At 73.5% G+C, this 56,848-nt stretch carries 48 protein-coding genes, 1 tRNA gene and 1 pseudogene; 24 read left to right on the top strand and 26 right to left on the bottom strand.

The window, feature by feature from the left end; all coding sequences use genetic code 11:
* Nucleotides 1-180: 180 nt before the first annotated feature.
* Nucleotides 181-672, top strand: a complete 492-nt coding sequence (gene soxR / locus AC02VZ_RS20535; RefSeq protein WP_432056660.1) for a redox-sensitive transcriptional activator SoxR — start codon at nucleotides 181-183, stop codon at nucleotides 670-672.
* Between the two features lie 626 nt (nucleotides 673-1,298).
* Here soxR and AC02VZ_RS20530 read toward each other — a convergent pair.
* Together AC02VZ_RS20530 and AC02VZ_RS20525 are read right to left on the bottom strand one after the other, a co-directional pair.
* On the bottom strand, nucleotides 1,299-1,901 hold the full coding sequence (locus tag AC02VZ_RS20530) for a hypothetical protein (protein WP_432056659.1): 603 nt from the start codon (nucleotides 1,899-1,901) through the stop codon (nucleotides 1,299-1,301).
* A 540-nt stretch (nucleotides 1,902-2,441) separates the two neighbouring features.
* The gene (locus AC02VZ_RS20525) at nucleotides 2,442-3,695 is read right to left on the bottom strand and encodes an exo-beta-N-acetylmuramidase NamZ family protein (RefSeq protein WP_476476069.1); all 1,254 of its coding nucleotides are present in this window, start codon (nucleotides 3,693-3,695) and stop codon (nucleotides 2,442-2,444) included.
* A gap of 431 nt (nucleotides 3,696-4,126) precedes the next feature.
* On the opposite strand from AC02VZ_RS20525, the gene AC02VZ_RS20520 reads away from it, so the two are divergent.
* The gene (locus AC02VZ_RS20520; protein WP_432056657.1) at nucleotides 4,127-4,912 is read left to right on the top strand and encodes an SDR family oxidoreductase; all 786 of its coding nucleotides are present in this window, start codon (nucleotides 4,127-4,129) and stop codon (nucleotides 4,910-4,912) included.
* A 243-nt stretch (nucleotides 4,913-5,155) separates the two neighbouring features.
* Nucleotides 5,156-5,749: a TetR/AcrR family transcriptional regulator gene (locus tag AC02VZ_RS20515; protein ID WP_432056656.1), complete on the top strand. Its 594-nt coding sequence runs from the start codon at nucleotides 5,156-5,158 to the stop codon at nucleotides 5,747-5,749.
* Nucleotides 5,750-5,895: 146 nt separating this feature from the next.
* On the opposite strand, the gene AC02VZ_RS20510 is transcribed toward AC02VZ_RS20515, so the two are convergent.
* Both AC02VZ_RS20510 and AC02VZ_RS20505 read right to left on the bottom strand, forming a co-directional pair.
* Nucleotides 5,896-7,110, bottom strand: coding sequence for an acyl-CoA dehydrogenase family protein (locus tag AC02VZ_RS20510; protein ID WP_476476068.1), 1,215 nt, complete (start codon nucleotides 7,108-7,110; stop codon nucleotides 5,896-5,898).
* Nucleotides 7,111-7,115: 5 nt separating this feature from the next.
* Nucleotides 7,116-8,147, bottom strand: coding sequence for a phosphotransferase family protein (locus AC02VZ_RS20505; RefSeq protein WP_432058785.1), 1,032 nt, complete (start codon nucleotides 8,145-8,147; stop codon nucleotides 7,116-7,118).
* 333 nt (nucleotides 8,148-8,480) lie between these two features.
* Here AC02VZ_RS20505 and AC02VZ_RS20500 point away from each other — a divergent pair, with 333 nt between their 5' ends.
* Nucleotides 8,481-9,428 carry an NADP-dependent oxidoreductase gene (locus tag AC02VZ_RS20500; protein ID WP_432058786.1) on the top strand — a complete coding sequence of 316 codons (948 nt, stop codon included), beginning with the start codon at nucleotides 8,481-8,483 and terminating at the stop codon, nucleotides 9,426-9,428.
* Nucleotides 9,429-9,729: 301 nt separating this feature from the next.
* On the opposite strand, the gene AC02VZ_RS20495 is transcribed toward AC02VZ_RS20500, so the two are convergent.
* The 4 genes from AC02VZ_RS20495 to AC02VZ_RS20480 all read right to left on the bottom strand — a co-directional run bounded on the left by AC02VZ_RS20495 (nucleotide 9,730) and on the right by AC02VZ_RS20480 (nucleotide 12,415).
* A complete protein-coding gene (locus AC02VZ_RS20495; protein ID WP_432058787.1) occupies nucleotides 9,730-10,059 on the bottom strand; it encodes a DUF202 domain-containing protein in 330 nt (109 codons plus the stop codon).
* Entirely contained in the window at nucleotides 10,056-10,448 is a 393-nt protein-coding gene (locus AC02VZ_RS20490; protein WP_362092857.1) for a YidH family protein, read from the bottom strand. Before AC02VZ_RS20490 ends, AC02VZ_RS20495 begins: the two co-directional genes overlap by 4 nt.
* A gap of 183 nt (nucleotides 10,449-10,631) precedes the next feature.
* A complete protein-coding gene (locus tag AC02VZ_RS20485) occupies nucleotides 10,632-11,129 on the bottom strand; it encodes an NUDIX hydrolase (protein ID WP_476476093.1) in 498 nt (165 codons plus the stop codon).
* 389 nt (nucleotides 11,130-11,518) lie between these two features.
* Nucleotides 11,519-12,415, bottom strand: a complete 897-nt coding sequence (locus tag AC02VZ_RS20480; RefSeq protein WP_432058788.1) for a DMT family transporter — start codon at nucleotides 12,413-12,415, stop codon at nucleotides 11,519-11,521.
* A 318-nt stretch (nucleotides 12,416-12,733) separates the two neighbouring features.
* Here AC02VZ_RS20480 and AC02VZ_RS20475 point away from each other — a divergent pair, with 318 nt between their 5' ends.
* Both AC02VZ_RS20475 and AC02VZ_RS20470 read left to right on the top strand, forming a co-directional pair.
* The gene (locus AC02VZ_RS20475; RefSeq protein ID WP_432058789.1) at nucleotides 12,734-13,684 is read left to right on the top strand and encodes a hypothetical protein; all 951 of its coding nucleotides are present in this window, start codon (nucleotides 12,734-12,736) and stop codon (nucleotides 13,682-13,684) included.
* Between the two features lie 284 nt (nucleotides 13,685-13,968).
* Nucleotides 13,969-15,567, top strand: coding sequence for an APC family permease (locus AC02VZ_RS20470; protein WP_476476067.1), 1,599 nt, complete (start codon nucleotides 13,969-13,971; stop codon nucleotides 15,565-15,567).
* A 165-nt stretch (nucleotides 15,568-15,732) separates the two neighbouring features.
* Here AC02VZ_RS20470 and AC02VZ_RS20465 read toward each other — a convergent pair whose 3' ends face one another.
* Entirely contained in the window at nucleotides 15,733-16,827 is a 1,095-nt protein-coding gene (locus AC02VZ_RS20465; RefSeq protein WP_476476066.1) for a winged helix DNA-binding domain-containing protein, read from the bottom strand.
* 261 nt (nucleotides 16,828-17,088) lie between these two features.
* Nucleotides 17,089-17,511 (bottom strand): VOC family protein, encoded by a 423-nt coding sequence (locus tag AC02VZ_RS20460; protein WP_432058792.1) that lies wholly within the window; start codon nucleotides 17,509-17,511, stop codon nucleotides 17,089-17,091.
* Between the two features lie 157 nt (nucleotides 17,512-17,668).
* On the opposite strand from AC02VZ_RS20460, the gene AC02VZ_RS20455 reads away from it, so the two are divergent.
* Nucleotides 17,669-18,823, top strand: a complete 1,155-nt coding sequence (locus AC02VZ_RS20455) for a helix-turn-helix transcriptional regulator (RefSeq protein ID WP_476476092.1) — start codon at nucleotides 17,669-17,671, stop codon at nucleotides 18,821-18,823.
* A 69-nt stretch (nucleotides 18,824-18,892) separates the two neighbouring features.
* On the opposite strand, the gene AC02VZ_RS20450 is transcribed toward AC02VZ_RS20455, so the two are convergent.
* A complete protein-coding gene (locus AC02VZ_RS20450; RefSeq protein WP_476476065.1) occupies nucleotides 18,893-20,044 on the bottom strand; it encodes a hypothetical protein in 1,152 nt (383 codons plus the stop codon).
* Between the two features lie 45 nt (nucleotides 20,045-20,089).
* On the opposite strand from AC02VZ_RS20450, the gene AC02VZ_RS20445 reads away from it, so the two are divergent.
* Nucleotides 20,090-20,275, top strand: a complete 186-nt coding sequence (locus tag AC02VZ_RS20445; RefSeq protein WP_476476064.1) for a hypothetical protein — start codon at nucleotides 20,090-20,092, stop codon at nucleotides 20,273-20,275.
* A gap of 155 nt (nucleotides 20,276-20,430) precedes the next feature.
* Here the strand turns inward: AC02VZ_RS20445 and AC02VZ_RS20440 are convergent, their stop codons facing one another.
* Nucleotides 20,431-21,828, bottom strand: a complete 1,398-nt coding sequence (locus AC02VZ_RS20440; RefSeq protein WP_432058363.1) for a GntT/GntP/DsdX family permease — start codon at nucleotides 21,826-21,828, stop codon at nucleotides 20,431-20,433.
* 256 nt (nucleotides 21,829-22,084) lie between these two features.
* Complete coding sequence (locus tag AC02VZ_RS20435) at nucleotides 22,085-22,603, bottom strand: gluconokinase (RefSeq protein ID WP_432058364.1); 519 nt, start codon at nucleotides 22,601-22,603, stop codon at nucleotides 22,085-22,087.
* Nucleotides 22,604-22,743: 140 nt separating this feature from the next.
* Here AC02VZ_RS20435 and AC02VZ_RS20430 point away from each other — a divergent pair, with 140 nt between their 5' ends.
* Complete coding sequence (locus tag AC02VZ_RS20430) at nucleotides 22,744-23,445, top strand: FadR/GntR family transcriptional regulator (RefSeq protein ID WP_476476063.1); 702 nt, start codon at nucleotides 22,744-22,746, stop codon at nucleotides 23,443-23,445.
* Between the two features lie 284 nt (nucleotides 23,446-23,729).
* Here the strand turns inward: AC02VZ_RS20430 and AC02VZ_RS20425 are convergent, their stop codons facing one another.
* Both AC02VZ_RS20425 and AC02VZ_RS20420 read right to left on the bottom strand, forming a co-directional pair.
* Entirely contained in the window at nucleotides 23,730-24,110 is a 381-nt protein-coding gene (locus AC02VZ_RS20425; protein ID WP_432058366.1) for a YchJ family protein, read from the bottom strand.
* Nucleotides 24,111-24,186: 76 nt separating this feature from the next.
* A tRNA-Leu gene (locus tag AC02VZ_RS20420) sits at nucleotides 24,187-24,271 on the bottom strand.
* Nucleotides 24,272-24,575: 304 nt separating this feature from the next.
* On the opposite strand from AC02VZ_RS20420, the gene AC02VZ_RS20415 reads away from it, so the two are divergent.
* The 3 genes from AC02VZ_RS20415 (at nucleotide 24,576) to AC02VZ_RS20405 (ending at nucleotide 27,272) form a co-directional block, all read left to right on the top strand.
* Nucleotides 24,576-25,901: a M20/M25/M40 family metallo-hydrolase gene (locus AC02VZ_RS20415; protein WP_432058367.1), complete on the top strand. Its 1,326-nt coding sequence runs from the start codon at nucleotides 24,576-24,578 to the stop codon at nucleotides 25,899-25,901.
* Between the two features lie 184 nt (nucleotides 25,902-26,085).
* The gene (chpH, locus tag AC02VZ_RS20410) at nucleotides 26,086-26,319 is read left to right on the top strand and encodes a chaplin ChpH (RefSeq protein WP_432058368.1); all 234 of its coding nucleotides are present in this window, start codon (nucleotides 26,086-26,088) and stop codon (nucleotides 26,317-26,319) included.
* Between the two features lie 167 nt (nucleotides 26,320-26,486).
* Complete coding sequence (locus AC02VZ_RS20405) at nucleotides 26,487-27,272, top strand: chaplin (protein WP_432058369.1); 786 nt, start codon at nucleotides 26,487-26,489, stop codon at nucleotides 27,270-27,272.
* Nucleotides 27,273-27,383: 111 nt separating this feature from the next.
* On the opposite strand, the gene AC02VZ_RS20400 is transcribed toward AC02VZ_RS20405, so the two are convergent.
* On the bottom strand, nucleotides 27,384-27,572 hold the full coding sequence (locus AC02VZ_RS20400) for a DUF5703 family protein (RefSeq protein ID WP_362092895.1): 189 nt from the start codon (nucleotides 27,570-27,572) through the stop codon (nucleotides 27,384-27,386).
* Between the two features lie 47 nt (nucleotides 27,573-27,619).
* Here AC02VZ_RS20400 and AC02VZ_RS20395 point away from each other — a divergent pair, with 47 nt between their 5' ends.
* Entirely contained in the window at nucleotides 27,620-28,324 is a 705-nt protein-coding gene (locus AC02VZ_RS20395; protein ID WP_432058370.1) for a hypothetical protein, read from the top strand.
* 538 nt (nucleotides 28,325-28,862) lie between these two features.
* Here AC02VZ_RS20395 and AC02VZ_RS20390 read toward each other — a convergent pair.
* On the bottom strand, nucleotides 28,863-31,226 hold the full coding sequence (locus AC02VZ_RS20390) for a helix-hairpin-helix domain-containing protein (protein WP_476476062.1): 2,364 nt from the start codon (nucleotides 31,224-31,226) through the stop codon (nucleotides 28,863-28,865).
* On the bottom strand, nucleotides 31,223-32,209 hold the full coding sequence (locus AC02VZ_RS20385; RefSeq protein ID WP_476476061.1) for an aldo/keto reductase: 987 nt from the start codon (nucleotides 32,207-32,209) through the stop codon (nucleotides 31,223-31,225). The genes AC02VZ_RS20390 and AC02VZ_RS20385 overlap by 4 nt, the downstream gene beginning before the upstream one ends.
* Nucleotides 32,210-32,399: 190 nt before the next feature.
* Here AC02VZ_RS20385 and AC02VZ_RS20380 point away from each other — a divergent pair, with 190 nt between their 5' ends.
* Complete coding sequence (locus AC02VZ_RS20380; RefSeq protein WP_432058373.1) at nucleotides 32,400-33,455, top strand: LLM class F420-dependent oxidoreductase; 1,056 nt, start codon at nucleotides 32,400-32,402, stop codon at nucleotides 33,453-33,455.
* Between the two features lie 248 nt (nucleotides 33,456-33,703).
* Nucleotides 33,704-34,492 carry a ferritin family protein gene (locus tag AC02VZ_RS20375; RefSeq protein ID WP_432058374.1) on the top strand — a complete coding sequence of 263 codons (789 nt, stop codon included), beginning with the start codon at nucleotides 33,704-33,706 and terminating at the stop codon, nucleotides 34,490-34,492.
* 82 nt (nucleotides 34,493-34,574) lie between these two features.
* Here the strand turns inward: AC02VZ_RS20375 and corA are convergent, their stop codons facing one another.
* Nucleotides 34,575-35,570, bottom strand: coding sequence for a magnesium/cobalt transporter CorA (corA, locus tag AC02VZ_RS20370; protein ID WP_476476060.1), 996 nt, complete (start codon nucleotides 35,568-35,570; stop codon nucleotides 34,575-34,577).
* 62 nt (nucleotides 35,571-35,632) lie between these two features.
* On the opposite strand from corA, the gene AC02VZ_RS20365 reads away from it, so the two are divergent.
* From AC02VZ_RS20365 to mshC, 4 genes are all read left to right on the top strand, one after another.
* Nucleotides 35,633-36,319, top strand: coding sequence for a histidine phosphatase family protein (locus AC02VZ_RS20365; protein WP_476476059.1), 687 nt, complete (start codon nucleotides 35,633-35,635; stop codon nucleotides 36,317-36,319).
* Nucleotides 36,320-36,405: 86 nt separating this feature from the next.
* Nucleotides 36,406-36,996, top strand: coding sequence for a DUF3090 domain-containing protein (locus AC02VZ_RS20360; protein ID WP_362092918.1), 591 nt, complete (start codon nucleotides 36,406-36,408; stop codon nucleotides 36,994-36,996).
* Nucleotides 36,960-37,793, top strand: a complete 834-nt coding sequence (locus AC02VZ_RS20355) for an SCO1664 family protein (protein ID WP_476476058.1) — start codon at nucleotides 36,960-36,962, stop codon at nucleotides 37,791-37,793. The genes AC02VZ_RS20360 and AC02VZ_RS20355 overlap by 37 nt, the downstream gene beginning before the upstream one ends.
* 107 nt (nucleotides 37,794-37,900) lie before the next feature.
* The gene (mshC, locus tag AC02VZ_RS20350) at nucleotides 37,901-39,130 is read left to right on the top strand and encodes a cysteine--1-D-myo-inosityl 2-amino-2-deoxy-alpha-D-glucopyranoside ligase (protein ID WP_476476057.1); all 1,230 of its coding nucleotides are present in this window, start codon (nucleotides 37,901-37,903) and stop codon (nucleotides 39,128-39,130) included.
* 72 nt (nucleotides 39,131-39,202) lie between these two features.
* On the opposite strand, the gene AC02VZ_RS20345 is transcribed toward mshC, so the two are convergent.
* The 5 genes from AC02VZ_RS20345 to AC02VZ_RS20325 form a co-directional block, all read right to left on the bottom strand.
* A complete protein-coding gene (locus AC02VZ_RS20345) occupies nucleotides 39,203-40,219 on the bottom strand; it encodes a PAC2 family protein (protein ID WP_476476056.1) in 1,017 nt (338 codons plus the stop codon).
* A gap of 361 nt (nucleotides 40,220-40,580) precedes the next feature.
* Nucleotides 40,581-42,197 carry a glycerol-3-phosphate dehydrogenase/oxidase gene (locus AC02VZ_RS20340; protein WP_432058380.1) on the bottom strand — a complete coding sequence of 539 codons (1,617 nt, stop codon included), beginning with the start codon at nucleotides 42,195-42,197 and terminating at the stop codon, nucleotides 40,581-40,583.
* Nucleotides 42,198-42,216: 19 nt separating this feature from the next.
* Nucleotides 42,217-43,755 (bottom strand): glycerol kinase GlpK, encoded by a 1,539-nt coding sequence (gene glpK / locus AC02VZ_RS20335; protein ID WP_432058381.1) that lies wholly within the window; start codon nucleotides 43,753-43,755, stop codon nucleotides 42,217-42,219.
* Between the two features lie 86 nt (nucleotides 43,756-43,841).
* Nucleotides 43,842-44,636 (bottom strand): MIP/aquaporin family protein, encoded by a 795-nt coding sequence (locus AC02VZ_RS20330; protein WP_432058382.1) that lies wholly within the window; start codon nucleotides 44,634-44,636, stop codon nucleotides 43,842-43,844.
* Nucleotides 44,637-45,081: 445 nt separating this feature from the next.
* On the bottom strand, nucleotides 45,082-45,846 hold the full coding sequence (locus AC02VZ_RS20325) for an IclR family transcriptional regulator (protein ID WP_432058383.1): 765 nt from the start codon (nucleotides 45,844-45,846) through the stop codon (nucleotides 45,082-45,084).
* A gap of 296 nt (nucleotides 45,847-46,142) precedes the next feature.
* Between AC02VZ_RS20325 and metH the strand changes: the two genes are divergently transcribed.
* From metH to AC02VZ_RS20305, 4 genes are all read left to right on the top strand, one after another.
* A complete protein-coding gene (metH, locus tag AC02VZ_RS20320) occupies nucleotides 46,143-49,655 on the top strand; it encodes a methionine synthase (protein WP_476476055.1) in 3,513 nt (1,170 codons plus the stop codon).
* A gap of 237 nt (nucleotides 49,656-49,892) precedes the next feature.
* Nucleotides 49,893-50,648 (top strand): HAD family hydrolase, encoded by a 756-nt coding sequence (locus AC02VZ_RS20315; protein ID WP_476476054.1) that lies wholly within the window; start codon nucleotides 49,893-49,895, stop codon nucleotides 50,646-50,648.
* A 481-nt stretch (nucleotides 50,649-51,129) separates the two neighbouring features.
* Nucleotides 51,130-52,734: an ABC transporter substrate-binding protein gene (locus AC02VZ_RS20310; protein ID WP_432058386.1), complete on the top strand. Its 1,605-nt coding sequence runs from the start codon at nucleotides 51,130-51,132 to the stop codon at nucleotides 52,732-52,734.
* A gap of 61 nt (nucleotides 52,735-52,795) precedes the next feature.
* Nucleotides 52,796-54,379 carry an ABC transporter substrate-binding protein gene (locus AC02VZ_RS20305; RefSeq protein ID WP_432058387.1) on the top strand — a complete coding sequence of 528 codons (1,584 nt, stop codon included), beginning with the start codon at nucleotides 52,796-52,798 and terminating at the stop codon, nucleotides 54,377-54,379.
* A gap of 104 nt (nucleotides 54,380-54,483) precedes the next feature.
* On the opposite strand, the gene AC02VZ_RS20300 is transcribed toward AC02VZ_RS20305, so the two are convergent.
* Nucleotides 54,484-55,155: a response regulator transcription factor gene (locus tag AC02VZ_RS20300; protein WP_362092950.1), complete on the bottom strand. Its 672-nt coding sequence runs from the start codon at nucleotides 55,153-55,155 to the stop codon at nucleotides 54,484-54,486.
* Between the two features lie 88 nt (nucleotides 55,156-55,243).
* Nucleotides 55,244-56,215: a RecB family exonuclease gene (locus tag AC02VZ_RS20295; protein WP_476476053.1), complete on the bottom strand. Its 972-nt coding sequence runs from the start codon at nucleotides 56,213-56,215 to the stop codon at nucleotides 55,244-55,246.
* Nucleotides 56,216-56,480: 265 nt separating this feature from the next.
* Here AC02VZ_RS20295 and AC02VZ_RS20290 point away from each other — a divergent pair.
* Nucleotides 56,481-56,848 (top strand): annotated as a pseudogene (locus tag AC02VZ_RS20290) (site-2 protease family protein); the annotation flags it as partial.

Below are 56,848 nucleotides of genomic sequence, written 5' to 3'. Positions count from 1 at the left end.
GGGTGGGCGGCCGGGAGATCGCGGAAGCTGCGGCGCGGTCGACGGGTGGGGGTGGGGGTTGGGGGTGGGGCGGCGGCGGCCCGCCGGTTCTCTTCCGCTCCCCGTCCGGTCCGGCTCCGGTTGGTGGTCCGGTCCTCGAAGGGAATCCCTGCCCGTCCGGCGCTGGGTAGGGTTCGAGGGGTGCCCCAGATCCCAGAGAAGATCCACGAGCTCTCGGTCGGCCAGCTCGCCGCCCGCAGTGGCGCGGCCGTCTCCGCTCTGCACTTCTACGAGTCCAAGGGCCTGATCAGCAGCCGCCGCACCCCGGGCAACCAGCGCCGCTTCAGCCGGGACACGCTGCGCCGGGTGGCGTTCATACGGGCCGCGCAGCGCGTCGGCATCCCGCTCGCGACGATCCGTGAGGCACTCGCCCGGCTGCCCGAGGAGCGCACGCCGACCCGGGACGACTGGGCCCGGCTCTCCGAAGCGTGGCGCGCGGAACTGGACGAGCGCATCCAGCAGCTCAACCGGCTGCGCGACCACCTCACCGACTGCATCGGCTGCGGCTGTCTGTCCCTGGACACCTGCGTCCTGTCCAACCCGGACGACGTCTTCGGCGACCGGCTAACCGGCTCCCGTCTGATGGCCGAGAAACCCCGCCCGACCCGAGGTCCTGCCCGTCCGCGATCGTGAACGCCGGGTTCGCCGCCGCGACTGGCGGGCAACCGTCGGCGGCGGTGATCTCGGCGACGCCGGCGCCGTGTGAGGGGCGGATCCGACGGGCCGGCCCGGCCGCCACCCGGTGACCGGCCTCCCGTGGGGCTCGCCCGCCGGGGCCCGGGCGGTACGGGCAGGTGCCGGGAGGGGCGGGTGCCCTCCCGCTGGTCCTTCGTGGAGCCCGCCCGTGGGGAAGGGGGCGGGGTCGCTGCCCTCGGGACTTTACGTCGACCGTCGTTCCGGCCGGGCAGCGGCAGCAGGGGAGTGCGGCATCCCCGGCATCCCCGGCGCACCCCCTGCCCGTCGTGCTCCCGGGGCCCGGCTCGGCCCGGCTCGGCGTTCCGTCGTCCGGGGTCCTGTTTCGTCCGGTGACCGGTGACCGGTGACCGGTGACTGGTGTCCGGTGTCCGAGGCCCTGCTCTGCCGGTTGCCCGGCTGCCCGGTTGCCGGCCCGGGTGTCCGGGCCGTCCGGGTGTCCGGGCAACCGGGCGTCGGGTTGTCCGTGGCCGCCCCGCCGCCACCCTTCCGTCCCCGTCGGCGGGGCTCGCTCCTGTCCCTCGTCCGTCGCGTACGGCGCCGCCGCACGCGGTGGGCGGTGTCGGTCAGGCCGACACCAGCAGCCTGGCCCGGCGGGCGTCCGCCAGGGCGCCCGGGGTGAGTACCGGGCGCGGCACCAGGATCCCGCAGTCCGTGCAGACCGGTCCGGCCGACGGCTCGTGATCCAGGTCGTACCGCCAGGTCAGACGCTCGCCCCGGCAGACCGGGCAGGCCGTGCCCGGCTCCCGCTCCAGCGCGGCGATCAGCCGCCGCAGCACCTCCGCCAACGGTTCCGTCGGATGCACCCGGGGGTCGTCGCACCAGGCCACACCGAATCCGCCCCAGGTCAGCCGGTGCCAGTCGTCCACACTGCCCGGCCTGCGCAGCCCGTCCTGCTTCTCCTTCCTGCGCCGTGCGGCGAACTCGACCTCGTAGGCCAGCCAGACCGCCCGGGCCTCCTCCAGTTCCTCCAGTGCGGCCACGAGCCGCGCTGGGTCGACGGAGCGGTCCTCGGGGTCGAACCCGGCCCGTGAGCACAAGTGGTCCCACGTCGCCCTGTGCCCGTACGGAGCGAACCGCTCCAGGCACTTGCGCAGCGAGTAGCGCCGCAGCGCCAGGTCGCACCGCGGATCACGCACCTGTCTCGCCAGACTTCGGAAACCGGCCATCCTCCTGCACCTCCGTCACACCTGCACCTGTAATCCGGTCACTTCGGCGTCGTCGAACGGACGTCGTCGAGTAGACGTGTCGACACGCGAATCGGCTCCATCCTCTTTCCGGCGGCCGCCGGGCCGCCCGCGCCGGCGTGCCGGTCAACTCCCCCGATCCGTACTTCAGTTGTGGTCGACCACGGGGGTCCGTGCCGGGGTCCGCACGCCCCGGGAGGCGGAACCCCGCCGACCTGAGAACTCCCCGCAGGAGCCACGGGTTCCTGAAGACCCCGCGGATATGCGCGCCGATCGCCGTCCGAGCGCCACGGTGTCCGGGACGGACGGGGCCGCCGGACGCTGTCCGTGCTGGTGGCAGACGCAAAGGGGGTGGTGTCCGGCACGGGCCGGACACCACCCTTTTCGGCGCGAAACCGCTCAGCGGGCCGAACCGCTCGCGGAGGCCCACGGCGGAGCGCAGCCGTCAGCCGGACGAGCCGCTCGGCGGAGGCCGAGGGCGGACGCCCGGTGCGGGACGCCGCCCCCCAGGGGCGAGCGCGCTCAGCGGTAGAGCAGGTACTCCCGACGGGTCCGCCGGAACGCGGCCAGGTCCTGCTGCCAGCCCGCCACCACCTCGTCGGTGTCCGCACCGGCGTCGATCATGGTGCGCACCCGCGCGGAGCCGGTGAGCTTGTCGATCCAGTGGTCGGGGCGCCAGGCGAAGCCGCTCCACGCCTGCTTGGCGGTGATCAGCAGCCCGATGCCGGTGCGCACCGGGTCGAACGCCTCCCGGTCGTGGACGTGCAGCTGCACGCCGCCGACCGTCTTGCCCTGGAACTTGGAGAAGACCGGCGCGAAGTACGCCTCCCGGAACCGCACCCCCGGCAGGTCCAGCCCGTTGGCCGCCTCCGCCCAGCCGCCGTCGACGCCCTCGGCGCCCAGCAGCTCGAAGGGCCTGGTGGTGCCGCGGCCCTCGGAGAGGTTGGTGCCCTCGAACAGGCACGTCCCCGAGTAGACCAGGGCGGTCTCGGGGGTCGGCATGTTCGGGCTCGGCGGTACCCAGGGCAGCCCGGAGGCGTCGAAGAAGTCCGACCGCTTCCAGCCCTTCATCCGGACCGTCTCCAGCGGCACCGGGGCGGTCAGGAACTCGCCGTTGAACAGCAGCGCCAGCTCCGCCACCGTCATGCCGTGCGCCTGGGAGACCGGCTCCCGGCCCACGAACGTCGCGAACTCCTTGTGCAGCACGGGTCCCAGCGCCGCCCGGCCGGTGACCGGGTTCGGCCGGTCCAGGACCACGAACCGCTTGCCCGCGAGCCCGGCGGCCTCCATGCAGTCGTAGAGCGTCCAGATGTACGTGTAGAACCGCGCCCCGACGTCCTGGATGTCGAACACCACGGTGTCCACTCCGGAGGCGGTGAAGATGTCGGCCAGCGGCCGGCCGCTCTTGAGGTAGGTGTCGTACACCGGCAGGCCGGTGGCGGGGTCGTCGTACCGGCCCTCCGAACCGCCCGCCTGGGCCGTGCCCCGGAACCCGTGCTCGGGGCCGAAGACGGCGATCAGGTCCACCCGGTCGTCGGCGTGCATGACGTCGACGATGTGCCGCGCGTCGCGGGTGATGCCCGTGGGGTTGGTGACGACACCCACCCGCTGCCCGTCGAGCAGGGCGTAGCCGTCCGCCGCGAGGCGTTCGAAGCCGGTGGCCGTGCGTCGGCCGCGGCCCGCGGTGGACGGCGGGGCGGCGGCGTGGGCCGGGGCCGCGGACACCGCCATCGCGGCCGTGGTGGTGGCGAGCAGGGTCCGTCTGGACAACCTCATGGGGCGGCCTCCGTGATCGCTGCGGATGTCATGCACACGCACGCTAGCTGTCAGTGGCCCGCTACGAAACGAACCGCACCGCACGGGGTGGTCGCGACCCTTCCGTACGACATACCGACCGGTTAGTCTGACGCCCGTCGTGTCCCGCCGTCGCGGCGGCGGTCGCGGCCGGACGCCCGCACGCCGGGGCGTCCGCCGGATCGGTCCGGAGGCACCCGCACCCGGACCGCCCGACCGGACGCCCGCCCGGCAGACGGCGGTCCGGCAGGATGCCCGCCCGGCAGGCCACCGGCCTGTCGACCCGCACCCACGTCGACCCGACGGATCCGGCACCACGTCGATCCGACCGATCCGAAACCACGTCGACCCGACCGATCCGAAACCACGTCGACCCGACCGATCCGACACCACGTCAAGGAGACCAGGAGCCCATGCAGGAGCCCACGGTGGAAGCCGTACAAGGCGCGAAAGTGGTGGTCACGGGGGCCGCGGGCGGCATCGGGGCGGCCCTCGCCCGCCGCTTCGCCGCCCAGGGGGCCCAGGTCGCCGTCAACGACCTGGACGCCGACCGGGTGAAGGCCGTCGCCGACGAGATCGGCGGCATCGCCGTCCCCGGCGACGCTTCCTCGATCGTCGCCGAGGCGCGCGAAGCGCTCGGCGGCCGGGTGGACGTCTACTGCGCCAACGCCGGGGTCGGCCGCGACGGCGGGGAGCCCGGCGAGCCCCTGGACGAGCAGGGCTGGGCGCTGTCCTGGGACGTCAACGTGATGGCCCATGTCCGGGCCGCCCACGCCCTGCTCCCCGACTGGCTGGAACGGGGCGCCGGACGCTTCGTCTCCACCGTCTCCGCGGCCGGGCTGCTCACCATGCTCGGCACCGCCCCGTACAGCGTCACCAAGCACGGCGCCCACGCCTTCGCCGAGTGGCTGTCGCTCACCTACCGCCACCGCGGGGTGAAGGTCCACGCCATCTGCCCGCAGGGCGTGCGCACCGACATGCTGACCGCCAGCGGCAGCGCCGGCCGGCTGGTGCTGGAACCCACCGCGATCGAGCCGGACGACGTGGTCGACGCCCTGTTCCGGGGGATCGAGGAGGACCGCTTCCTGATCCTGCCGCACCCGGAGGTCGCCGCCTACTACAAGGCCCGCGCGGACGACCCCGAGCGCTGGCTGAGCGGCATGAACCGTCTCCAGCAGCAGTGGGAGGCCACCCGCTGACCCGCCCGGGCCGCCCGGCGGCCACCGCCCGGCAGGGCAGCCGGCCCGGACCCGGCTGTGCCCGCCGGGTGGCCCGGGGGCAGACTGTCCGCCGGTGCCCGCGCGCGGACGGCGGCCCGTACCGCGTGGCCGGACGGGCGGTGCGAAAATCCTCCGTCGGGGACGGCGTCCCCGACGGACGATGCGCACGACGCGCGCAACGGCGCACGACGACAAGAGCGACACGGAAAGCAGGTGGCGGCAGTGCCCAGGACGACGGACGGTGACGGGACTCCCGTACCCCAGCGGCTGCTGGCCGCCGCCACGCGCCTCTTCGCCGAGCAGGGCTACGACCGCACCTCGGTGCAGGAGATCGTCGAGGCGGCCGGCGTCACCAAGGGCGCGCTCTACCACTACTTCGGCTCCAAGGACGACCTGCTGCACGAGGTGTACGCCCGGGTGCTGCGGGTCCAGCAGGAACGCCTGGACGCCTTCGCCGACGCCGACGAGCCGATCGAGAAGCGGCTGCGCGGTGCGGCGGCCGACGTGGTCGTCACGACGATCGAGAACCTCGACGACGCGTCGATCTTCTTCCGCTCCATGCACCACCTGAGCCCCGAGAAGAACAAGCAGGTGCGCGCCGCGCGCCGCCGCTACCACGAACGCTTCCGCGCGCTGGTCGAGGAGGGCCAGGAGGCCGGCGTCTTCTCCCGGGCGACCCCGGCCGACCTGGTGGTCGACTACCACTTCGGCTCCGTGCACCACCTGTCGACCTGGTACCGCCCCGACGGCCCCCTCAGCCCCCAGCAGGTCGCCGACCACCTCGCCGACCTGCTCCTGCGCGCCCTGCGTCCCTGAGGTCCCGGCCCATTGATCACGGGCTCTGAGGGTCCGGCCCGTTGATCACGGGCCCTGAGGTCCCTCCGGCCCGTCGGCCCGTGGGGCGGTGGCCGGCCCGTCATGCGGACCGGCCACCGCCCCGCCCGGGATGCCGTCCACCGGCCTCAGCGGTACTGCTTCAGCTCGCGGCGGGCCAGCGACCGCTGGTGCACCTCGTCCGGGCCGTCGGCGATCATCAGGGTGCGCGCCGCGGCGTAGAGCTCGGCCAGCGGGAAGTCCTGGCTGACCCCGCCCGCGCCGTACAGCTGGATGGCGCGGTCCAGGATGCCGACGACCGTGCGCGGCGTGGCGATCTTGATGGCCTGGATCTCGGTGTGGGCGCCCCGGTTGCCGACCGTGTCCATCATCCAGGCCGTCTTCAGCACCAGCAGCCGCAGCTGCTCCACGGCGACCCGCGCGTCGGCGATCCAGTTCTGCACGACGCCCTGCTCGGCCAGCGGCTTGCCGAAGGCGTCGCGGGACACGGCGCGGCGGCACATCAGCTCGATCGCCCGCTCGGCCATGCCGATCAGCCGCATGCAGTGGTGGATCCGGCCGGGACCGAGCCGGGCCTGGGCGATGGCGAAACCGCCGCCCTCCTCGCCGATCAGGTTGGTCACCGGTACGCGGGCGTCGTCGAAGAACACCTCGGCGTGGCCGCCGTGGTACTCGTCCTCGTAGCCGAAGACCCGCATCGCGCGTTCCACCCGCACGCCCGGGGTGTCGCGCGGGACCAGCACCATGGACTGCTGGCGGCGGATGTCGGCGCCGTCCGGGTCGGTCTTGCCCATCACGATGAAGATCCGGCAGTCCGGGTGCATGGCCCCGGAGATGTACCACTTGCGGCCGGTGAGGACGTACTCGTCGCCCTCCCGACGGATGTGCGTGGTGATGTTGGTGGCGTCGGACGAGGCGACTTCCGGCTCGGTCATCGCGAACGCCGAGCGGATCTCGCCCGCCAGCAGCGGTTCCAGCCACTGCTTCTTCTGCTGCTCGTCGCCGAACTGGGCCAGCACCTCCATGTTCCCGGTGTCGGGCGCGGCGCAGTTGGTGGCCGTGGGCGCCAGCTGGGGCGAGCGGCCCATGATCTCCGCGAGTGGGGCGTACTGCAGGTTGGTCAGCCCGGCCCCGTAGGGCGACTCGGGCAGGAACAGGTTCCACAGGCCCTGCCTGCGGGCCTCCGCCTTCAGTTCCTCCATGACGGGGACGGTGTCCCAGGGCGAGGCCAGGGCGGCGCGCTGCTCGTGGGCCACCCGCTCGGTGGGGTACACGTGCTCGTCCATGAAGGCGAGCAGCCTGCCCCGCAGTTCCTCGGTGCGCGCGTCGAACGCGAAATCCATGACGATCAGCCCTCCTGAAGGCCCTGCAGAGTGGTGAGGCCGTGCTCGATGAAGACGGGGACCAGGCCGCCGATGAGGTCGAACCCGGGCCCGACCGTCCGGCCCAGCGTGTAGCGGTAGTGGATGCCCTCGAGGATCACGGCGAGCTTGAACCAGGCGAACGCCGTGTACCAGGAGACGGCCGCCACGTCGCGTCCCGAGCGGGCGGCGTAGCGCTCGATCAGTTCGGCGGGGGACGGGTGCCCCGGCGCCTCGGCGGTGGTGGAGACCGGCGAGTCCGGCAGCCCGAGCGGCGTGCTGTACATGACCAGCAGGCCGAGGTCGGTCAGCGGGTCGCCCAGCGTGGACATCTCCCAGTCGAGGATCGCCCGGATCGCGTCGTCCTCGCCGATCAGGACGTTGTCGAGCCGGTAGTCGCCGTGCACCACCGTCGGCGCCGGGGAGTCGGGCAGTTCCCGGCCGAGTGCGGCGTGCAACTCGTCGATCCCGGCGAGGTCGCGGTTGCGGGAGGCGTCCAGCTGCTTGCCCCAGCGCCGCAGCTGCCGGTCCAGGAACCCCTCGGGGCGGCCGAAGTCGGCCAAGCCCACCGCGGCAGGGTCCACCGCGTGCAGCTCCACCAGCGTGTCGACGAGGTCCAGGACGGCACCCCGGGTGCGCTCCGGGCCGAGCGGGGCGAGCTGCTCGGCGGTGCGGTACGGGGTGCCGTCGACGAACTCCATGACGTAGAACGGCGCTCCCAGCACGTCCTCGTCCTCGCACAGCAGCACGGTGCGGGGGACCGGGACGGAGGTCGGGTGCAGCGCCTCGATCACCCGGTGCTCACGCTTCATGTCGTGTGCGGTCGCCAGGACGTGGCCGAGCGGCGGGCGCCGCACGACCCAGCGCGAGACGCCGTCGGACACCCGGTAGGTCAGGTTCGACCGTCCGCCCTCGATCAGCCGGCCGGACAGCGGGCCGTTCACCAGGCCGGGCCGCTCCCGTTCGAGCAGGCCGCGCAGCCGGTCGAGATCGAGTCCGGGCGGGTGGTCGGGGCTCATCGTCGCTCCTGTGGGCAGGCGAACAGTACCCGCCCCATGATGCCGACCGGTCGGTATGCCGTCCAGGGGGCGAATCGGACGGGATCGGACCCACGGCCGGACGGATTCGGGTCCGCGAGCGGACGGGGCCGGGTCCGCGACCGGACGGGATCCGGTCCACGGCCCGGCGTCCACGACCTGTCGTCGGCCCGGCGTCCACAAGCTGTCGTCGGCCCGGCGCCCGGACCCCGTCGCCCGCCCCGGCCACGCCGGGCCGCCCCGGCCTCCGTCCGCAGTGCCCCTGATTCTGCCGTTCCGCTTGCGTCGCGCGCCGGGGCCCCGGAGGGTCGAGGCATGAAGGCGATCAGTTACGCAGAGTACGGCGGCCCCGAGGTGCTGACCTTCGGCGAGGTCGACGAACCGAAGGTGGGACCCGATTCGGTGCTCGTGCGGGTACGGGCGGCGGCCGTCAACCCGGTCGACTGGAAGTGCCGGGAGGGGTATCTCGACCCGGTGCTCCAAGCGGTGTTCCCGGTGATCCCCGGCTGGGACGTCGCGGGTGAGGTCGTCCGCACCGGCGGGGCCGTGCCCGAGTTCGAGCCCGGTGACGAGGTCATCGGCTACGTCCGCGAGGACTTCCTCTCCCGGGGCACCTTCGCCGAGTACGTGGCGGCGCCGGTGCGCGCCCTGGCGCGCAAGCCGCGCAACCTCTCCTTCGAGGAGGCGGCCGGCATCCCGCTGGCCGGGCTCACCGCCTACCAGGTGCTGCACCGCTTCCTCGCCGTGGGCCGCGGGGAGACCGTCCTGGTGCACGCCGCGGCCGGCGGGGTCGGCTCCCTCGCCGTCCAGATCGCCGCGCACCTCGGCGCCCGCGTGATCGGTACGGCGAGCGAGCGCAACCACGACTTCCTCCGCGAACTCGGGGCGGAGCCGGTGAGCTACGGCGAGGGTCTCGGCGAACGGGTGCGGGGGCTGGCCCCCGAGGGGGTGGACGCCGTGTTCGACACGGTCGGCGGCGACGCCCTGAAGGTGTCGGCCAACCTGCTCGCCCCGGAGGGCCGGCTCGCGTCGGTCGCCGACGGCGGGGTGGTGGACTACGGCGGCCACTACCACTTCGTCCGCCCCGACCCCGAGGACCTGACGCGCCTGTCCGAACTCGCCGAGCAGGGCGCGCTGCGCGTGCACGTCTCCGAGACCTTCCCCCTGGAACGCACGGCGGACGCGCACCGGCTCAGCCAGGAGGGCCGGACCCGCGGGAAGATCGTCGTCACGGTCGGCGGGGAAGCGCCGGAAGGGCAGTAGCCCGGCGGGCGGGGTGGTCGAGGGGTGGGGCCGGTGAACGGTCCGGCCGGTGACCGGACGGTCCCGGCCGGGAAGCCCGGCGCATCGCACCGCACCTGCCACCCCGCCGTCACCGCGTCACTGCCATCACTGCCGTCGCCATCGCCGTCGCCATGGCCGTCGCTGTCGACGGCCCCGTCGCGTCCCGTCCCTCTCTCCGTCCCCGCAGGCGCCGGGCGCGCTGAGGTGAGCGCGTCCCGTGTCCCGGTGCGGCGGCTGGGCGGCACGCGCGGCGCCCCTACCGCACTCACGCGCGGTGCCCCTACCGCACCAGGGTCGCCCCGCACACCGCCATCGCCACCGTGCACAGCACCGCCGCCGCGACGAACCGGGCGGCCGGGGCGGCGGGGAGCCCGGGGCCGGCGAGTCTGCGGATCCGGCGCTGGGCGACGCCGAGCAGGCCGACCCAGCACAGGCAGCACAGGGCGCCCGCCACGACGCGGGCCGCCGACGTCCCGTCGTGCACCACGCTCCGGACCGCCAGCACGGTCGCGACGGTGGCCGCCAGCGTGGTGCGCCGCCAGGCGAGCCGGGTCCGCTCCGGCTGCAGTCCGGGGTCGCGGGGGCCGTCCGCGGTGTACGGGCCGCTCACCCGTTCCTCCCCAGCAGCACCACGACGACCATGACGACGGCCACCGCCGCGATCACCAGACTCATGACCGCCGGGAACCGGGACAGCGGAAGGTCCTCGCCGCGCCGCATCGCGCGCTCGCAGCGCACCCAGTGGTTCACGGCGCGCAGCGCGCACAGCGCGCCCGACGCCAGCAGGACGAGCGCCAGCCCGGTCCGCCAGGGGCCGGGCAGGTCCGGCAGGAACTGGTCGACGGCGAAGCCGCCGCCGATCAGCGCGAGCGCGGTGCGCAGCCAGGCCAGGAAGGTGCGTTCGTTCGCCAGGGAGAACCGGTAGTCGGGTGTCTCGCCCTCCTGCCGCGCGTCCTCGGGGGCGAACCACAACCGGACGTTCCGTACGAACTCGATCACCCGGCGACCCTAACCCGGGCTCCGGAACCGCCCGGGCGGCCGCCCCGTCCCCAGCCCTCGGCTCCCGGTCCGGCCGGCGGCCCTCCCGGCCGTGACCCCGCCCCCGACCCCAGCCCTCGGCCCCTGGTCCGGCGGGGCGCCGTCCGGACCCCACCCCGGGCTCCTGGACCGGCCTGTCGTCGGTCAGCCCGTCGACCGGTGTGCCTCCAGCCGCCGCCAGGCTTCCAGGCCGTCCGGCACCCACTGCCGGCGGTCCAGGTCCAGCCGCAGCTCCGCCTCGGGCAGGAAGGTGTACCAGGCCACCTCCTCGGCCTGCGGCCGGACCGGCAGCTCGCAGCGCACCTCGTAGACCGCCGACCACCAGCTGTGGCCGCCGTCGTTGTCGTAGAGGAAGGAGAAGCGGAACGCGGGCCGGGGCAGACCGCTCACTCCCAGTTCCTCCTCGGCCTCCCGGAGGGCGGCGTCGTCGTAGCTCTCGCCCGCGCCGACGACGCCACCGACGAACATGTCGTACAGCGAGGGGTGGACCAGCTTGTCCGGTGTCCGGCGGTGCACGAAGACACGGTCCTGGGCGTCCCTGACCAGGACGAAGACGCACCGGTGCCGCAGACCGCGGGCGTAGACCTCACCGCGCGGGGCGCGGCCCACCACCCGGTCCTGCTCGTCCACGACGTCGAGGATCTCGTCGGCGGAACGCCCACCGACCGTGTCGTCCCCACCGACCGTGTCGTCCCCACCGACCGTGCCGTTCCTGCCGCCCGCGCCCTGGCCGCCGCACCCGCCCTCCAGGCCGGTCGTGCCCTCCGTGCCGCTCACGCCCCCCGTGCGGGCCGTGCCGTCCGGGCCGCTCGGATCCTTCGTGCCGCTCACATCGCGCCCACCGTCCATGCCGCTCACGCCCCTCACGCCGCTCGTGCCGTCCATCCAAGCAGCAGTGCCAGGCCCGCAGCCGAGCCCGTCGGCCGTTCCCTCCGCCGTCCGTCCCCTCCGCCGTCCGCCGGTCGCACCGTCCGCCGCCCCGGCCGGTCGTCCCGTCCGCCGATCCAGCCGGCCGTCCCGGCGGGCGGCGGTCAGCCCAGCCGGACGCTGCGCGCCGGGGCGCCCTTCAGGGTGCCCCGGGGCATCGCCGGGTGCAGGCCCAGCAGCACGATGCCCGCGACGATCGCCGCCAGGCCGCACGCCTCCCAGGCCAGGGCGCCGGTGTCGGTGCGCAGCCGGTCGCCGAGGAAACCGACACCGCAGACGATGCCGGCCAGCGGCTGGGCGGCCGTGAGCGCGGGCAGCGACATCCGCAGGGGTGCCGTCTCGAAGGCGCTCTGCACCAGCAGCAGCCCGGTCACCCCGAGCGCCGGCACCGCGTACGGCTGCCAGCCGGTCAGCACCTCGTGGAGCCCTCCCGCCTCGAACCGCTGGCCGCTGACCCGGGTCAGCGCGTCCTGCACCCCGTACAGCAGCCCCGCGGCTCCGGCCAGCAGCATCGGCGCCCAGGTGAGCAGCCGCCGGCGTCTGGCGCAGCCGGTGAGCAGCAGGGCGAGCCCGACCATGCCGCCGATGATCAGCCAGTGACGCAGCGGGTCGGTGAGCGCGGTGCCGCCGGTGGGCCGGCCCGCGACGACGAACGCGGTGACGCCCCCGGCCAGCAGCGCCAGCCCCGCCCAGCCCTGCCGGCCCAGCGCCTGGCGGGTCCGGTGCCGGGAGAGGGCGAGGGCGAACAGCAGGTTCGTGGCGAGCAGCGGTTCCACCAGCGACAGTTCGCCCTGGCTCAACGCCACCGCCCCGAGGACCATGCCGGCCACGACCAGCCCCATGCCGGCCAGCCACTCCGGCACCTTCATCAGGTCGAGGAGGAGGCGGGGGCGGAGGAAGTCGCCGAGCGGAGCCCGCTGGGCGGCGTCCTGCTGGAGCACGAACCCGAACCCCAGGCAGCACGCGGCGCTCAGGGCGAGCACCAGGACCGGAACCGACACGCTGTGTACCTCAATGATCATGTGGGATCACGGACGGTGAGGCCGACTCTAACCGCCGTCGGGGCCGGCCGCCCGCGCCCGGCGTGCGGGGCTCCGTCGTCCGCGTCCCGCCGGGCGTGCTCCGGGCGTCGGCCGGTAACGTCAATTCTCGGACGGGTGACGGAAGTTGACGCGTGTAAGGGCCGGTGCGCCCTTGACGTCGGCGGCGAACGGCCGGTTTGCTGTGCGTGATCAGTTCATGGCGTTCGGCAGCCGACCACTGCCGTACCGACCGCCGTCGTGAACCGAACCACGAAGAACGCGTGAGGAAGTCCCGCGGTGCCCCCACCCCCGCCACCCCTCGGCCGTGCCCGCAGACGTGCCGCTCCGGGCTTCGACGAGGCGCTCGACGACGCCGACCTCGTCGTCGCGCGGGGCGCGCTCGCCCAGGGCCGCTGGCAGCACGTGCGCTCGCTGCTGGTGCGGACGGGCACCGACTGGGACCGCCGGGGGCACCGGATCACGGTGCTGGCCCGCGAGTCGACCAGTGCCGCCTGGGCCCGCGAGTGGCTGCTCGCCGAACCCGACTCGGGCGACGCCTCGGTCCTGCTGGCGCTGGCCGGGGTCCGCCGGGTGCTGCGCGGCAAGGACACCCCTTCCCGGGTCCGCGCGGCGTGCGAGCGCGCCGCCGCACTCCGGCCGGCCGACCCCACCCCCTGGCTCGGTCTGCTGATGCTGGAGTGCGCCCTCGGCCCGGAGGGGGACGTCGTCCGGGTCTTCGAACAGGTCCGTGCCCGTCACGCCGATCACCACCACGCCCACCACCTGATGGTCGCGTGGCTCGCCGAGCACCGCGTCGAGGCCGGGGCGGACCCGCTGCACGAGGTCTACGACTTCGCCACCTGGGCCGCCGAGCAGGCCCCGGCCGACTCCCCGCTGGCGATCCTCCCGGTGATCGCGCACGCCGAGCGCTACCGCGCGCTGGCCGCCGCCGGTCACGAGCCCGCCGATCCGGTCGCCTCCGGGCACTGGACGGGCCGTCGGGCCCGGCAGGTGATGAAGGCCGCCTTCGACTGGTGGCTGGAGTGGGAGCACGAGGGCCACCCGCGACGCCTGATCGACCTCAACTACCTCGCCCACGCCAAGATCTGCGAGGGCCGGGGCGCCGAGGCGGCAGCCCTCTTCCACCGCATCGGCGACCACGCCACCCCGGCGCCCTGGTCGTATCCCGCCCGCGACCCCGTCACCGCCTTCCGCACCGCCCGCGCCACGGCCCTGGGGACGGCCTGACCGGCCCCGATGCCCCGACACCCCGACGCGCCCCGGCTCCGACGCTCCCGGCCGTCCCCGCCCCGTGTCCCGCTCGATCTTCCCGCTCGATCTTCCGGCCCGACCCCCGTCCGACCCCCGATCAGCTCCTCCGCTCATCCGCTCATCCGCTCCTCGGCTCCTCGGCTCCTCGGCTCCTCCGCTCCTCCACTCCTCCGCTCCTCGGCTCCTCCGCTCTCCCGCTCTCCCGCTCCTCCGACCCGCTCGGCCCCGACCACCACCTCCGACCGAAGGACGGTCTCCGCATGACGACGGACAGTTCGCGCACGAGCAGACCAGCGGCCGACGGCATCAGCACCTTCAAGGGCCACGAACGCGCGCTGCGCGCCGACCGCCTGGGCACCGGCGGGCTGCTGCTCTCGGTCCTCGCCGCGACGGCACCCCTCATGGTGGTCGCCGGTGTCATGCCCACCACGTTCGCGGTGATGGGCATCGTGGGCCAGCCCCTGCTCTTCGTGCTCCTCGGCACCGTGCTGATCCTCTTCAGCCTCGGCTACGCCGAAATGAGCCGCCACGTCCACAACGCCGGCGCCTTCTACGCCTACATCTCCCGCGGCCTCGGCGGAACGGCCGGAGCGGGCGCCGCCCTGGTCGCCCTCGTCGCCTACAACGCCCTGCAGATCGGCATCTACGGCATCTTCGGCTTCGAGGTCTCCGGGCTCCTCGCCACCTACGCCGGCCTGGACGTCGCCTGGTGGATACCGGCTCTGGCGGGCGTCCTCGCCGTCGGCGTGCTCGGCTGGCTGAAGATCGACGTCAACGCCCGCGTGCTCGGCGTCCTGCTGGTCATCGAGGTGCTGCTGGTCGTGGTCTTCGACGTCGCCGCCATAGCCGACCCCGGCAGCGAGGGACTGTCCCTGCACGCCTTCAACCCCGACACCCTCACCGGGGCCGGCGTGGGCACCGCGCTGTGCTTCTGCATCGCCGCCTTCCTGGGCTTCGAGCAGGCCCCCGTGTACGCGGAGGAGACCAGCAGGCCGCACGTCCTGGTACCGCGCGTGATGTTCCTCGCGGTCGCCGGGGTCGCCGTGTTCTTCGCCGTCAGCAGCTGGGCGCTCACCATCGCCACCGGGCCCGCGCAGGTCGTCGGCACCTCCCAGGAGCACAGCGCGGGCCTGCTGTTCTTCCTCACCGAGGACCGGCTCGGCGGCACCTTCACCGACGTCCTGCACGTCCTCTTCGTCACCGGCATGTTCGCCGCCCTGCTCAGCTTCCACAACGTCGTCGCCCGGTACGCCTTCGCGATGGGCCGCGAGGGCCTGCTCCCGTCCGCCTTCGGCCGCACCTCCGGGACCAGCGGGGCGCCCGGCACCGGCTCGCTGCTCCAGACCGTGGTCGCGACCGTGCTGGTGCTCGCCTTCGCCGTCACCGACGACAAACCGGTCGGCGACCCGACCGCACCCGTGCTGCACCTGTTCACCTGGTTCGGGAACATCGGAGCCCTCGGCGTGATCGTGCTGATGGCCATCGCCTCGCTGTCCGTGGTGGTCTTCTTCGTCCGCCGGGGAGCGGCCCGCGCCCAGGCCTGGCGGCTGGTCACCTCCGTGGTCGCCGGGCTCGCCCTGGTCGTCATCGCGGGCTACACCGTCAAGGACTTCGACGTGCTCGTCGGCGCCGGCCCCGGCTCCGCGCTGAGCCGGCTCCTGCCCGGCGTCATCGGGCTCGCCCTGGTGGCGGGACTGATCCAGGGGCTGGTGCTGCGCCTCCGTGCCCCCGAGAAGCACGCCCGGATCGGCCTGGGCAACGAGGCGTTCCAGCTCGACAAGCTCGACAAGCTCGACAAGCTCGACAAGCTCGACAAGCTCGACAAGCTCGACGAGGAGGCCGGCGCCCCGGAGCGCTGACGGGTCCCGGGCCGGGCGGCGGAGGCATGCGCCGCCGGGGACCCCCGACGTGGCCCTGGCCCGCCGTCGCACCGGCTCGTCGCCCGGTCCCGTCGTCCCGGGCCCGGCCACGGCCCCTCGCACCGGGGCCGGCGTGCCGGGGCGGGGTCGCCCCTGCCCCGGACGTCAGTCCGCGGCGTCGAACCGGACGTCCTCGATGCCCTCGTCGAGGAAGACCGCCAGGTCCTGGGCCTCGGCACGGACGGCTTCCCGTTCCGCGCGGGTGAGGGGACGGAGCGGGCTGACGCGCAGCCACCGGTCGCGCACGGTCCAGGTGGCGGTGACCCGTCCGTCGACCAGGACCATGCGGTGGCCCGCCACGGACAACCCCAGATGGGGGGCGTCGATGATGCGGCTGCGGTCGTGGTGACCGAGCACGACGTTGTCGAAGGCCGGGAGGAACCGCACGGGCGCCGGGGTGTCGGGGTCGGGCCGGGGCGCGTCGGGCAGGTCGAACAGTTCACGGCCGCGTTCGTCGCGGAAGACGACGAGTTCCTCCCGGCACGCCTTGACGGCGGCGGGAAGCCCGGCGAGGCCGCACCAGGCCCGCAGGTCCGCGCCGGCGGCGGGCCCGTGGGCGGCGAGATAGCGGCGCAGCAACCGCTGCCCGACCGGATCGTCGTCGCCGGAGGGCAGCGGCTCGACGTCCCGCCCCAGCCAGACCGCCATCGACAGGTTGCGCACCCCCGCCTTCTGCTGCCACAGACCGCGCGGCGGCAACTGGACCGTGGGCACCAGGGCGGCGACGAGCAGTTCACCCAGGGCGCGTAGCGGAGGATCCGGCCAGCGGTCCGCGAGGGCCTCGGCCAGTTCGCGCAGGGTGCGGGGCCGCCCGTCCGCCATCACCGCACGGCCCGCCGCGGCGACCTCCTCCACGTCGAGCCCGGACAGCTCGCTCCGGTAGGTGCCCAGTACGCGCTGCCGCAGCATGGCGTCGTGACGGGCGCGCCAGGCGAGCGCGTCGTCCGCGGTCACGAGGTGGACGGTGCGGCGCATCAGGTGGGTGCGCACCACCGCGCGGCCGGTGAGCGCGTCGTCCAGGTGCCCCGGTTCGAAACCGGCCAGACGGGACCAGAGGCCGATGAAGGGCTCCTGGGGTTCCTGCGCCTGCAGACCGCACAGGTGGGCCACCGCCTCGGGCGTGGAGGTGTCGGCACGGGCGAGCAGGAACTGGCGGGCGAGGGTGGCGCGGTTGAGCGCGCGGTGGTCGAGGATCGTCATGGAGGGTTCCACTCTGGCTCGGCGGCGGAGACGGACGTCGGGGAACGGTCGCGGGTGGGGGGACGGTCGTGAGGAGGGGAGCGGTCGCGGGTGCGGGTGCTGGAACGACGGCGACCCCGGCACCCCCGGTGTTCCGGCTTCCCGTGCCCGCGCCCTCCGGTGGCACGGCGCGCTGCCGTGACCGCCGGAGGGCGGGCGGATCGTGCCGGACGGCGCGCGACTCGTGCCGGACGGCGCGCGACCCGTGCCGGACGGTCCGGCTCAGCCGTGGTACGGGGCGGTGACGTCCAGGACCCAGGTGACCCCGAAGCGGTCCGTGAGCATGCCGTACAACGGCGCCCACGGCGCGGGCTCCAGCGGACGCACCACGGTCGAGCCCTCGGCGAGCCTGCCCCACAGGCTGCCGATCTCCTCGGCGTCGTCTCCGCGGACGGAGACGAAGAACGGGTTCTCCCCCCGGTCCCAGGGCAACTGCGCGGGCACGTCGTAGGCCATGACGTGGAAGCCGTTGGCACCGGCCACCTCGCCCCACATCACCCAGTCCGCCTCGCTCTCGTTCCGCACGGCGCCCGCCTCCGCGTAGGTGACCGCGACGGTGCGTCCCCCGAAGACGGAGCCGTAGAAGTCCAGCGCCTCGCGCGCGGCACCCCGGAAGTTCAGGTGGGTGGTGGTCGTGACGGACATGACGGGCTCCTCGCCTCGATGGGATCTGCGTACCGTCGGCCCGTCCGTACGGGCGACGGCCGCCGTGGCCGGGAGGGATGTCTCCCGGTCGGCATGCGCCCACCCTCGCAGGCATAGAGGACAGGGTGTGTCCTCTACTACCGGCACCATGGGCCACATGCAGAAGACGTCCTCCCGCCTGCTCGCGCTGCTCTCGTTGCTCCAGACCCCCCGCGACTGGTCCGGTGAGGACCTCGCCCGGCGGCTGGACGTCACCTCGCGCACCGTGCGCCGCGACATCGACCGGCTGCGCGACCTCGACTACCCGATCACCACCGTCAGGGGCCCGGCCGGCGGCTATCGGCTGGAGGCGGGCACCCGGCTGCCACCCCTGCTGTTCGACGAGGGGCAGGCCGTCGCCCTCGCCACCGCCCTGCAGACCGCGGCCACCGGCGGCCCCGTCGCCGAGGATGCCGCCCGGGCCCTGACCACGCTCCGCCAGGTCATGCCCGCCCACCTGCGCCACCGCGTCGACCTCCTGCGCGTCACCGCCGTCCGCCCGCCCGCGGCCGGCGACACCGCCGGGGTGGACCCCCGCCTCCTGGTGGAACTGAGCCGGGTCATCCACGGTCACCTCGAACTGCGCTTCGACCACACCCCGGCTGCCTCCGCCACCCCGGCGGAGGCTCCCCGCCGGGTCGAGCCGCACCACCTGGTCACCTGGCGTCACCGCTGGTACCTGGTGGCCTACGACCTCGACCGCGAGGACTGGCGCACCTTCCGCGTCGACCGCATCCGCCCCCGCACACCGACCGGCCCCCGCTTCACCCCGCGCCCACTCCCCGGCGGCGACGTCTCCACGTTCGTCACCGGCCGCTTCCGCGGCAACGACGGCACGACCACCGCGTGGCCCTGCCGAGGCGAAGCCGTCCTCCACCTCCCGGCCGCCGAGGTCGCTCCGTACGCCCAGGACGCCGTCGTGGAGGAACTCGGCCCCGACCGCTGCCGGATCACCCTCGGCTCCTGGTCGTGGACCGCGCTCGCCGCCACCCTCGGTCACTTCGACGCCGACGTCGACGTCATCGGCCCGCCCCCGCTGGTCGCCGCGTTCAAGACCCTCGCCGCCCGGTACGCCCGCGCCGCCGCCGACGGGACGGAAGCGGAGACGGGGCCGGGGCCGACGGCGGGGGCGGACGCGGACGGGGACCCGGGGTCGGAAGCGGAGGCAGGAACGAAGGCAGGGCTGGACGCGAACGCAGGGCTCGACGCGGCGCTGGGGGCGAAGGCGACCACGCGCCCGTCCTCTGACACGGAGGCCGCTCCGCCGCCGTGACGCCGTGGTCAGGTCAGCCCGGCCGCGAGCCGACGAGAACCCCTGACCCGGGCCGCCCCGGGCTACCGTTCAGGCCGCAGGCCCGGTGCCCGACCCGGCGCCCGTTCCCGCGGATGACGGGGGCGGTGGGACAGGCGGTTCCACGACGGCGAAAGCCCGCTCCCGCACCGCCCGGACGTCCGCGTACCCGACCTCCACGTCCACGGCCGGGGCAGCCGGCACCCCGACCGGCAGCCGGAAGGCCAGGGTGAGCCGCCCCGCCGGGCCGGTCTCCGCCCCGAGCGTGCCGGGCGCCGCCGGGTCCGACACCGGAACCCCGCCGACGGACAGCCGGCCTACGGACACTCCGCCGACGGACACCCGGCCGACCGACACTCCGCCGACGGACACCCCGCCCTCCCGGAGGAACTCCGCCGGGTCGAAGAAGACGCCGTCCACCTCGACCGTCACCGCGTCGCCCGGCCGGGCCTCGCCGTCCCCGCCCACCTCCACCGACACCACGCGGAAGTCGCACGCGGCGCCCCCGCGCGACGGGCTCACCGGCCGTACGGTGGCGTCCGGATGCCGCGCGTGGAACTCCAGCAGACCGCCGAGCACCGCGTACGCGGCCCGGCCCTTGCAGCCCAGCGGCCGTCCCGCGAGCGCCGCGTGCTCCCGGGCCGCCTCTCCCCAGTCACCGCCGTCCACCCCGCGCACCGCCAGACACGCCCGCGCCAGGGCGCCCAGCACGCGCCACTCGTCGTCGGGCGCCGCGTCCGCGTCCGCCCCGGCGGGAGCCGCCCCCGTCCGGAGGGCGTCCGCGCAGTGGTCCGGCGTCCGCAGCAGGTCGTAGACGCTCGCCGGGTCCGCCACCCCGTCGCTGTCCGGCGACCGGGGCCCGGCCGGGAGCCACACCGGTGCGGCGAGCGGCCGGACGGGCGTCGCGGCGGGTGCCGGCGGTTCGGGCGGGGGAGCGGCGGCGCGCGGCCGGGGGCCCGAAGGGTCCGGGGCGACCGAACGGCGCCCTCCGTCCGGTGACGTACGGGCCCCGGCGCCGGTGGTCGGCAGCGGCACCGTGGCCTCCGCCGTGCTCCGGCCGGGGGTGCTGCCCGGGGCGGCTTCCGGGGGGCCGGTGCCGGGCTCCGGCCCGGCCGGGGCACCGCCCAGCACGACCGTCAGTGAGACGGCCAGGGAGCCGGCGATCAGCAGCCCCGAGATCCGCGTCCCGAGCGATGCCCGCATGACGTCCCCCGCACGATGGTCCGGCACCGAAGCCACCATCATCCGGTGGCCCGCCGCTCACCGGAAGGCCCCCTCGGCGGCCGGACGGCCCCGACCGGTGCCGCCACCCAGCACGGTGCCGCCACCCAGCACGGTGCCGCCACGCAGCACGGTGCCGCCACGCAGCACGGTGCCGCCACGCAGCACGGTGCCGCCACGCAGCACGGTGCCGCCACCCGCGCCCTGCCGTGACGCAGCCCCGTGCCGCGGACCGGTCACCGGTCCGCGGCACGGGGCTGTGCCGGGGTAGGCGAACGCCGCCGCACCCGCGTCCGCCGGCACGGCGCCTCGCGGTCGGCCGCCGTGCCGGAGGGCGCCGTGCCGGAGATCGCCGTGCTGGAGGCGTGCTAGAGGATCAGGGACAGCAGCATCACGAGGCCGCCCGCCACGACCGAGATGATCGTCTCCATCACGGACCAGGTCTTCACGGTCTGCCCGACACTGAGGCCGAAGTATTCCTTCACCAGCCAGAAGCCCGCGTCGTTGACGTGGCTGAAGAACAGCGAACCGGCGCCGATGGCCAGCACCAGCAGGGCCGCGTGGGTGGTCGACATGTCGGCCGCGAGCGGGGCCACCAGGCCGGCCGCCGAGACCGTCGCCACCGTGGCGGAGCCGGTCGCGAGCCGGATCGCCACCGCGATCAGCCAGCCCAGCAGCAGGGCCGGGATCGACCAGTCCTCGGATATCTCCAGGACCATCTGACCGACGCCGGAGTCGATCAGCGTCTGCTTGAAGCCGCCGCCCGCGCCGACGATCAGCAGGATGCCCGCGATCGGCCAGAGGCTCTTGTCCACCAGCTGCTGCATCCGCTCCTTGCTGAACCCGGCGGGCATGCCGAGCGTGAAGAAGCCGACCAGCACGGCGGCCAGCAGCGCGACCAGCGGGGAGCCGATCACGTCGAACACCCGCTGCACGGAGTTGCCGGTGTCGTCGATGACGATGTCGACCAGCGCCTTGGCGAGCATGAGCACGACCGGCAGCAGGATGGTGAACAGCGTCGGACCGAAGCCGGGGCGCTTCTCCAGCTCCTCGGAGGGGCGCTGCGGGATCATCCGGTCCGGGGCCGGGACGTCCACCCAGCGCGCGGCGTACCGGGAGAACACCGGGCCGGCGATGACGACCGTCGGGATGGCGACGAGCACCCCGAGGGCCAGCGTCACACCGAGGTTGGCGTCCAGTGCGTCGATCGCGACCAGCGGGCCGGGGTGCGGCGGGACCAGGCCGTGCATCACGGACAGACCGGCCAGCGCCGGGATGCCGATGCGCATCAGGGAGTAGTTGCCCCGCTTGGCGACCATCAGGACGACGGGTATCAGCAGCACCACGCCGACCTCGAAGAACAGCGGCAGGCCGATGACCGAGGCGATCAGCACCATCGCCCAGGGCATGGCGCGTCCGCTCGCGCGGGCGAGGATGGTGTCGACGATCTGGTCGGCACCGCCGGAGTCGGCGAGCATCTTGCCGAGGATCGCGCCGAGGGCGATCAGCACACCCACGTTGGCGACGGTGGAGCCGAGCCCGGAACCGAAGCTGAGGATGGCCTTGTCCAGCGGGGCCCCGGCGAAGGCGCCGAGCGCGAGCGACCCGATGGTCAGCGCGAGGAAGGCGTGCAGCTTGTACTTGGTGATGAGCAGGACGATGACGGCGATGCCCGCCAGGACGGCGATGCCCAGCTGAGCGTGGCCGGCCGAGGTGATCGGCTCGGGTGCGTCCGCTGCCAGCAGCTCGACGCTGAGTCTGGTCACGGTGGATCCCTTGTTCTCTACGGGGTGGGGGACGTGGGGGAAAGGTTGTGGGGATGGGGGAAAGCGGCTCCGCAGCGGTGGGGTGCTCCGCAGCGGTGGGGTGCTCCGCAGCCGTGGGGTGCTCCCCGGACGTGGGGTGCTCCTCAGTCGTCGGGGGTGCTCCCCGGTCGTGGGGGTGCTCCGGAACCGTGGGGGCGCTTCGGAGCCCGGGCCGGGGAGGTGTCCGCCCTGATGGGTGCGGGGGAGCGGACGCGGACTAGGCGGAGGTGCCGCGCAGTTCGGTGAGGGCCGCCAGCGCCCGCTCGGTGATCTCCGTCGGGTCGGGCGTCACGTCCACGGCGATCCCCGCCTCGTCCGGTTCGAGCGGCTGGAGCGTGGCGAACTGCGAGTCGAGCAGACCCGTGGGCATGAAGTGGCCCTTCCGCTGCGCCAACCGGTCCGCGACGAGCGTGCGGTCACCCGTGAGGTGCAGGAAGACGAGCCCGGGGGCCGCCTCCCGCAACCGGTCGCGGTAGGCGCGCTTGAGCGCCGAGCAGCTCACCACACCGCCGAGTCCGGCGCGTCCGCGCGCCCAGTCGCCGATGGCGTCCAGCCAGGGCCACCGGTCGTCGTCGGTGAGCGGGGTGCCGGCCGACATCTTCTCGATGTTGGCGCGGGGGTGGAAGTCGTCCGCCTCGGCGTACGGAACGCCGAGCCGGTCCGCCAGCAGGGTTCCGACCGTGGTCTTGCCGGTGCCGGAGACCCCCATGACCACGACGACGCTGGGGATTTTCATCGCTGCCCTCACTGTCTGCATGTCCTCGTCGACACGTGATGTTCGGACGCAACTGAAGCTCATTGGTCAGACGAATTCAAGACTGTGTGACTTATAAGTCTGACTTTTTGTTTCCGTGACCCGGCCCGTACGCTGAGTGCATGAGCACAACCGGCCGGGGGCTGCACGGACACGTACTGGACTCCCTCGGGCCCGAGATCACGGCGGGCAAGTACCCTCCGGGCAGCGTCCTGCGCACCGACGAACTCGCCCAGCGGTTCGACGTGTCGCGGTCGGTGATGCGCGAGGTGGTGCGCGTCCTGGAGTCGATGCACCTGGTCGAGTCCCGGCGCCGCGTGGGCGTGACGGTCCTGCCCGCCCGGGAGTGGAACGTCTACGACCCGCAGGTCATCCGCTGGCGGCTGGCCGGCGCCGACCGCCCCCGGCAGCTGAGGTCCCTCACCATGCTCCGCTCGGCCGTCGAGCCGGTCGCCGCCGGCCTCGCCGCCCGCCACGCCACCCCCGAGCAGTGCGCCGAACTCACCCGCTGCGCGCTGGGGATGGTCGCCCACTCGAGCGGGCAGCAACTGGAGGGCTACCTCCTCCACGACATCGCCTTCCACCGGGTGATCCTCACGGCCTCGGGCAACGAGATGTTCGCCCGCCTCGGCGACGTCGTCGCGGAGGTCCTGACCGGCCGCACGCGGCACGACGTGATGTTCGACGACCCGGACCCGGCCGCCGTCACCCTGCACGTCCAGGTGGCGGAGGCGGTCCGGGAACGCGACGCGGACCGCGCCGAACGGCTGACCCGGGAGATCACCGTGGGCGCCCTGGAGGAGCTGGACGTGCTGGCACCCTGACGCGGACCCCGGCACCCCGACGCGCCGCCGCGCGAGGACCCGGGCTCGCGGCACCCACGCCGACCCCCGCGCCCCCGGGCCGGCTTGCTCGCCTGCTCGCTCGCTCCCGAACCCCGCCCGCGTCCCGCGGAGCCCGTCCGCGGCCGTCCGCCCCGCGCGCCCGCCCGGCTCCGGGCCGCGCCCCACCCACCGGGCCGCGCCCGCCCACGTCCGGGCCCTGCCCGGGCCGGCCCGCCCCGTTCCGGGTCCTGCCCGGCCCTGCCCGGCTCCGGGCCCTGCCCCCACTACGCCCCGACGAAGTCCCCGTCGACGTACACCCACGCCCCGGCCACCCGCTCGAACCGGCTGTGCTCGTGCAGCGCACCGCCCCGGTAGGACGCCCGGAAGGTGACCGTTCCCGTCGTGTGGAAGGCGGAACCGTCGGTGGTGTCCAGGATCTCCAGCCCGGTCCAGCGCATCGCCGGATCGAGGTCGAGCCGGTCCGGGCGCGTCCGGGGGTGCCACGTCCGCAGCAGGTACCCGGTGTCCCGCAGCACGAAGGCGCAGTAGCGCGACCGCATCAGGCGCTCCGCCGTCGGGGCGGTGGCGGCACCGGAGTGCAGACGGCCGCAGCACGCCTCGTACGTCTCGGGGAGCCCGCAGGGGCAGGAACGAGTGGCAGCCATGTCACCCTCCGCGACCAGTGCTGTCCGGTAACGCCCGAGGGCCGCGACCTGATGGTCGCGGCCCTCGCGCTTCGTGTGTCCGAGGGGGGACTTGAACCCCCACGCCCGATAAAGGGCACTAGCACCTCAAGCTAGCGCGTCTGCCATTCCGCCACCCGGACAAGGTGTCTGTCGCGCGGGTTTCCCCCCGCGGCGACGACGTAAACATTACCAGGTGTTCCGGGGTGGCCGATCACCCCGCGGGGCCGCCCCCGCGTCACCCCCGGCGTCACCCACCGCGTCACCCACCGCGTCACCCGCCGCGTCACCCGCCGAGCGGCCGGGCCCGCCGGGGCGTCCCCGCGGGCGACCGGCCGGTGCGGGGCTTGGGACCCGGGCGTCGAGAGGAGAGGATGGGGGGACCCACCAGCGGGGCCGCCGCCGGGCGCCCCCGGTGCACCGGCAGGAACGAGCGGGAGGAAGCACGTGAGCGGGACCGACACGACCAGGAACGTCACCGGCGAGGACGAGGTCGTGGACCTCTGCCGCGAGCTGATCCGGATCGACACCAGCAACTACGGCGACCACTCCGGTCCCGGCGAGCGCAAGGCGGCCGAGTACGTCGCCGAGAAGCTGGCCGAAGTGGGACTGGAGCCGCAGATCTTCGAGTCGCACCCCGGGCGGGCCTCCACGGTGGCCCGGATCGAGGGTGAGGACCCGTCCCGTCCCGCGCTGCTGATCCACGGCCACACCGACGTGGTCCCGGCCGACGCCGACGACTGGACCCACCATCCCTTCTCCGGCGAGATCGCCGACGGATGCGTCTGGGGCCGGGGCGCCGTCGACATGAAGGACATGGACGCGATGACCCTCGCGGTCGTCCGGGAGCGGATGCGCACCGGACGCAAGCCCCCGCGCGACATCGTCCTCGCCTTCCTCGCCGACGAGGAGGCCGGCGGCACGTACGGCGCCAAGCACCTGGTCCGCGAGCACCCGGAGCTGTTCGAGGGCGTCACCGAGGCGATCGGCGAGGTCGGTGGCTTCTCCTTCACCGTCAACGAGAAGCTGCGCCTCTACCTCGTCGAGACCGCCGAGAAGGGCATGCACTGGATGCGGCTCACCGTGGAGGGCACCGCAGGGCACGGCTCGATGACCAACACGGACAACGCGATCACCGAGCTGAGCGAGGCCGTCGCCCGGCTCGGCCGGCACCAGTGGCCGGTCAGGGTCACCAAGACCGTCCGGGCCTTCCTCGACGAGCTCTCCGACGCGCTGGGCACCGAGCTCGACCCCGAGAACATGGACGAGACGCTCGCCAAGCTGGGCGGCATCGCCCGCATGATCGGCACCACCCTGCGCAACTCGGCGGCGCCCACCATGCTCGGCGCCGGCTACAAGGTCAACGTCATCCCCGGACAGGCCACCGCCCACGTCGACGGACGCTTCCTGCCCGGCTACGAGGAGGAGTTCCTCGCCGACCTCGACCGCATCCTGGGCCCGCGCGTGAAGCGGGAGGACGTGCACGCCGACAAGGCCCTGGAGACCGACTTCGACGGCCGGCTGGTCGACGCGATGCAGCTGGCGCTCAGCGCCGAGGACCCGATCGCGCGGGCCGTGCCGTACATGCTCTCCGGCGGCACCGACGCCAAGTCCTTCGACGACCTCGGCATCCGCTGCTTCGGGTTCGCACCGCTGCAGCTGCCTCCGGATCTGGACTTCGCCGGCATGTTCCACGGGGTCGACGAGCGGGTCCCGGTCGACGGCCTGAAGTTCGGCGTCCGCGTCCTCGACCGCTTCCTCGACGCGTCCTGACAGGCTCCCGAGAGGCAGAGGGCCGGCCCGCCGCGCACGCCGCGGGCCGGCCGTGAATCGTGCAGGCGTGCGGAGTTGACCGGGACGAGTGAATGCGACCATAAGCTCGTAGCCTCATTACTCCCTCCTCGTTACCCGTGGTGTGATCCGCGTTTTTGGATCGCATTGCCAACTAGGAGGAATAATGATCAAGAAGGTCGTCGCTGCTGCGGCTGCCACGGGTGGTCTGGTTCTCGCGAGTGCGGGCCTGGCCGTCGCCGACTCGGGTGCGCAGGGTGCCGCCGTGGGCTCCCCGGGCGTCGTGTCCGGCAACGTCATCCAGGTCCCGGTGCACGTCCCGGTGAACGTCTGCGGCAACACGGTCTCCGTGATCGGGCTGCTGAACCCCGCCTTCGGCAACACCTGCGTCAACCAGTGACGTTTCGGCTCGCTCATTAGGGCGGGTTCTTTCCAGGGTTGAAACCGCCGGCCCCGGAGTGCGCGCCATGCACTCCGGGGCCGTCCGGTCTCGAAACGTCCACTTCCCGGGAATCACCGCGACGCGACCGGAATTCCCGGCATCAGGTCGAAGGCAGGAACACAGCAATGCGACAGGTCACCCGCAAGGGGCTGATGACCATGGCGGCCGCGACCGGCATGATCGCCGCCGCGGGCGGAGCCGCCCACGCCGACTCCGGGGCGCAGGGCGCCGCCGCGGGATCGCCCGGCGTGCTCTCCGGCAACTCGGTGCAGGCGCCGGTGCACGTGCCGGTGAACGTCTGCGGCAACACGGTCGACGTCGTCGGCCTCCTCAACCCCGCGATGGGCAACGCCTGCGCCGACCGGAGCGCCCCCGCCCCGGACGGTCACGGCGACGCGGGCCACCACGGGGCCTCCTCCGGATCCCACGCCGGCGGGCACACCTCCGACTCGCCGGGAGTGGCCTCCGGCAACCACGTCCAGGTCCCCGTCCACGCCCCGGTGAACGTCTGCGGCAACAGCGTCGACATCATCGGCATCGGCAACCCCGCCTTCGGCAACGGCTGCGCCGACGGCGGCTACGGCGACCCGGGCGACCCGGGCGACCCGGGAACGCCGGACACCCCGGGCGAGCCCGGTGACCCGGACCGCCCCGGCACCCCGGGCGACCCCGACCGCCCCGGCGACGAGCCCGGCACCCCGTCCACCCCGGACGGCGAGACCCCGGGCGGTTCCGACGGCGGTGGCAACGGCGGCGACGACCGGGGCAACCGCTCCGTCGACACGCACCACTCCGACGCGGCACTGGCCGCCACCGGCAGCGAGCTGCCCATGGGCCTGGTGCTGCCGGTCGGCGCCGGTGCGCTGCTCGCCGGCGCGGTCCTGTACCGCAGGGCGCGTTCCGCGGCCTGACGGCCGGCCCGGCACGGCCCCGGCACACGGCAGGGAGCGGGCCCCGCGTCCGCGGGACCCGCTCCCTGCCGCCTCACCCCGGGACGGCTCGTCCCGGCGGTGCCCCGGGTCTCACCAGGTGGCCCGTACCTGACGGATGATGCGCCGCCGCAGCCGCACCCGGCGGCTGCCGTCGCGCAGCAGCGTCAGGCGGTACAACTCCCAGTGCCCGTACTCCGCGTGGTCGGTCAGCAGGCGTGCCGTCTCCTTGCGGGACACCCCGCGCGGCACGTTCACGTCGACAAATTCGTATTCCGGCATCGCATCTATTGTGCGGGCCGGCCCCCGGTACGGATAGCGTCTGCACTATGTCTGATGCTGCGCAGCCCACGGCTGCCGAGGTACGCGCCGCCGCCGAGGCGGTCAAGACCGCGCTCGACCGCCACCTGGCCGCGGTCGAACGCCGGTCGGGCGAGGACGACCCGGACGTCTACGAGGCGTTCAACGAGCTGGCCGCGGCCGCGGAGGCGTACGACGAACTGCTCTACGACCGGTACGACGAGGTCACCCCGTTCGAGATCCCCGGCGAGGAGACGCTGCCGCCGTACACCGGCCCCGACGAGCCGAGCGCCCTCAGCGTGCTGATCCGCCGCGACTACGCCGTCGCGGAGCCCCAGCGGCTGCGTGCCCACGCCCAGCGGATCGAGGCGGCCGACGACGACGGGAGCGGCTCCGAGGCGTCGGGCACGGTGCACGGTGCGCTCGGCCTGCTGTTCGGCGAGTTCGAGCCGGACGAGATCGCCTCCCGGCACACCGAGTTCGGGCTGGAGGAGGGCGACTCCACGCTCTGGGTCACGGTGTCCGACGAGCCGGCGGAACCGGGCGAGTGGCTCGAAGCCCCCTTCGAGGGCGCGGACCCGCAGCGGGTGATCTGCCGCTTCGACGTCAGCGCGGTCTTCGACGACGACCTCGACGACGACGATGACGACGACCTCGACGACGCCCTCGCCCGGACCCTCACCGCGGACCCGGACGGGGACGAGGACCTGGAGCCGCTCGACACCGACCGCTGACCTCCCGCGCACCGGACACGCCCCACGGCGGTGACACCCCCCCCGTGTCACCGCCGTTGGCGTGCCCGGATCCCAGGGCCACGACGATGTGTGCCGGGAGGTCGCGAGGGTGCGTGCAGGGAGGCTGCGAGGGTGCGTGCCGGGGGCCGCGACGGCCTGTGCCGGGACGGGGGCGTCGGCGGCGTCCATGCCCGGGCCCGGACGCCCGCGCGAGGGTGCCGCCCCGGGCCACCCGTACAGCCGGCTGACTCGGGCGTCCGTGTGCCGCCTGCGGGCCGGCGTCAGCCGCTCGTGGAGTGACGGAGGGAGGCACGCCGACGCGCCGGCGGCCGTCCGTCGGCGGTGAGCCGTGAGCCGTGGGCCGTGAGCCGTGGGCGCCCGCCGTCCGGCACCTGTCGCCTGTCGCCCGTCACCCACGTCAGGCCCCCCGGCGCCGAGGCCGCCGCAGCTGTGCGGCGACAGCGCGCACCCGCGGCGGGTCTCCCGTGCGGCGTCCGCGAGGCGGGTGCGGGTACCCCCCGGGAAGACGGCCCCGGACTCAGCCGTCCGCCGTGGCCGCTTCCTGCGGGGCCAGCAGGACGGGCAGCCGGGTCGTGCGCGGCTTCGCCGGGACCTCGGCCACCGCGCGCGGCAGCGCCTGCTCGACGCCGTGCACCACCGACAGGTGCCGTTCCGCCCTGCCGAACGCGGTGTAGACCCACGGACGGCTCAGCAGGCCCGCGGCGTCCCCGGGCAGCACCACGACCACCGCGGGCCACCGGCAGCCCACCGCCTGGTGCGCGGTCAGCGCCCAGCCGTGCCGCACCGACCGCTCCACCCTCTCCCTCGGCACGATCACGGTCTCGCCCGCACAGGACAGGTGCAGCCCCTCGGCGTCGGCGCGCAGGACCCGGCCCGGCACCGTGCGTCCGGGGGCGGGGGAGTAGGCGATCCGGTCACCGGGGTCGAAGCCGCCGAAGCGGCCGGGGCCGGGGTTGAGACGCTCCTTGAGCGCCGCGTTCAGTGCCTGGGTGCCGACCGCGCCGCCGTGTCCCGGGGTGATCACCTGCGTCTCCTCGGCGGGAACCCCGATCGCCCGGGGCACGGAGTCCACCACGAGCTGCACCGTGCGGTGCACGGCCTCGCCCGCGTCCCGCACCGGCACGATCACGACCTCCTTGCCGGGCGCCTCGACCTGGAGCAGCTCGCCCGCCCCGATGCCCGAGACCAGCTCGCCCAGCGGGCCGGGGTCGGGCCGCCGGGAGGCCACCTGCGGGCAGATCCGCGACGCCAGCAGGTCCGCGAACACCCGGCCCGGGCCGGCCGATCCCAGCACGCCCGGGTCCCCGGCCAGCACCAGGCGGGCCCCGTCCGGCAGCGACTCCGTGAGCAGCGCGGCCGTCTCCACGTCCAGCTGCGGTGCGTCGAGCACGACCAGCAGGTCCAGTGCGAGGCTTCCCTCGGTGTCCCGGCCCGGGCCCTCGGCGCCGGACAGCAGGCCGCCGACCGTGGTGACACCGGAGTCCTGCGCGCCGCCGGATCCGCCCAGCAGCGCGGCGAGGGAGTCCCGGCCGGCGGGGCCGTGGGTGGCCGCCCAGGCGCGCAGCCCCAGGCTCCGCGCGGCCCGCAGCAGTGCCGCCGGTTCGGCGGCCGAGGCGGCGCCGCCGGTGTGCAGCACGAGGCCGTGTCCGGCGACGGCCCGGATCAGGTCGGCCGCGGCGCCCTCGGCCGAGCCGGCCGCCCGCTCCCAGTCGGCGGCGGAACCGTCCTGCTTCGGCACCGAGCCGACCAGCCGGGCCAGCCCGTCGGCCAGGCTCTCCTCGGCCAGCGCGTACCGCTCCAGACCCACCAGGACGCGGACCGGACGCCCCTCGCCGGCCTCCCCGTCCTCCGGGCTCTCGCCGTCGTCCGCCGTCCCCGCGGCCGGGGCCGGTGCTTCCCGGCCGTCGTCCACGGCGTCCTGGAAGACCAGGACGTCCGCCTCCGCGATCGCGTCCTGTACGGCAGTCTCCGCGTCCGGCACGCCCTGCCGCGCGAGCGCGGCCGTCAGGGCCGGGAGCTCCAGGGCGGTGTGCCCGGCCGTCGCCGCCTGCTCCAGGAGCCAGACGGTGACCGCCCGTCCACGGCGGCCGTCGTCCGGTCCGGTCTCCGGGCCGAGCAGGGCCCGCGCGAAGCCGTCGGCCTGGTCGGGCCGCACCCCGGCGACCCGCAGCAGTTGCCAGGGGTCCGCCCGCAGTGTCTCGGCGGCGCCCGCGCCCAGCACGGCCGCCGCGGGCTCGGCCAGGGCCCCGGGCGCGCCGCCCCGGAGCAGGACCTCCCGCACGGCGCCGACGGCCTCGGGGGTGGGCGCCGCCTCGGCGGGCGCCGTCACCGGGATCCGGCGCACCGGTTCGGGGGACGGGCGCCGGGGCGCGGGCTCGGCCTCCTCGAACACCGTGGCGCGCACCGGCCGGGCCCCGCTCTCCACGGCCCGCACGGCGGCCAGCAGGTCGGCCGCCGTCCCGCTGAGCTTCGCCCCGGCCTCGACCGGCCCCTGTTTCTGCGCCTTGCGCCGCTCGATCCGCTCCCGTTCGGCCCGCTGCGCCAGCAGCTCCGCCTCGGCCTCCGACACCTGTGCGGCCTGCGCACCCTCGGGCACCTGCGCGCCCTCGGGCACCTGCGCGCCCTCGGGCACCTGCGCGCCCTCGGACTCCTGCGCCCCCTCGGCGGCGGTGCCCTCGCCGGACGGTCCGTCCGCCGCGGTCTCCCCCTTCGGCACGTCCCCGCCCTCGGGGACCGCCTCCGGGGCGTCCGCCGCGGTCGTCCCTGTCGTCCCCGGGTCGTGCTCCCCGGCGGCCGGTGCGTCCGTCTGCCGACCGGTGTCCGCCCCGCCCGGCGTCCCCGGCCCGGTGTCCTGAGCGGTCTTGGACGGCTCCGTGCTCACAGCGTGCTCCAGTCGTGATCGGGATAGCGGTGCACGGGAGCCGACACGTCGTCGAGCGCCCGGCAGATCTCGTCAGGAAGACTAAGCGCCTCCACTGACAACGCCGCCGCCAGCTGCTGCGCGGTGCGCGCCCCCACGACGGGCGCGGTCACCCCGGGCCGGTCGCGGACCCAGGCCAGGGCGACCTGGAGCGCGGTCACCGCGAGACCGTCCGCAGCCGTGGTCACCGCGTCCACGATGCGGGCGGCCGTGTCGTCCAGGTACGGCGCGACGAACGGCGCCAGGTGCTCCGAGGCGCCGCGCGAGTCCGCCGGCGTGGCGTCGTTGCGGTACTTGCCGGTCAGCACGCCCCGGCCGAGCGGGGAGGACGGCAGCAGCCCGATCCCCAGGTCGAGCGCGGCGGGCAGCACCTCCCGCTCCACGCCGCGCTGCAGCAGCGAGTACTCCATCTGGGTGCTCGCCAGCCGCGTGCGCGCACCCGGTGCGGCCAGCTGCCAGGTCGCCGCCTTGGCCAGCTGCCACCCGCAGAAGTTGGACACCCCGGCGTACCGGGCCCGCCCGCTGGCGACCGCCGTGTCGAGCGCCTGGAGGGTCTCCTCCAGCGGGGTGTGCGGGTCGTAGGCGTGGACGTGCCAGACGTCCACGTACTCGGTGCCGAGCCGGGCGAGTGAGGCGTCCAGGGCGGAGAGCAGGTGGCCGCGGGAGCCGTCGAAGCGCCGGTCGGGGTCCCGGACGCTGCCCGCCTTGGTCGAGATGACCAGGTCCCGGCGCGGCACCAGGCCGTCCATCAGCTTGCCGAGCAGGTACTCGGACTCCCCGTCGCCGTACACGTCCGCGGTGTCGACGAGGGTGCCGCCCGCTTCCCAGAAGGTCTTCAGCAGGTCCGCGGCGTCGTGCTCGTCGGTGTCCCGACCCCAGGTCAGGGTCCCGAGCCCGATCCGGGACACACGCAGGCCGGTACGGCCGAGATGCCTCTGCTCCATGGACGCCGAGATTACTGGCCGGGGACGGCGAAGTGGGGGCCTGTGGACAACGATTTCCACAGGCGCGCGGAGCCGGTCGGGCGGCCTCCCGGACCGGCCGCGCGAGGCGCTCGCGCGCACGCCCGCCCGGCCGCCGGCGGTATAGGGTCGGCGGACAAGCGACGTTACTCATCGGTAAGGGGAGAGGGTCATGCAGCTCGGGATCAACCTCGGCTACTGGGGCGCCGGAATGGACGCGGACAATCTCGCCGTGGCGCAGGAGGCGGACCGCCTCGGCTACGCGGTCTGCTGGGCCGCGGAGGCCTACGGGTCCGACGCCGCCACCGTGCTCACCTGGGTCGCCGCCCAGACCGAACGCATCGACGTCGGGTCGGCCATCTTCCAGATCCCCGCGCGTCAGCCGGCGATGACCGCGATGACCGCCGCCACCCTCGACTCCCTCTCCGGCGGCCGCTTCCGCCTCGGCCTCGGCGTCTCCGGCCCGCAGGTCTCCGAGGGCTGGTACGGCGTCAAGTTCGACAAGCCGCTGGCCCGCACCCGCGAGTACGTCCAGATCATCCGCAAGGCGATGACCCGCGAGCGGCTGACGCACGACGGTGAGCACTGGACCCTCCCGCTGCCCGGTGGGCCCGGCAAGCCGATCAAGCTCACCGTGCACCCGCAGCGCGAGCACATCCCGCTGTACATCGCCGCGATCGGCCCCAAGAACCTGGAGCAGACCGGCGAGATCGCCGACGGCGCCCTGCTGATCTTCCCCGCGGCCGAGCACCTGGAGGAGACCGCGGTGCGGCACCTGCGCGCGGGCCGCGAGAAGGCGGGCAGGACCCTCGACGGCTTCGACATCTGCCCCACCGTCCCGCTCGCCGTGGGCGACGACAAGGACGTCACCGCGCTCGCCGACACCTTCCGCCCGTACACCGCCCTCTACGTCGGCGGCATGGGCAGCCGCAAGCAGAACTTCTACAACCAGCTCGCCCGCCGCATGGGTTACGAGCAGGAGGCCGCCGAGATCCAGGACAAGTACCTGTCCGGCGACAAGCAGGGCGCGGCCGCCGCCGTCCCGCACGACCTGATCGACAAGACCACGCTCCTCGGCTCCGTCGACCGCATCGCCGACCGGATGAAGGCCTACGCCGCCGCCGGGGTCACCACCCTCACCCTCGCCCCGGCCGGCTTCACGCTCGACGAGCGCCTCGCGTCCCTGCGCGCCGGCACGGAGGCGCTGGAGCGGGCCGGCCTCGGCTGAAGCCCCACGGCCGTGGTGGGGGCTCGGGGGTCTTCCCCGCCACGGCCGTCACGCGGTACAACGCCCCCGGGGCGCCACGGTTACGGCCGAGGCGCCTCGGCGTGACCTGACCCGGCACCCCCGCGCCCGCCGGGGCCCCGGACCCGGCCCGTCCCCCGAACGGCGCAGTCGCCCGGTGCACCTGTTGCGGCCCGCCGCGCCCCGGCAGTTGACTCGACTCCTGCCAGCCCGCGGAAGAGGTGGTCACGATGCTGTCGGCCCGGAGTCTGTTCCAGGAGATCCTCGACGACGACGAGTCCTTCGCCCTGTTCTGCTCGATCGCCGCGAGCGGCGAGGCACAGGGCGGCTGGGAGAACGCCCGGATCGCCGCACTGGTGCCGGAGGAGCAGCGTGAGCTCGCTCCCAGGATCGCCCGGCACGGCGCCGACGAGGACAAGCACGGCCGCATCTTCCGCGCCCTGATGAGGAAGCGCGGCGTCGACCCCGTCCCCGTCCCGCCCGAGGCCGACTACACGATGCTGCTGGAGCGGCGGGGCATCGGCCTGGCCCACTCCCGGCTGCGGCGCGACGAGGCGCTCACCGTGGGGGACATCGTCACCTACCTCGCCCACAGCCGGGTCACCGAACAGCGCGCGTCCGAGCAGATGGGACTGCTGCTCACACACTTCGCCGACCACCCGGAACTCGGCCGCGCGGTCCGCGTCATCTCCCGGGACGAGGACAACCACCTCGCCTACTGCCACGAGGAACTCCTGCGTCTCGCCCGCGCCGGCCACGGGCGCGCCATCCAGCGCGCCCTGCGCGCCTGCGCGCTCGCCGAGATCGCCGTCCACCGGGACGTCGGTCTGGCGGTCATGGCCCACATGGGACGCATCCTGGGCTGGTCCCGCGCCCGGTCCGCCCTCCTGGCCGCCGGGATCCGCGCGCTGTACGCCTACGAGCGCCTGGCCGGCTGGCGCCGCATGGTCTCGCTGACGATGCCGGAGCGCCGCGACGCCCTGGGCGGGTCGGCGAGCCCCGTCCCGGAGTTCGCCTGACGGCCGGCCACCGCCCGCCGCCCGCCCGCCCCTCCCGGGGGGGGGCGGGCCCGTCCGTCCGCCCGCCGTCCGCCCGCCCGGGTCACATCCACCCGCGCCGCTTGAACGTCCGGTACAGCAGCACCTCCAGCACCACCATGAACAGCAGCACCACGGGATAGGCGCCCACCCACCGGAGTTCGGGCATGTGCTCGAAGTTCATGCCGTAGATGCCCGCGATCATGGTGGGCACCACCGCCAGGGCGGCCCACGCGGAGATCTTCCGCATGTCGTCGTTCTGCCGCACGCTCATCCGCGCCAGGTGCGCCGACAGGATGTCCGAGACCAGCCGGTCCAGCCCGTCCACCGAGTCGTTGACCCGCGTGAGGTGGTCCTGCACGTCGCGGAAGAACGGCCGCGCCTCGGCAGCCACGAAGGGCACGCCCGCGCCGAACGCCCCGTCCCCCGCGAGCCGCGTCATCGGCATCGTCAGGGGGCCCGTCGCCCGGCGGAACTCCAGGATCTGCCGCTTGAACGTGTAGATCCGCGAGGCGGTGTCCTTCGACCCCTCGTCCTCCGGGTCGAACACCTCCGTCTCCAGCTCCTCCAGGTCGTTCTGCAGTTCGGCCGCCACCTCCAGGTAGTGGTCCACCGCGGCGTCCGCGATCCCGTACAGCACCGCCGTCGGCCCCGTCCCCAGCAGCTCCGGTTCGTGCTCCAGCCGGTCCCGCACGGCCGCCAGCGGGGCGCCCTCGCCGTGCCGGACGGTCACCACGAAGCCGTCACCGAGGAAGACCATGACCTCCCCCGAGGAGACCGTGTCGCTCTCCGGCTCGTAGGCGACCGGCTTGAGCACCACGAACAACGAGTCGTCGTAGACCTCCAGCTTGGGCCGCTGATGGGCCTTGAGGGCGTCCTCCACGGCCAGCGGGTGCAGGCCGAACTCCCGCGCCACCAGGTCGAACTCGTCCGCGTCCGGCTCGTGCAGCCCGATCCAGACGAAGCCGCCCGCCGCCCGCGCCTGCTCCAGCGCGTCGGAGAAGTCCCCGGGCGCCTTCGTCCGCCGCCCCTCCCGGTACACCGCACAGTCGACGATCACGGACCGCATTCCCCTTTCACCGGCACGGCACCACACCGGTGCGTGCGCCTACCCTGGGCCGCATGCCCACCTTGCTCCTGGTCCGGCACGGACGCTCCACCGCCAACACCGAGGGACTGCTCGCCGGCCGCACGCCGGGCGTGGCCCTCGACGACCGCGGGGCCGAGCAGGCCGCCGCGCTGCCCGCCCGCCTGGCGGAACTCCCGCTCAGCGAGGTCGTCGTCAGCCCGCTGCAGCGCTGCCAGGAGACCGTCCGGCCGCTGCTCGACGCCCGTCCGGGCCTCACCGCGCACACCGAGGACCGCATCGGCGAGTGCGACTACGGCGACTGGACGGGACGCAAACTCGCCGAACTCACGGACGAACCCCTCATGGAGGTGGTGCAGGCGCACCCCTCGGCGGCCGCCTTCCCCGGCGGGGAGTCCCTGCGCGCCATGCAGACCCGCGCCGCCGAGGCGGTGCGGGAGTGGAACGCGCGTGTGGAGCGCGAGCACGGCGCCGACGCCGTCTACCTCATGTGTTCGCACGGGGACATCATCAAGTCCCTCGTCGCGGAAGCACTCGGACTTCATCTCGACCTCTTCCAGCGGATCACCGTTGAACCGTGTTCCATCACCGCGATCCGTTACACCCGGCTGCGCCCCTTCCTCGTCCGCCTGGGCGACACCGGGGACTTCGCCTCCCTGGCGCCGCGCGAGGAGTCCCCGGCCGAGGACGCCCCGGTCGGGGGCGGTGCGGGCGCACCGTGATCGTCGGCCGCAGTAGGGTGAAGCGGTCGCAGCCGTGGTCCCCATGAACCGACGCCCGTGCCCACCACTCTCAATGGAGACAGGACGTGTCCCGTCAGGTGTTCCTCTACGACCAGCCGGAACGTTTCGTGGCCGGTACGGTCGGACTGCCAGGGCGCCGTACGTTCTTCCTCCAGGCCTCAGCCGGTTCCCGCGTGACCAGCGTGGCCCTGGAGAAGACCCAGGTCGCGGCGCTCGCCGAGCGCATGGACGAACTGCTCGACGAGGTCCTGCGCCGGAGCGGCGGCAACGCCCCCGTCCCCGCCGTGGCCCCCGCCGACGTCCCGGACACCGACCCGCTCCGGACTCCGGTTGAGGAGGAGTTCCGGGTCGGCACCATGGCGCTGGCCTGGGACGGCGAGGAGCAGCGCATGATCGTCGAGGCGCAGGCCCTCGTCGAACTCGACGCCGAGTCCGAGGAGGACCTCGCCGAGGCCGAGGAGCGGATGCTCCAGGACGAGGAGAACGGGCCCCCGATGCTGCGGGTCCGCCTCACCGGGGCGCAGGCCCGGGCCTTCGCCAAGCGCGCCCTGGACGTCGTCAACGCCGGCCGCCCGCCGTGCCCGCTGTGCAGCCTCCCGCTCGACCCGGAAGGACACGTATGTCCGCGCCAGAACGGATACCGCCGCGGAGCGTGACCACCGCCGACCCCGCCGTCACGACCCTGCTCGCCGAGGGCGCGCTGACCGTGCGCGGCCGCATCCGCGAGGCGTCGAACACGGCGCTGTACTGCACCGTCACCCATGAGGGCCGCGAGGCCGCCTGCGTCTACAAGCCGGTCGCCGGGGAGCGCCCCCTGTGGGACTTCCCGGGCGGCACCCTCGCCGGGCGGGAGGTCGCGGCCCATCTCGTGTCCGCCGCCACCGGCTGGGACCTCGTGCCGCCCACCGTGCTGCGCGACGGCCCCCACGGCGAGGGCATGTGCCAGCTGTGGGTCGAGACGGTCCCCGGGGACCGGCTGCTCGCCGTGGTGGAGCGCGAGGAACCGGAGCCCGGCTGGAAGGCGATCGGCTTCGTCGGGACCGAGGAGGGCGGCACCGCCCTCCTGGTGCACGCCGACGACCCGCGGCTGCGCCGGCTCGCGGTGCTCGACGCCGTCATCAACAACGCCGACCGCAAGGGCGGCCACCTGCTGCCCGCGGCCGGCGGCCGGCTGTACGGCATCGACCACGGTGTCACCTTCCACACCGAGGACAAGCTGCGCACCCTGCTGTGGGGCTGGGCGGGGGAGCCGCTGACCGAGGAGGCCCGCGAGGTGCTCACCGGCCTCGGGAGGGCCCTCGCGGACGACGGCCCGCTGTCCGCGGCGCTCGCACCGCTGCTCTCCGCCGAGGAGATCGACGCCACCCGGGCGCGGGTGGCCGGGCTGCTCGCGTCCGGCACGCACCCGGCGCCGGGCGGACAGTGGCCCGCGATCCCCTGGCCCCCGGTGTGACCGGGAGCCGGAGGGCACGTCGGGGCGGTCGCGCGCAAGAGGGCCCTCACGGCCATCCGGCCCGCTCCGGTTCGTATCCGGAACTGCGGTCCGGTTAGGCTCGCTCCATGCATGCCTGGCCCGCTTCCGAAGTCCCCGCCCTGCCCGGCCGGGGCCGCGACCTGAGGATCCACGACACCGCGTCCGGCGGCCTCGTCACCCTCGATCCCGGTCCCGTCGCCCGCCTCTACGTGTGCGGCATCACCCCGTACGACGCGACCCACATCGGGCACGCGGCGACGTACAACGCGTTCGACCTCGTGCAGCGCGTGTGGCTCGACACCGAGCGGCAGGTCCACTACGTCCAGAACGTCACCGACATCGACGATCCGCTGCTGGAGCGGGCGGACCGCGACGGCGTCGAGTGGGCGGCCCTCGCCGAGCGGGAGACCGCCCTGTTCCGCGAGGACATGACGGCCCTGCGGATGCTCCCCCCGCGGGACTACATAGGCGCCGTGGAGGCCATACCCGACATCGTGCCGCTGGTGGAGCGGCTGCGGGAGATGGGCGCCGCCTACGAGGTCGACGGGGACATCTACTTCTCCGTCGAGTCCGACCCCCACTTCGGCGAGGTCTCCCGCCTGGGCGCCGCCGCCATGCGGCTGCTCTCGGCCGAACGCGGCGGCGACCCGGACCGGCCCGGCAAGAAGGACCCCGTCGACCCCCTGCTCTGGATGGCCGCCCGCGAGGGCGAGCCGAGCTGGGACGGCGGCTCGCTCGGGCGGGGCCGCCCCGGCTGGCACATCGAGTGCGTCGCCATCGCCCTCGACCGCCTCGGGATGGGCTTCGACGTCCAGGGCGGCGGCTCCGACCTGGTCTTCCCGCACCACGAGATGGGCGCCTCGCACGCCCAGGTGCTCACCGGCGAGTTCCCCATGGCCACGGCGTACGTGCACGCCGGGATGGTCGCCCTGAACGGCGAGAAGATGTCCAAGTCCAAGGGCAACCTGGTCTTCGTGTCCGCCCTGCGGCGCGAGGGCGTCGACCCGGCCGCCATCCGCCTGGCGCTCCTCGCCCACCACTACCGGGCCGACTGGGAGTGGACCGACCAGGTTCTCCAGGACGCCCTGACTCGGCTCGGCCACTGGCGCGCGGCGGTCTCCCGCCCCGACGGCCCGCCCGCCGACGCCCTCGTCGAGGAGATCCGCGAGGCCCTGGCCAACGACCTGGACGCCCCGGCGGCCCTGGCGGCCGTCGACCGCTGGGTGGTCCGCCAGGAGAGCGACGGCGGCACGGACGCGGGCGCGCCCGGAGTCGTCTCCCGCGCCGTCGACGCCCTGCTCGGCGTCGCGTTGTAGCGGGCCCGCGCGGTCCGGCGCGCCGGCAGCGATCAGGGCTCCCCGTCCGCGGACGGGGAGCCCTGATCCGTGTCACTCCTCCGACGGCTCCTCGCCGTCCCGTTCGGCGCCGCCGCTCTCCGTCTCGGTCTCCGTCTCCGGCCTCGGCGGCCTGGCCGGCCGGGCCCGGCCGCCCGGGCTCTCCCGCCGGTAGGGGGCCGGTCCCTCGCCGCCGTCGGTGGCGTGCCCGCCGGGCGCGGGGCCGGACGCCCCGTCACGACGCCGCAGGTACCGTTCGAACTCCCGGGCGATGGCCTCGCCCGACGCCTCGGGCAGCTCGGCGGTGTCCCGGGCCTCCTCCAGCGACTGCACGTACTCGGAGACCTCGCTGTCCTCCGCGGCCAGCTGGTCCACGCCCACCTGCCAGGCCCGCGCGTCCTCCGGCAGCTCGCCCAGCGGGATGCGCACGTCGATCAGGTCCTCCAGGCGGTTCAGGAGGGCCAGCGTGGCCTTCGGGTTGGGCGGCTGCGACACGTAGTGCGGGACCGCCGCCCACAGCGACACCGCCGGGACGCCGGCGTGCGTGCACGCCTCCTGGAGGATGCCGACGATGCCCGTGGGGCCCTCGTACTTGGTCTCCTCCAGGTCCAGGCGGCGCGCCAGGTCCGGGTCGGACGTGGTGCCGCTGATCGGTACCGGACGGGTGTGCGGGGTGTCGCCGAGCAGGGCGCCCAGGACGACCACCATCTCCACGCCCAGTTCGTGGGCGAAGCCGAGGAGCTCGTTGCAGAACGAGCGCCACCGCATCGACGGCTCGATCCCGCGGACCAGGACCAGGTCGCGCGGCTTGTCGCCGCCCACCCGGACCACCGACAGCCGCGTCGTCGGCCAGGTCACCTTGCGGACCCCGCCGTCCATGAACACCGTCGGCCGGTTGACCTGGAAGTCGTAGTAGTCCTCGGCGTCCAGCGCCGCGAACACCTCGCCCTTCCATTCCCGCTCCAGGTGCGCGACCGCGGTGGAGGCGGCGTCGCCGGCGTCGTTCCAGCCCTCGAACGCGGCCACCATGACCGGGTCGATCAGCTCGGGAACCCCCTCGAGCTCGATCACCCAGCGCCTCCTTCCGACGTGCCCTCGCGTACCCCCCAACCTTACGGCGTGCCGCGGGGACGCCCGCAGCCCCCGTGCGGGGGGAGTGCCCCCATGACTGCCCCGGGAGCCGCCCGGACACACGCGTGGCCCGGTGGCGCGCCGCCCGGGGGACGGGAGTGAACTCCCGTGCGAAGCCGCCGGGGTGACGCCGCGTTCCGGAACGGAGCACCGCCGCCGGCAGCCGGCCGGGGACGGCGCCGCGGGCGGACGGCGGCACGGAGGAGGGGCGGCCCCCGTCGGCGTGGGACCGCCCCTCCTGGCCGGCCCCGCCCCCCGTGCGGGACCGGGATCCGCATCCCGCCGACGGCGGGACTCCGGCCTACTTCCCGTCGAGCAGGTCCTGGACGCGGCTGCGGACCTCGTCCGTGGCCAGGCCGCGGATCGTCAGCGTGGTCCGGCGCCGCAGCACGTCGTCGGCCGTCTCGGCCCACTCGTGGTCCCGGGCCCACACCACCTGCGCCCAGATCTCCGGCGCGTCCGGGTGCACCCGCTGCGCCAGCGCCGGGTCGTCGTTGGCCAGCCGGGCGATGTCGAACGCCAGCGAACCGTAGTGGGTGGCCAGGTGCCGGGCGGTGTCCGCCGCCATGCGCGGGCCGGGCGCCGGTCCGTCGACCAGCAGCCGGTGGGCGACCGCGCGCGGGTTGGCGACACCCGGCAGCGGCAGCTTCCTCGGCAGCGACGCCACCGGCTCGAAGTCCTCGCCCAGCGGGTGCCCCGGCAGCGACTGGAGCTTCTGCATCACCGTGCGGCCGATGTGCCGGAAGGTGGTCCACTTGCCGCCCGCGACGGACAGCATGCCGGCCCGGCCCTCGGTCACCACCGTCTCCCGCTTGGCCTTGGCGGTGTCGCCGGGGCCGCCCGGCAGCACCCGCAGCCCGGCGAAGGCGTAGGTGATCAGGTCGCGGTCGAGCTGCTGGTCGCGGATGGAGAACGCGGCCTCGTCGAGTATCTGGGCGGTGTCCTTGTCGGTGACGGCGACGTCCGCCGGGTCGCCCTCGAACTCCTCGTCGGTCGTGCCGAGGAGCAGCATGTCCTCCCACGGGAGGGCGAAGGTGATGCGGTACTTGTCGATCGGTGTGGCGAGCGCGGCCTTCCACGGCGAGGTGCGCCTGAGCACCAGGTGGGCGCCCTTGGACAGGCGGATCGACGGCGCGGCGGCCGGGTCCTCCATGCGGCGCAGGTGGTCGACCCACGGTCCGGTCGCGTTCAGCACCAGCCGGGCGTTCACGCCGAACTCGTCGCCGGAGAGCCGGTCGCGCAGCTCGGCGCCGGTGACCCGGCCCTTGGTGAAGCGCAGGCCGGTCACCTCGGCGTGGTTCAGCACGACGGCGCCGGACTCGACGGCGGCGCGGACCGTCATCAAGGCCATCCGGGCGTCGTTCATCTGGTCGTCGCCGTAGACGGCCACGGCCTTGAGGTTGTCGGTGCGCAGCTCCGGCACGTCACGGGCCGCCTTGGCGGGCGACAGGAGGTGGCCGACGCCGTCGCCGAAGGCCGACAGCGCCGAGTAGGCGAAGACGCCGGCCCCCAGCTTCGCCGCGCCGTGCGGCCCGCCCTTGTACACGGGCAGGTAGAACGTGAGCGGGTTCGACAGGTGGGGGGCCACCTGCCGGGAGACCGCACGGCGCTCGAAGTGGTTCTCCGCGACCAGCTTCACCGCGCCGGTCTGCAGGTAGCGCAGACCGCCGTGGAGCAGCTTGGAGGAGGCGGAGGAGGTGGCGCCGGCGAAGTCGCCGGCGTCCACCAGTGCCACCCTGAGGCCGGACTGCGCGGCGTGCCAGGCGGTGGAGATGCCCAGGATGCCGCCGCCGATCACGAGGAGGTCGTACGACGCCTTGGAGAGCCGCTCCCGGGTCTCGGCCCGGCTCGGGTTCGAGCCGGAGGCCGGGTGCGTCCCCAGGGCAGGCACGGACTGCAGGGTGGACTGAGTGGTCATGTCGGGTGTGTGCTCCTCGTCAGTCTTCGTCGTCGATCCAGCCCATGGTCCGCTCGACGGCCTTGAGCCAGCTCTTGTACTCGCGGTCGCGGGTGTCCGCGTCCATCCGGGGCGTCCACTCGGCGGCCCGCCGCCAGTTGGCGCGCAGGTCGTCGGTGCTGTTCCAGAAGCCGACGGCGAGGCCGGCGGCGTAGGCGGCGCCGAGGCAGGTGGTCTCGGCGACCATCGGGCGCACCACGGGGGCGTCCAGGAAGTCCGAGAGGGTCTGCATCAACAGGTTGTTGGAGGTCATGCCGCCGTCGACCTTGAGGGCGGTCAGCTCCACCCCGGAGTCCTTCGTCATGGCGTCCGCGATCTCCCGCGTCTGCCAGGCGGTGGCCTCCAGGACGGCGCGCGCGAGGTGCGCCTTGGTCACGTACCGGGTCAGGCCGGCGATCACACCGCGGGCGTCGGAGCGCCAGTACGGGGCGAACAGGCCGGAGAAGGCCGGCACGAAGTAGGCGCCGCCGTTGTCCTCGACCGAGAGCGCGAGCGTCTCGATCTCGGCGGCGGTGGAGATCAGGCCCATCTGGTCGCGCATCCACTGCACCAGCGCGCCGGTGACGGCGATCGAGCCCTCCAGGGCGTAGACCGGCTGCTGTCCGCCGATCTGGTAGCCGACGGTGGTCAGCAGCCCGCTGTAAGAGTTGATGATCTTGTCACCGGTGTTCATCACCATGAAGGTGCCGGTGCCGTAGGTGGACTTGGTCTCGCCCTCGGAGAAGCAGGTCTGGCCGAACAGGGCCGCCTGCTGGTCGCCCAGGGCCGAGGCGACCGGGATGCCGCCGAGCAGGTCGCCCAGCCTGCCGCCCTTGATCTCGCCGTAGACCTCGGCGGAGGAGCGGATCTCGGGGAGCATCGCGGTGGGCACGCCGATGGACTCGGCGATCTTCTCGTCCCACTGCATGGTGTGCAGGTTCATCAGCATGGTGCGGGACGCGTTGGTGACGTCCGTGACGTGGTGGCCGCCGTCGGTGCCACCGGTCAGGTTCCAGATGACCCAGGTGTCCATCGTGCCGAAGAGGATGTCGCCGGCCTCGGCGCGCTCCTTCAGGCCGTCGACGTTGTCGAGCAGCCACCGGGCCTTGGGGCCGGCGAAGTACGAGGCGAGGGGCAGACCGGTCTCCCGGCGGAAGCGGTCCTGGCCGACGTTGCGGCCCAGCTCGCGGCAGAGGGCGTCGGTGCGGGTGTCCTGCCAGACGATGGCGTTGTGGACGGGCTCACCGGTGGTGCGGTCCCACAGCACGGTGGTCTCGCGCTGGTTGGTGATGCCGATGGCCTTGATGTCGTCGCGGGTGATGCCGGCCTTCTCGATGGCACCGGCGACGACCTCCTGGACGTTGGTCCAGATCTCCGTGGCGTCGTGCTCGACCCAGCCCGGCTTCGGGAAGATCTGCTCGTGTTCCTTCTGGTCGACGGAGACGATCCGTCCGTCGCGGTCGAACACGATGCAGCGGGACGAGGTCGTGCCCTGGTCGATGGCTGCGATGAAGGGGCCGGCGGTGTGGGCGTCGGTCACTGTGTGCTCCTGGGAGTTCCTTGGTTACGGGGCTGAACGTACGGCGCTGCGGCGAGGTTCTGGCGGCCGGCGGGCATACGGGGCTCTCAGGCGAGAGCGACGTTGTAGAGGCCCGCCGCGAGGGCGCCGCCGATGAGCGGACCGACCACCGGGACCCAGGCGTAGGACCAGTCCGAGCCGCCCTTGTTGGGCAGCGGCAGAAGGGCGTGCACGATGCGCGGACCGAGGTCACGAGCCGGGTTGATCGCGTACCCGGTCGGGCCGCCGAGGGAGAGACCGATCGAGACGACCACGAGCGCCGTGATCAGTCCGCCGAGCACACCGAGGCCGTTGCCCTCGTCGTTGAGACCCTGCGTGAGCACGGCCAGCAGCAGCACCATGGTGCCGATGATCTCGGTGGCGAGGTTCTGCACCGGGTTGCGGATCTCGGGGCCCGTCGAGAAGACGCCCAGCACCGGGCCGGCGCCCTTCTCCTGCGCCTCGACCGCCTTGGCGGTGGTGGTCTGGGCGCCGGGCCCGCCGACGATCTCCTTGTCGGTCAGGTGGACCTGGAACTGCCCGTAGTACGCCATCCAGACCAGAGTGGCACCGATCATCGCGCCGAGGAACTCTCCGGCGAAGTAGACGGGAACGTTGCTCCAGTCGCCGTCCTTGATGGCGAGGGCCAGGGTGACGGCCGGGTTGAGGTGGGCGCCGGAGAGCGGGCCGGCGATGTACACGGCCGTCATGACGGCGAAGCCCCACCCGAAGGCGATGGCCAGCCAGCCGGCGTTGCGGGCCTTGGAGGCCTTCAGCGTCACGGCGGCGCACACACCGCCGCCGAGCAGGATGAGTATGGCGGTACCGATGGTCTCGCCGATGAAGATGTCGGAGCTGGACACCCGCGACTCCTTTGTCCTTCGTCCAGGGAAGCCGACCCCCGGGTCCCTCCGGGGATTGGCGCCCTCGGGAATGAGAGCGATGCCGGCCCTTGGCGTTGTCACACTCTAGCGCGTATTGCCGGTAGGTGTTCGACAATGCCGACCGATGGACGGGAGTCTCGCCGTGGCGCGATACGTGCGTCAAGAGTCTGGTTGTCGAAAACGCGATCGTTACTGATCACGCCCCGTCAGGTGCCCCGGCGCCGCGCGGACACGCGTGCGGGGGCGGGTTCCGCGGCGTATCCCGGTGCTCCTCGGCGCTTCCCGGTCCTGCGCCCGCTTCCCGGTCCTGCGCCCGCTGGTCGGCCCTGCGCCCGCTGGTCGGCCGCGCGCCCGGACCGGACGGCGGCACGACGACGGCCGGAGCGCCGTCACGGCGCCCCGGTCACGGTCCTTCCTGTGTCGGTCAGAAGCGGCGCGCGCCCAGGTCCCGGGAGACCGACCGCGCGCAGTCCCGCACCGCGGCGATCAGTTCCGGCCGCAGTTCGCCGTCCCGGCTCAGCCGCTCCACCGCACCGGTCACCCCGACCGCGCCCACCGGCATGCGCCGCCGGTCGTGGATGGGTGCCGCGACGGACGCCACGCCCTCCCAGGTCTCCTCCACGTCGGCCGCGTAGCCGCGCGCTCGGGTCAGGTCGAGGACCTGCTCGAAGGCGTCCGGATCGCACACCGTGCGGTCGGTGAACGCCGTGCGGTCGCCGTCCAGTGCCTCGCTGTGCGCCACCGGGTCGTAGGCGGACAGCACCTTGCCCAGGGCGGTGGAGTGCAGCGGCTGCATGGCCCCGATCTCCAGGACCTGCCGGCTGTCGTCGGGCCGGAACACGTGGTGCACGATCAGCACGCCCTGCTGGTGCAGGACGCCCAGGTAGACGCTCTCCCCGCTGGAGCGGGCCAGGTCGTCCGTCCATACCAGGGCGCGGGCCCGCAGCTCGTGCACGTCCAGGTAGGTGGTGCCCAGGCGCAGCAGCTCGGCGCCCAGCTGGTAGCGGCCCGAGGCGTCGTCCTGCTCGACGAAGCCCTCGTGCTGGAGGGTGCGCAGGATGCCGTGGGCCGTGCCCTTGGCCAGGCCCAGCGAGGAGGCGATGTCCGACAGGCCGAGCCGCCGCTCGCCGCCCGCGAGCAGGCGCAGCATCGCCGCCGCCCGTTCGAGCGACTGGATGTTCCGTGCCATCGCCGTACTGCCTCCGTCCCCTTCGACCGTCGACCCGCGACGCCGCTGCCACTGTTCGGCATTGCCGAACACTACCGGTCGATGCAGACCTCCCGCCAACGGTCCGACGCCGACGGTCGCTTCACTCGTCCTGCGCAAGCGGGTGCCGCCCATCATGGTCCGGCCCGTGGACGCTCCGGACATCGGCACGCGGTCCCGGCTACCCTGGCCGCGTGCGCCCCTGCCGGGGAAGCCCCGTGACGCCTCCCCGCGCAGCCGCAAAGCCGACAGCCGTCGCATCTGAGGGAGCCCTTTACATGGCCTCGTTGCCGCAGTCCCCTTCCGCCGACAGCCGGACCCGTGTGTCCGCCCTACGAGAGGCACTCGCCACCCGAGTGGTGGTCGCCGACGGTGCGATGGGCACCATGCTCCAGGCACAGGACCCCACGCTCGAGGACTTCGAGAACCTCGAAGGCTGCAACGAGATCCTGAACCTGACACGCCCGGACATCGTCCGTTCGGTCCATGCCGAGTACTTCGCCGCGGGTGTCGACTGCGTCGAGACCAACACGTTCGGCGCCAACCTGACGGCGCTCGGCGAGTACGACATCGCCGAACGCGTCACCGAGCTGTCCGAGGCCGGCGCGCGGATCGCCCGCGAGGCGGCGGACGAGTACACCGCCCGCGACGGACGGATCCGCTGGGTGCTGGGCTCGATGGGCCCCGGCACCAAGCTGCCCACGCTCGGCCACACCACCTTCGCGGCCATCCGCGACGCCTACCAGCAGAACGCCGAGGGCCTGCTCGCCGGCGGCGCGGACGCGCTGCTCGTGGAGACCACCCAGGACCTGCTGCAGACCAAGGCGAGCGTCGTCGCCGCCCGCCGCGCGATGGAGACCGCCGGCTTCGAGGTCCCGCTGATCGTGTCGGTCACGGTCGAGACCACCGGCACCATGCTCCTCGGCTCCGAGATCGGCGCCGCGCTCACCGCGCTCGAACCGCTCGGCATCGACATGATCGGGCTGAACTGCGCCACCGGCCCCGCCGAGATGAGCGAGCACCTGCGCCACCTGGCCCGCCACTCCCGCATCCAGCTGTCCTGCATGCCCAACGCCGGCCTGCCGGAGCTCACCAAGGACGGCGCGCGGTACCCGCTGACCCCCGGTGAGCTGGCCGACGCGCAGGAGAACTTCGTCCGCGACTACGGCCTGTCCCTGGTCGGCGGCTGCTGCGGCACGACCCCCGAGCACCTGCGGCAACTGGTGGACCGGGTGAGCGGCCTGGCCCCCGCCGAGCGCGACCCGCGCCCCGAGCCCGGCGCCGCCTCGCTCTACCAGAGCGTCCCCTTCCGCCAGGACACCTCCTACCTGGCGATCGGCGAGCGGACCAACGCCAACGGCTCCAAGAAGTTCCGCGAGGCCATGCTGGAGGGCCGCTGGGACGCCTGTGTCGAACTGGCCCGCGAACAGATCCGCGAGGGCGCGCACCTGCTGGACCTGTGCGTGGACTACGTCGGCCGCGACGGCGTCGCCGACATGAGCGAACTGGCCGGCCGGCTCGCCACCGCCTCCACCCTGCCGATCGTCCTGGACTCCACCGAGGTCGACGTCATCCGGGCCGGGCTGGAGCGGCTGGGCGGCCGGGCGGTCATCAACTCCGTCAACTACGAGGACGGCGCCGGCCCCGAGTCCCGGTTCGCCCGCGTCACCCGGCTGGCCCAGGAGCACGGCGCCGCCCTGATCGCGCTGACCATCGACGAGGAGGGCCAGGCCCGCACCGCCGAGAAGAAGGTCGAGATCGCCGAACGGCTCATCGAGGACCTCACCGGCAACTGGGGCATCCGTGAGGAGGACATCCTCATCGACTGCCTCACCTTCACGATCTGCACCGGTCAGGAGGAGTCCCGCAAGGACGGCGTCGCCACCATCGAGGGCATCCGCGAGCTGAAGCGGCGTCACCCGGCGGTGCAGACCACGCTGGGCCTGTCGAACATCTCCTTCGGCCTCAACCCGGCCGCCCGCATCCTGCTCAACTCCGTGTTCCTCGACGAGTGCGTCAAGGCCGGGCTGGACTCGGCCATCGTGCACGCCTCGAAGATCCTCCCCATCGCCCGCTTCAGCAAGGAGGAGGTCAACACCGCCCTCGACCTGATCTACGACCGCCGCCGCGAGGGCTACGACCCGCTGCAGAAGCTGATGCAGCTGTTCGAGGGCGCCACCGCCAAGTCCCTGAAGGCCGGCAAGGCCGAGGAACTGGCCGCCCTGCCGCTGGAGGAGCGGCTCAAGCGCCGCATCATCGACGGCGAGCGCAAGGGCCTGGAAGCCGACCTGGACGAGGCCCTGCAGACCCGCACGGCACTGAGCATCGTCAACGACACCCTCCTGGACGGCATGAAGGTGGTCGGCGAGCTGTTCGGCTCCGGCCAGATGCAGCTGCCGTTCGTGCTCCAGTCCGCCGAGGTGATGAAGTCCGCCGTGGCGCATCTCGAACCGCACATGGAGAAGTCCGACGAGGACGGCAAGGGCACCATCGTGCTGGCCACCGTCCGCGGCGACGTGCACGACATCGGCAAGAACCTGGTCGACATCATCCTGTCGAACAACGGCTACAACGTCGTCAACCTCGGCATCAAGCAGCCCGTCTCCGCGATCCTCGAGGCGGCCGACGAGCACCGGGCCGACGTCATCGGCATGTCCGGTCTCCTGGTCAAGTCGACCGTGATCATGAAGGAGAACCTGGAGGAGCTGAACCAGCGCGGCCTGGCCGCCGACTACCCGGTCATCCTGGGCGGCGCCGCCCTGACCCGCGCCTACGTCGAGCAGGACCTGCACGAGATCTACCAGGGCGAGGTGCGCTACGCCCGCGACGCCTTCGAGGGCCTGCGCCTGATGGACGCGCTGATCGGCATCAAGCGCGGGGTGCCCGGGGCCAAGCTGCCCGAACTGCGCCAGCGGCGCGTGCGGGCGGCCACCGTGGAGATCGAGGAGCGCCCCGAGGACGGGCACGTGCGCTCCGACGTCGCCACCGACAACCCCGTACCCACGCCGCCGTTCTGGGGCACCCGGGTCAGCAAGGGCATCCAGCTCAAGGAGTACGCCTCCTGGCTCGACGAGGGCGCCCTGTTCAAGGGCCAGTGGGGGCTCAAGCAGGCCCGCACCGGCGAGGGCCCGACGTACGAGGAACTCGTCGAGAGTGAGGGCCGGCCCCGGCTGCGCGGCCTGCTGGACCGGCTCCAGACGGACAACCTGCTGGAGGCGGCCGTGGTGCACGGCTACTTCCCCTGCGTCTCCAAGGACGACGACCTGATCGTCCTCGACGAGGACGGCAACGAGCGGACCCGCTTCACCTTCCCGCGCCAGCGCCGGGGGCGCCGCCTGTGCCTCGCGGACTTCTTCCGGCCCGAGGAGTCCGGCGAGACCGACGTGGTCGGCTTCCAGGTCGTCACCGTCGGCTCCCGGATCGGCGCCGAGACCGCGCGGATGTTCGAGGCCAACGCCTACCGCGACTACCTCGAACTGCACGGCCTGTCCGTCCAGTTGGCTGAGGCGCTCGCCGAGTACTGGCACGCCCGCGTGCGCAGCGAACTCGGCTTCTCCGGGGAGGACCCGGCCGCCATGGAGGACATGTTCGCCCTGAAGTACCGGGGCGCCCGCTTCTCCCTCGGCTACGGGGCCTGCCCGGACCTGGAGGACCGGGCGAAGATCGCCGAGCTGCTCCGTCCGGAGCGCATCGGGGTCGAGCTGTCCGAGGAGTTCCAGCTGCACCCGGAACAGTCCACGGACGCCATCGTGATCCACCACCCGGAGGCCAAGTACTTCAACGCCCGCTGAGGCGCGCGCACGCCTCCCTGGCCCGCGACGCCGCCCACGGCGTGGCCAGGCCTGCGGCACCGCCCCGGGGCACGCCTCCGGGGCGTACGGGCGCAGGCCCCCGCCTGTGGCGTGTGGCGGGGGACTCACGGGGCAAATGAGGCATGTGCCCCCCGCGCGTCGTAAACTGGTCGGTCCACTGCAGGCCGGTTCCCCGCACGGGGGGCCGGCCTGCTCGCCCCTTCAGGAGGTACGTGGATGACCAGTACGATCCCCGCTTTCGGGTCCGCGCCCGGGCCCCTGCCCCGCACGTCCGCCGCCGCCCGCACCACGGCCGCTCCCGCCCGTTCGGCGGGCACCGGCCTGCAGGCCGTCCTCCTGGACATGGACGGCACGCTCGTCGACACCGAGGGCTTCTGGTGGGACGTCGAGGTCGAGGTCTTCGCCTCCCTCGGCCACACCCTCGACGAGTCCTGGCGCCATGTCGTCGTGGGCGGCCCCATGTCCCGCAGCGCCGGCTTCCTGATCGAGGCGACCGGTGCCGACATCGCCCTCCCCGAGCTCACGGTCCTGCTCAACGACGGCTTCGAGGCCCGCATCGACGGGGCGCTGCCGCTGATGCCCGGGGCCGAGCGGCTGCTCGCCGAACTGTCGGAGCACCGCGTGCCCACGGCCCTCGTGTCCGCCTCGCACCGGCGGATCATCGACCGGGTCATGAACTCCCTCGGGCGGCACCACTTCGCCCTCTCGGTCGCCGGTGACGAGGTCCCGCGCACCAAGCCGCACCCGGACCCCTACCTGTCCGCCGCCGCCGGACTCGGCGCCGACCCCGCCCGCTGCGCGGTCGTCGAGGACACCGCGACCGGGGTCACGGCCGGGGAGGCCGCGGGCTGCCAGGTGGTGGCGGTGCCCTCCGTGGCGCCCATCGCGCCGGCCGCCGGCCGTACCGTCGTCCCCTCCCTGGAAGTGGTCGACCTGCCTTTCCTGCGCGGCCTGATGACGGAAATGCGCTAGGAGTTCACCCAGCGTGCAAGCGGCGTCGGCACGGTAATTCCGTTCCCGTGACCACGTGATCACAGAACACTGATCACAGAACACGTGCACGCGTGATCACAGAACACGCGTACGGCGGAATTCACATCACCGGTGATGGCTTATTTCCGTTACCGCAGAGGCCGTTTTCACATGTGAGGTTCGCCACATCTCGCTGGTGCGGAGGGGGTGCCGGGCCGCGCCGTCCGCCCCTTTTCGGCACCTGTGAGCGGACCCATGTGTGCCGATTGGTGAGGCGGTGCACGAATCATTCCCCGGGCGCTTCTGCCGGTGCGTTCACACCCGATTCCGCAGCGTGATGAATGCCCAACTCCGGTGGTTGTCGGCCCTCCTGCGGCGGCGGACTAATCTCGTCGCGAGAACATCGCCCCCCTCTCGTGATCCGCTGCGCCACCCCTGCATGCCGGGTACACGGAGTCGACAGCTCTGGAGAAACTCGAGCATGAACCGCAAGACTTTGGTGGCGGCGGCCGTCCTCGGGCTGCTCGCGCCGGTGCTCGCCGGGTGCGGGGACACCGACGGCGGCAGCGGCGACAGCGACGCCATCGTGGTCGGCACCACGGACCGGTTCACCGCCTCCGAGGACGACCCGGCACCGCTCGACCCCGCCTACGCCTACGACGTCGGCACCTGGAACATCCTGCGCCAGACCGTGCAGACGCTGATGACCCAGCCGCGGGGCGCCGGCGAGCCCGTGCCCGAGGCGGCCGAGTCGTGCGAGTTCACCGACGCCGGCAACGAGCGCTACCGCTGCACCCTCCGCGAGGGCCTGAAGTTCGCCAACGGCGACACGATCACCGCCGAGGACGTGAAGTACTCCATCGACCGGGCCCTGGCCATCAAGGCGGACAGCGAGGTGCACGCGCTGCTGTCCACCGTGGACACCGTGGAGACCCAGGGCGACCGCGAGGTGATCTTCCACCTGAAGACCGCCGACGCCACCTTCCCCTACAAGCTCTCCACCCCGGTCGCCGGCATCGTCCACCCCGACAGCTACGCCAAGGACAAGCTGCGCGACGGCTTCGAGGTCGACGGGTCCGGCCCGTACACCCTGAACGCCGAGGTCGACAAGGGCGAGATGGTCCGGGCCACCTTCACCAGGAACCCGCACTACAAGGGCTCGCTGAAGGTGAACAGCGACAAGGTGCAGATCGTCTCCTTCCCGGACCCCGACGCCATGGGCGACGCGCTGGAGCAGGGTGACATCGACGTCATGACGCGCACGATGTCGCCGGAGCAGATCGACGCGCTGGCGGGCAACGCCGAGGACGACATCGACCTCGTCGAGATGCCCGGCCTGGAGATCCGCTACCTGGTCTTCAACACCGACGCCCCGACCGTGAAGGAGACGGCGGTCCGCCGGGCCATGGCCCAGATCGTCGACCGCGGCGCACTGGTCTCCGAGGTGTACGGCTCCCAGGCCCAGCCGCTGTACTCGCTCGTCCCGGCGACCATCACCGGGCACTCGAACTCCTTCTTCAACCAGTACGGCGACCCCGACCCCGCCAAGGCCCGGCGCCTGCTCGAGGACGCCGGCATCAGCACCCCGGTGAAGCTGACCCTGCACTACAACACCGACCACTACGGGACGGGCACCAAGGCGGAGTTCGAGCAACTGGCCAAGCAGCTGAACGAGAGCGAGCTGTTCGAGGCCGACATCAAGGGCCACCCCTGGTCGACCTTCCGCCCGGCCGGGCAGAAGGGCCAGTACGACGTCTACGGCATGGGCTGGTTCCCCGACTTCCCCGACGCCGACAACTTCCTGGCGCCCTTCCTCGACAAGGACAACTTCCTCCGCTCGCCCTACGCCAACGACAGGATCCGCGAGGACCTCATCCCCGCCTCCCGTCGCCAGGCCGACCGGCTGGGCGCCGCGGGCAGCCTGACGGACATTCAGGACATCGTCGCCGACGACGTGCCCGTGCTGCCGCTGTGGCAGGGCAAGCAGTACGTCGCCGCGCGCGACGACATCACCGGCACCGCCTACTCGCTCAACTCCTCGGCGACGCTCCAGTTGTGGGAACTCGGCCGGGGAGTGGACGGCTGACCCGAACCACCCGCCCGGACCGCCACCTCCGCGACCGGGACCTACCGAGGACGAAGCACACGTGAACCTGCGCAAGAAGTGGCCGATCCTGCCCCTGGTGGCCGGTCTGGCATCCGGCCTGCTGACCGGCTGTGGATCGGAGAACGGCGACTCGGGGTCGAACGGCTCCGGCGTGGTGGTGGGGATGTCCGACGACGTCCTCGCCACCGACCCGGCCTCCGGCTACGACCCTGGTTCCTGGTTGCTGTTCAACAACGTCTTCCAGTCGCTGCTCAGCTTCCCCAAGGGAGCCACCGAGCCGCAGCCAGAGGCGGCCGAGAAGTGCGCCTTCACCGACTCCGAGAGCTCGGTCTACCGCTGCACGCTCAAGGACGGGCTCAAGTTCAGCAACGGTGACTCCCTCACCTCGAAGGACGTGAAGTTCTCCTTCGACCGCATGCTGAAGATCGACGACCCCGACGGCCCGGCGGTGATGTTCTCCACCCTCGAAGCGGTCGAGACGCCGGACGAGGAGACCGTCGTCTTCCGGCTCAACACCTCCGACGCCACCTTCCCCAGCAAGATCGCCTCCGGCGCCGGATCCATCGTCGACCACCGCCAGTACGACGAGGGCCGGCTGCGCGAGGACGGCAAGGCCTCCGGCTCCGGCCCGTACAAGCTGGACTCCTACGGCAAGGACCAGGCCGTCTTCTCCGTCAACGAGCACTACAAGGGCACGGTGAAGACCAAGAACTCCGGCGTCACGCTGAAGTTCTTCCGCGGTGACCAGTCCGCCCTCCAGAAGGCGGTGCAGGGCGGCGACGTCGACATCGCCTACCGCGGTCTGACCGCCAAGGCCATCGCCGACATCGAGGAATCCTCCAACGGCACCGGCGAGGTCGAGGTCGTCGAGGGCAGCAGCGCCGAGGTCCAGCACCTCGTCTTCAACATGGACGACCCGGTGGCCGGGAAGACCGGCGTCCGCAAGGCCATCGCCCACCTGCTCGACCGCGAGGCGCTGATCCAGGACGTCTACCGGGGCACGGCCACCCCGCTGTACTCGATCATCCCGGCCGGCATCGCGGGCCACAACACCGCCTTCTTCGACACCTACGGCGCCCGTCCCTCCCGCGCCAAGGCCGCCGCCGCCCTCCAGGAGGAGGGCATCACCGGCAAGGTGAAGCTGACCCTGTGGTCCACCCCGTCCCGCTACGGCCCCGCCACCGACGAGGAACTCACCGCGATAGCGGAGCAGCTCAACGCCAGCGGACTGTTCGACGCAGAGATGAAGTCCGTCGACTTCGCGCAGTACGAGAAGGACGTCGAGGCCGGCAAGTACGGCGTCTACGTCAAGGGCTGGGTGCCGGACTACCCGGACGCCGACAACTTCACCGCGCCCTTCTTCGGCGAGGGCAACGTGCTGGCCAACAACTACAGCAACCGCACCATCACCGGCACCCTCATCCCCCGCACCGCCGCCATCAGCGACCGCGCCGCGACCGACAAGGAGTACGGCGAACTCCAGGACATCGTCGCCGACGAGCTGCCGGTCCTGCCCGTCTGGCAGGCCAAGCAGTACGCGGTCGTCCGCGACGGCATCGCCGGCGTGGAGTACTGCCTGGACGCCTCCACCGTGTTCCGGTTCTGGGAACTGAGCAAGAACTGACGGGTGTCCGCGTCACGAGACGAGGGGTGGTCCTGCCCGGAGGGCAGGACCACCCCTCGTCTCTCGCTCCCGGGCTCCCGCCCCGCGCCGGCCGGACTTCCGGACTACTGGGCGCCGGGGCGCACCAGCCCGCTCTCGTAGGCGTACACCGCGGCCTGCACCCGGTCCCGCAGGCCCAGCTTGGTCAGCACGTGGCCCACGTGCGTCTTGACCGTGGTCTCGCTGACGAACAGGTCGGCGGCGATCTCCGCGTTGGACAGACCGCGGGCCACCAGCTTCAGCACCTCGACCTCACGGTCGGTCAGCGTGTGCAGGGTGTCCGGCACCGCCTCCTCGCCGGACGGCAGATGCGTGGCGTACTTGTCGAGCAGCCGGCGCGTGATGCTCGGCGCGAGCATCGCCTCGCCCGCCGCCACGACCCGGATCGCCTGCACCAGTTCGTTGGCCGGGGCGTCCTTCAGCAGGAACCCGCTCGCGCCCGCCTTCAGGGCCTCCACCACGTACTCGTCGAGGTCGAACGTCGTCAGCACCAGCACCTTCGCCGGACCGTTGCGTTCCGGGCCGGTGATCTGCCGGGTCGCCTCCACCCCGTCCATCCGCGGCATGCGGATGTCCATCAGCACCACATCGGGCTGCAGCGCCCGCACCTGGTCCAGGGCCTGGAGGCCGTCCCCGGCCTCGCCGACGACCGCGAGGTCCTGCTCGGCCTCCAGGATCATCCGGAAGCCCGTGCGCAGCAGGGGCTGGTCGTCGACCAGTAGGACGCGGATGGCCACGTAAGTCTCCTTCGCTAGTCCGGTCCCATTCTGCCCTGCGGCGGGGGACCGGTCCGCGGCCGGGGCACGACGGCGGCGCGCCCGCCGGTCAGGGACCGCGCGGCGGCGCGGGAGGCGGCACCGGCAGCGGGTACGGCGGGGGAGTGCCGCCGAACTCGGGGCAGTGGGCCCGGTGGTCGCACCAGCCGCACAGCTTGGTGGGCCGCGGACGCCAGTCGCCGGTCTCGGTGGCCCGCGAGATCGCGTCCCACAGCGCCAGCAGCTTGCGCTCGACCCGCTCCAGGTCGGCGGGCACGGGATCGTACGTCAGGACGTCCCCGCTGCCCAGGTACACCAGCTGCAGGCGGCGCGGGACGACGTTCTTCAGCCGCCAGACCACCAGGGCGTAGAACTTCATCTGGAACAGCGCGCCCTCGGCGTACTCCGGGCGCGGTGCCTTCCCCGTCTTGTAGTCGACGATCCGCACGTCACCCGTGGGCGCCACGTCGACCCGGTCGATGATGCCGCGCAGGGTCAGCCCCGACTCCAGCCGCGCCTCGACGAACAGCTCCCGCTCGGCCGGTTCCAGCCGCCGGGGGTCCTCCAGCGTGAACCAGCGCTCGACCAGCTGCTCCGCCTCCGCCAGCCACCGGGCCAGCCGCTCGCCCTCGGGATCCTCGGCGAACAGCTCCGCCACCTCGGGTCTGCTCTCCCGCAGCCGCTCCCACTGGCCCGGGAGCAGGGCCTTGGCGCGCGGCGCGGTGCGCTCGGCCGCCGGGGCGTCGAACAGCCGCTCCAGCACGGCGTGCACCAGGGTGCCCCGGGTCGCGGCCTCGCTGGGCTTCTCCGGCAGCCGGTCGATCACCCGGAACCGGTAGAGGAGGGGGCACTGCATGAAGTCACTGGCCCGGGAGGGGGACAGCGAGACGGGCGGCAGCGCGGCGGCCCGCCGCGCGACGTCCTGCTCCGCCGCCGCGCCGTCCGCGGGCCCGGACGGCGGCGCGTCCGATGCCGGCGGTGGCACCGCCGGTGCCGCCGGGCCGCCTGCCGGCCGTGCCGGGTCCTGAGTGCTCGTCTCCATGCCCCAGACCTTACGGCCCGGCACCGACACGGGGCACGAGGCGGTCGGTGCCTGTGGACAACCGTCCCGGCCACGGGGGAGAAAGCCGGGGGTGACCGCGGAGGAAGAGGGGGAAGGAGGGGAGGAGCAGGCGCCGCGACACGGGGGAGACGCAGGGGAGGGGACTGGGGTGCCGAGGGGAAACGGGCGGCGAGGGCCGCATACCATCGACACGAGACCCTCCCGGCCGGCAGGCGCGGGAGACGCAGCGAACGAGGGGACACCGGTGGAGGCAAGTGGCGGGCGCGGGCGGCCGCGGTCCGGCGACGACGAATCGACCGAGCACCGCCCGGGCCGCTCGGACCCGGCCCCCGACGACACCACCACCCGGGACGACGACGGTCGTGCCCCGGACGGTTCCGGCCGCCCCGAGGCGTCCCGGCCCGCCGGCGCCGCCGCCGGACCCTCCCCGCGCCCCACAAACGACGCGGCACCGCCCGCCCCGACCCCGGATGCCGGCGTCCCGGCCGACGCCGGCCCGCAGGACGCCGGCCGCACCGCCCCCGAGGCCCCCGCCGACGGCGGCCCCCCGCCCCCGGCCGGCCCTCCCGCCGCCCCGGGCGGCTCGGGCGGTCCCGCCGCGCCCGGTGACCC

The sequence above is a fragment of the Streptomyces sp. 3-6 genome (genome assembly GCF_056323165.1).
The sequence above is the reverse complement of the archived record's forward strand: the minus strand, read 5'-3'. Positions and strand labels throughout refer to the sequence as shown.

What these genes read in the sequence shown, in the direction of transcription:
- AC02VZ_RS20530 (WP_432056659.1), bottom strand. Translation starts at nt 1,901, where the DNA reads ATGGCCGGTTTCCGAAGTCTGGCGAGACAGGTGCGTGATCCGCGGTGC.
- AC02VZ_RS20525 (WP_476476069.1), bottom strand. Translation starts at nt 3,695, where the DNA reads ATGAGGTTGTCCAGACGGACCCTGCTCGCCACCACCACGGCCGCGATG.
- AC02VZ_RS20520 (WP_432056657.1), top strand. Translation starts at nt 4,127, where the DNA reads ATGCAGGAGCCCACGGTGGAAGCCGTACAAGGCGCGAAAGTGGTGGTC.
- AC02VZ_RS20510 (WP_476476068.1), bottom strand. Translation starts at nt 7,110, where the DNA reads ATGGATTTCGCGTTCGACGCGCGCACCGAGGAACTGCGGGGCAGGCTG.
- AC02VZ_RS20505 (WP_432058785.1), bottom strand. Translation starts at nt 8,147, where the DNA reads ATGAGCCCCGACCACCCGCCCGGACTCGATCTCGACCGGCTGCGCGGC.
- AC02VZ_RS20500 (WP_432058786.1), top strand. Translation starts at nt 8,481, where the DNA reads ATGAAGGCGATCAGTTACGCAGAGTACGGCGGCCCCGAGGTGCTGACC.
- AC02VZ_RS20470 (WP_476476067.1), top strand. Translation starts at nt 13,969, where the DNA reads ATGACGACGGACAGTTCGCGCACGAGCAGACCAGCGGCCGACGGCATC.
- AC02VZ_RS20465 (WP_476476066.1), bottom strand. Translation starts at nt 16,827, where the DNA reads ATGACGATCCTCGACCACCGCGCGCTCAACCGCGCCACCCTCGCCCGC.
- AC02VZ_RS20460 (WP_432058792.1), bottom strand. Translation starts at nt 17,511, where the DNA reads ATGTCCGTCACGACCACCACCCACCTGAACTTCCGGGGTGCCGCGCGC.
- AC02VZ_RS20455 (WP_476476092.1), top strand. Translation starts at nt 17,669, where the DNA reads ATGCAGAAGACGTCCTCCCGCCTGCTCGCGCTGCTCTCGTTGCTCCAG.
- AC02VZ_RS20450 (WP_476476065.1), bottom strand. Translation starts at nt 20,044, where the DNA reads ATGCGGGCATCGCTCGGGACGCGGATCTCGGGGCTGCTGATCGCCGGC.
- AC02VZ_RS20435 (WP_432058364.1), bottom strand. Translation starts at nt 22,603, where the DNA reads ATGAAAATCCCCAGCGTCGTCGTGGTCATGGGGGTCTCCGGCACCGGC.
- AC02VZ_RS20430 (WP_476476063.1), top strand. Translation starts at nt 22,744, where the DNA reads ATGAGCACAACCGGCCGGGGGCTGCACGGACACGTACTGGACTCCCTC.
- AC02VZ_RS20425 (WP_432058366.1), bottom strand. Translation starts at nt 24,110, where the DNA reads ATGGCTGCCACTCGTTCCTGCCCCTGCGGGCTCCCCGAGACGTACGAG.
- chpH (WP_432058368.1), top strand. Translation starts at nt 26,086, where the DNA reads ATGATCAAGAAGGTCGTCGCTGCTGCGGCTGCCACGGGTGGTCTGGTT.
- AC02VZ_RS20405 (WP_432058369.1), top strand. Translation starts at nt 26,487, where the DNA reads ATGCGACAGGTCACCCGCAAGGGGCTGATGACCATGGCGGCCGCGACC.
- AC02VZ_RS20400 (WP_362092895.1), bottom strand. Translation starts at nt 27,572, where the DNA reads ATGCCGGAATACGAATTTGTCGACGTGAACGTGCCGCGCGGGGTGTCC.
- AC02VZ_RS20395 (WP_432058370.1), top strand. Translation starts at nt 27,620, where the DNA reads ATGTCTGATGCTGCGCAGCCCACGGCTGCCGAGGTACGCGCCGCCGCC.
- AC02VZ_RS20385 (WP_476476061.1), bottom strand. Translation starts at nt 32,209, where the DNA reads ATGGAGCAGAGGCATCTCGGCCGTACCGGCCTGCGTGTGTCCCGGATC.
- AC02VZ_RS20380 (WP_432058373.1), top strand. Translation starts at nt 32,400, where the DNA reads ATGCAGCTCGGGATCAACCTCGGCTACTGGGGCGCCGGAATGGACGCG.
- AC02VZ_RS20375 (WP_432058374.1), top strand. Translation starts at nt 33,704, where the DNA reads ATGCTGTCGGCCCGGAGTCTGTTCCAGGAGATCCTCGACGACGACGAG.
- AC02VZ_RS20365 (WP_476476059.1), top strand. Translation starts at nt 35,633, where the DNA reads ATGCCCACCTTGCTCCTGGTCCGGCACGGACGCTCCACCGCCAACACC.
- AC02VZ_RS20355 (WP_476476058.1), top strand. Translation starts at nt 36,960, where the DNA reads ATGTCCGCGCCAGAACGGATACCGCCGCGGAGCGTGACCACCGCCGAC.
- mshC (WP_476476057.1), top strand. Translation starts at nt 37,901, where the DNA reads ATGCATGCCTGGCCCGCTTCCGAAGTCCCCGCCCTGCCCGGCCGGGGC.
- AC02VZ_RS20340 (WP_432058380.1), bottom strand. Translation starts at nt 42,197, where the DNA reads ATGACCACTCAGTCCACCCTGCAGTCCGTGCCTGCCCTGGGGACGCAC.
- AC02VZ_RS20325 (WP_432058383.1), bottom strand. Translation starts at nt 45,846, where the DNA reads ATGGCACGGAACATCCAGTCGCTCGAACGGGCGGCGGCGATGCTGCGC.
- metH (WP_476476055.1), top strand. Translation starts at nt 46,143, where the DNA reads ATGGCCTCGTTGCCGCAGTCCCCTTCCGCCGACAGCCGGACCCGTGTG.
- AC02VZ_RS20315 (WP_476476054.1), top strand. Translation starts at nt 49,893, where the DNA reads ATGACCAGTACGATCCCCGCTTTCGGGTCCGCGCCCGGGCCCCTGCCC.
- AC02VZ_RS20310 (WP_432058386.1), top strand. Translation starts at nt 51,130, where the DNA reads ATGAACCGCAAGACTTTGGTGGCGGCGGCCGTCCTCGGGCTGCTCGCG.
- AC02VZ_RS20295 (WP_476476053.1), bottom strand. Translation starts at nt 56,215, where the DNA reads ATGGAGACGAGCACTCAGGACCCGGCACGGCCGGCAGGCGGCCCGGCG.